At 70.6% G+C, this 56,379-nt stretch carries 51 protein-coding genes, 1 tRNA gene, 1 pseudogene and 1 riboswitch (1 of these 54 only partly in view); of the genes and pseudogenes, 16 read left to right on the top strand and 37 right to left on the bottom strand.

Going from position 1 to position 56,379, the window contains the following annotated elements; genetic code table 11:
* Window positions 1–344 (top strand): IS5 family transposase gene (locus ABZS61_RS17695; RefSeq protein ID WP_356421287.1); it begins 447 nt to the left of the window's first position. Within the gene, window positions 1–344 belong to an annotated coding region that runs on past the window's edge; the region does not span the whole gene.
* A 67-nt stretch (window positions 345–411) separates the two neighbouring features.
* Here the strand turns inward: ABZS61_RS17695 and ABZS61_RS17690 are convergent.
* Window positions 412–852, bottom strand: a complete 441-nt coding sequence (locus tag ABZS61_RS17690) for an NUDIX domain-containing protein (protein ID WP_356421804.1) — start codon at window positions 850–852, stop codon at window positions 412–414.
* Window positions 853–971: 119 nt separating this feature from the next.
* Between ABZS61_RS17690 and ABZS61_RS17685 the strand changes: the two genes are divergently transcribed.
* Both ABZS61_RS17685 and ABZS61_RS17680 read left to right on the top strand, forming a co-directional pair.
* Window positions 972–1,562, top strand: a complete 591-nt coding sequence (locus ABZS61_RS17685) for a hypothetical protein (protein WP_356421284.1) — start codon at window positions 972–974, stop codon at window positions 1,560–1,562.
* Between the two features lie 1,326 nt (window positions 1,563–2,888).
* Window positions 2,889–4,106: a site-specific integrase gene (locus ABZS61_RS17680; RefSeq protein ID WP_356421281.1), complete on the top strand. Its 1,218-nt coding sequence runs from the start codon at window positions 2,889–2,891 to the stop codon at window positions 4,104–4,106.
* A 97-nt stretch (window positions 4,107–4,203) separates the two neighbouring features.
* Here the strand turns inward: ABZS61_RS17680 and ABZS61_RS17675 are convergent.
* Window positions 4,204–4,277 (bottom strand) — tRNA-Pro (locus ABZS61_RS17675).
* A gap of 129 nt (window positions 4,278–4,406) precedes the next feature.
* Between ABZS61_RS17675 and ABZS61_RS17670 the strand changes: the two genes are divergently transcribed.
* Complete coding sequence (locus ABZS61_RS17670) at window positions 4,407–5,111, top strand: transketolase (RefSeq protein ID WP_356421278.1); 705 nt, start codon at window positions 4,407–4,409, stop codon at window positions 5,109–5,111.
* A gap of 54 nt (window positions 5,112–5,165) precedes the next feature.
* Entirely contained in the window at window positions 5,166–6,065 is a 900-nt protein-coding gene (locus ABZS61_RS17665; protein ID WP_356421275.1) for a transketolase, read from the top strand.
* Window positions 6,066–6,072: 7 nt separating this feature from the next.
* Here ABZS61_RS17665 and ABZS61_RS17660 read toward each other — a convergent pair whose 3' ends face one another.
* On the bottom strand, window positions 6,073–6,444 hold the full coding sequence (locus ABZS61_RS17660; protein WP_356421272.1) for an MmcQ/YjbR family DNA-binding protein: 372 nt from the start codon (window positions 6,442–6,444) through the stop codon (window positions 6,073–6,075).
* Between the two features lie 198 nt (window positions 6,445–6,642).
* Here ABZS61_RS17660 and ABZS61_RS17655 point away from each other — a divergent pair, with 198 nt between their 5' ends.
* Window positions 6,643–10,140, top strand: coding sequence for a ThuA domain-containing protein (locus ABZS61_RS17655; protein ID WP_356421270.1), 3,498 nt, complete (start codon window positions 6,643–6,645; stop codon window positions 10,138–10,140).
* A 4-nt stretch (window positions 10,141–10,144) separates the two neighbouring features.
* Entirely contained in the window at window positions 10,145–11,002 is an 858-nt protein-coding gene (locus tag ABZS61_RS17650) for a sugar phosphate isomerase/epimerase (protein WP_356421268.1), read from the top strand.
* Between the two features lie 65 nt (window positions 11,003–11,067).
* Here the strand turns inward: ABZS61_RS17650 and ABZS61_RS17645 are convergent, their stop codons facing one another.
* Entirely contained in the window at window positions 11,068–12,015 is a 948-nt protein-coding gene (locus ABZS61_RS17645; RefSeq protein ID WP_356421265.1) for an NAD-dependent epimerase/dehydratase family protein, read from the bottom strand.
* A 149-nt stretch (window positions 12,016–12,164) separates the two neighbouring features.
* Between ABZS61_RS17645 and ABZS61_RS17640 the strand changes: the two genes are divergently transcribed.
* On the top strand, window positions 12,165–12,890 hold the full coding sequence (locus ABZS61_RS17640) for a TetR/AcrR family transcriptional regulator (protein ID WP_356421263.1): 726 nt from the start codon (window positions 12,165–12,167) through the stop codon (window positions 12,888–12,890).
* A gap of 159 nt (window positions 12,891–13,049) precedes the next feature.
* Here ABZS61_RS17640 and ABZS61_RS17635 read toward each other — a convergent pair whose 3' ends face one another.
* Genes ABZS61_RS17635 through ABZS61_RS17625 form a run of 3 tightly spaced genes read right to left on the bottom strand, consistent with a single transcriptional unit; the run spans window position 13,050 to window position 15,788 of the window.
* A complete protein-coding gene (locus ABZS61_RS17635; RefSeq protein WP_356421260.1) occupies window positions 13,050–13,829 on the bottom strand; it encodes an ABC transporter ATP-binding protein in 780 nt (259 codons plus the stop codon).
* 50 nt (window positions 13,830–13,879) lie between these two features.
* Window positions 13,880–14,899: an ABC transporter substrate-binding protein gene (locus ABZS61_RS17630; protein ID WP_356421256.1), complete on the bottom strand. Its 1,020-nt coding sequence runs from the start codon at window positions 14,897–14,899 to the stop codon at window positions 13,880–13,882.
* 25 nt (window positions 14,900–14,924) lie between these two features.
* Entirely contained in the window at window positions 14,925–15,788 is an 864-nt protein-coding gene (locus tag ABZS61_RS17625) for an ABC transporter permease (RefSeq protein ID WP_356421253.1), read from the bottom strand.
* A 243-nt stretch (window positions 15,789–16,031) separates the two neighbouring features.
* On the opposite strand from ABZS61_RS17625, the gene ABZS61_RS17620 reads away from it, so the two are divergent.
* A complete protein-coding gene (locus ABZS61_RS17620; protein ID WP_356421250.1) occupies window positions 16,032–17,057 on the top strand; it encodes a LacI family DNA-binding transcriptional regulator in 1,026 nt (341 codons plus the stop codon).
* A 9-nt stretch (window positions 17,058–17,066) separates the two neighbouring features.
* Here ABZS61_RS17620 and ABZS61_RS17615 read toward each other — a convergent pair whose 3' ends face one another.
* From ABZS61_RS17615 to ABZS61_RS17570, 10 genes are all read right to left on the bottom strand, one after another.
* Window positions 17,067–17,648 carry a GAF domain-containing protein gene (locus tag ABZS61_RS17615; RefSeq protein WP_356421247.1) on the bottom strand — a complete coding sequence of 194 codons (582 nt, stop codon included), beginning with the start codon at window positions 17,646–17,648 and terminating at the stop codon, window positions 17,067–17,069.
* Window positions 17,645–18,265, bottom strand: a complete 621-nt coding sequence (locus ABZS61_RS17610) for an ATP/GTP-binding protein (RefSeq protein WP_356421244.1) — start codon at window positions 18,263–18,265, stop codon at window positions 17,645–17,647. Before ABZS61_RS17610 ends, ABZS61_RS17615 begins: the two co-directional genes overlap by 4 nt.
* Window positions 18,243–18,614 (bottom strand): DUF742 domain-containing protein, encoded by a 372-nt coding sequence (locus ABZS61_RS17605; RefSeq protein ID WP_356421801.1) that lies wholly within the window; start codon window positions 18,612–18,614, stop codon window positions 18,243–18,245. The genes ABZS61_RS17610 and ABZS61_RS17605 overlap by 23 nt, the downstream gene beginning before the upstream one ends.
* A 2-nt stretch (window positions 18,615–18,616) precedes the next feature.
* The gene (locus ABZS61_RS17600; protein WP_356421241.1) at window positions 18,617–19,051 is read right to left on the bottom strand and encodes a roadblock/LC7 domain-containing protein; all 435 of its coding nucleotides are present in this window, start codon (window positions 19,049–19,051) and stop codon (window positions 18,617–18,619) included.
* On the bottom strand, window positions 19,048–21,057 hold the full coding sequence (locus ABZS61_RS17595) for an ATP-binding protein (RefSeq protein WP_356421238.1): 2,010 nt from the start codon (window positions 21,055–21,057) through the stop codon (window positions 19,048–19,050). Before ABZS61_RS17595 ends, ABZS61_RS17600 begins: the two co-directional genes overlap by 4 nt.
* Window positions 21,058–21,520: 463 nt before the next feature.
* Complete coding sequence (locus ABZS61_RS17590; protein ID WP_356421235.1) at window positions 21,521–21,940, bottom strand: hypothetical protein; 420 nt, start codon at window positions 21,938–21,940, stop codon at window positions 21,521–21,523.
* Complete coding sequence (locus ABZS61_RS17585; RefSeq protein WP_356421232.1) at window positions 21,937–22,155, bottom strand: hypothetical protein; 219 nt, start codon at window positions 22,153–22,155, stop codon at window positions 21,937–21,939. The genes ABZS61_RS17590 and ABZS61_RS17585 overlap by 4 nt, the downstream gene beginning before the upstream one ends.
* A gap of 98 nt (window positions 22,156–22,253) precedes the next feature.
* Window positions 22,254–22,820 carry a Hint domain-containing protein gene (locus ABZS61_RS17580; protein WP_356421229.1) on the bottom strand — a complete coding sequence of 189 codons (567 nt, stop codon included), beginning with the start codon at window positions 22,818–22,820 and terminating at the stop codon, window positions 22,254–22,256.
* Between the two features lie 29 nt (window positions 22,821–22,849).
* Window positions 22,850–23,128: a hypothetical protein gene (locus ABZS61_RS17575; protein WP_356421844.1), complete on the bottom strand. Its 279-nt coding sequence runs from the start codon at window positions 23,126–23,128 to the stop codon at window positions 22,850–22,852.
* Between the two features lie 295 nt (window positions 23,129–23,423).
* Window positions 23,424–24,677: an amidohydrolase gene (locus ABZS61_RS17570; protein ID WP_356421226.1), complete on the bottom strand. Its 1,254-nt coding sequence runs from the start codon at window positions 24,675–24,677 to the stop codon at window positions 23,424–23,426.
* A gap of 169 nt (window positions 24,678–24,846) precedes the next feature.
* On the opposite strand from ABZS61_RS17570, the gene ABZS61_RS17565 reads away from it, so the two are divergent.
* Entirely contained in the window at window positions 24,847–25,017 is a 171-nt protein-coding gene (locus tag ABZS61_RS17565) for a thiazolylpeptide-type bacteriocin (RefSeq protein ID WP_030757923.1), read from the top strand.
* Between the two features lie 79 nt (window positions 25,018–25,096).
* On the opposite strand, the gene ABZS61_RS17560 is transcribed toward ABZS61_RS17565, so the two are convergent.
* The 11 genes from ABZS61_RS17560 to ABZS61_RS17510 all read right to left on the bottom strand — a co-directional run bounded on the left by ABZS61_RS17560 (window position 25,097) and on the right by ABZS61_RS17510 (window position 42,068).
* Entirely contained in the window at window positions 25,097–27,019 is a 1,923-nt protein-coding gene (locus tag ABZS61_RS17560; RefSeq protein WP_356421798.1) for a TOMM precursor leader peptide-binding protein, read from the bottom strand.
* A 29-nt stretch (window positions 27,020–27,048) separates the two neighbouring features.
* Window positions 27,049–27,804 carry an ABC transporter permease gene (locus ABZS61_RS17555; protein WP_356421222.1) on the bottom strand — a complete coding sequence of 252 codons (756 nt, stop codon included), beginning with the start codon at window positions 27,802–27,804 and terminating at the stop codon, window positions 27,049–27,051.
* Window positions 27,801–28,778: an ABC transporter ATP-binding protein gene (locus tag ABZS61_RS17550; protein WP_356421219.1), complete on the bottom strand. Its 978-nt coding sequence runs from the start codon at window positions 28,776–28,778 to the stop codon at window positions 27,801–27,803. The genes ABZS61_RS17555 and ABZS61_RS17550 overlap by 4 nt, the downstream gene beginning before the upstream one ends.
* A gap of 44 nt (window positions 28,779–28,822) precedes the next feature.
* A complete protein-coding gene (locus ABZS61_RS17545) occupies window positions 28,823–29,962 on the bottom strand; it encodes a M50 family metallopeptidase (protein WP_356421216.1) in 1,140 nt (379 codons plus the stop codon).
* A complete protein-coding gene (locus ABZS61_RS17540) occupies window positions 29,959–31,101 on the bottom strand; it encodes a lantibiotic dehydratase C-terminal domain-containing protein (RefSeq protein WP_356421213.1) in 1,143 nt (380 codons plus the stop codon). The genes ABZS61_RS17545 and ABZS61_RS17540 overlap by 4 nt, the downstream gene beginning before the upstream one ends.
* Window positions 31,089–33,860 (bottom strand): lantibiotic dehydratase, encoded by a 2,772-nt coding sequence (locus tag ABZS61_RS17535; protein ID WP_356421210.1) that lies wholly within the window; start codon window positions 33,858–33,860, stop codon window positions 31,089–31,091. The genes ABZS61_RS17540 and ABZS61_RS17535 overlap by 13 nt, the downstream gene beginning before the upstream one ends.
* A 12-nt stretch (window positions 33,861–33,872) precedes the next feature.
* Window positions 33,873–35,492 carry a nitroreductase family protein gene (locus ABZS61_RS17530; RefSeq protein WP_356421207.1) on the bottom strand — a complete coding sequence of 540 codons (1,620 nt, stop codon included), beginning with the start codon at window positions 35,490–35,492 and terminating at the stop codon, window positions 33,873–33,875.
* Between the two features lie 44 nt (window positions 35,493–35,536).
* Window positions 35,537–37,459: a TOMM precursor leader peptide-binding protein gene (locus ABZS61_RS17525; RefSeq protein WP_356421204.1), complete on the bottom strand. Its 1,923-nt coding sequence runs from the start codon at window positions 37,457–37,459 to the stop codon at window positions 35,537–35,539.
* Window positions 37,449–39,674, bottom strand: a complete 2,226-nt coding sequence (locus tag ABZS61_RS17520; RefSeq protein ID WP_356421201.1) for a TOMM precursor leader peptide-binding protein — start codon at window positions 39,672–39,674, stop codon at window positions 37,449–37,451. The genes ABZS61_RS17525 and ABZS61_RS17520 overlap by 11 nt, the downstream gene beginning before the upstream one ends.
* Before the next feature lie 195 nt (window positions 39,675–39,869).
* Entirely contained in the window at window positions 39,870–41,777 is a 1,908-nt protein-coding gene (locus tag ABZS61_RS17515) for a BTAD domain-containing putative transcriptional regulator (RefSeq protein ID WP_356421198.1), read from the bottom strand.
* A gap of 69 nt (window positions 41,778–41,846) precedes the next feature.
* Window positions 41,847–42,068, bottom strand: coding sequence for a hypothetical protein (locus ABZS61_RS17510; RefSeq protein ID WP_356421195.1), 222 nt, complete (start codon window positions 42,066–42,068; stop codon window positions 41,847–41,849).
* 410 nt (window positions 42,069–42,478) lie between these two features.
* On the opposite strand from ABZS61_RS17510, the gene ABZS61_RS17505 reads away from it, so the two are divergent.
* Window positions 42,479–43,357 carry a helix-turn-helix transcriptional regulator gene (locus tag ABZS61_RS17505; protein WP_356421192.1) on the top strand — a complete coding sequence of 293 codons (879 nt, stop codon included), beginning with the start codon at window positions 42,479–42,481 and terminating at the stop codon, window positions 43,355–43,357.
* A 217-nt stretch (window positions 43,358–43,574) separates the two neighbouring features.
* On the opposite strand, the gene ABZS61_RS17500 is transcribed toward ABZS61_RS17505, so the two are convergent.
* Together ABZS61_RS17500 and ABZS61_RS17495 are read right to left on the bottom strand one after the other, a co-directional pair.
* Window positions 43,575–44,771 carry an MBL fold metallo-hydrolase gene (locus tag ABZS61_RS17500; RefSeq protein ID WP_356421189.1) on the bottom strand — a complete coding sequence of 399 codons (1,197 nt, stop codon included), beginning with the start codon at window positions 44,769–44,771 and terminating at the stop codon, window positions 43,575–43,577.
* 113 nt (window positions 44,772–44,884) lie between these two features.
* Window positions 44,885–45,325, bottom strand: coding sequence for a PPOX class F420-dependent oxidoreductase (locus tag ABZS61_RS17495; RefSeq protein ID WP_356421187.1), 441 nt, complete (start codon window positions 45,323–45,325; stop codon window positions 44,885–44,887).
* Window positions 45,326–45,547: 222 nt separating this feature from the next.
* Here ABZS61_RS17495 and ABZS61_RS17490 point away from each other — a divergent pair, with 222 nt between their 5' ends.
* The 4 genes and pseudogenes from ABZS61_RS17490 to ABZS61_RS17475 form a co-directional block, all read left to right on the top strand.
* Window positions 45,548–46,750 carry a Glu/Leu/Phe/Val dehydrogenase dimerization domain-containing protein gene (locus ABZS61_RS17490; protein ID WP_356421184.1) on the top strand — a complete coding sequence of 401 codons (1,203 nt, stop codon included), beginning with the start codon at window positions 45,548–45,550 and terminating at the stop codon, window positions 46,748–46,750.
* A gap of 315 nt (window positions 46,751–47,065) precedes the next feature.
* Window positions 47,066–47,194, top strand: a complete 129-nt coding sequence (locus ABZS61_RS17485; protein ID WP_356421182.1) for a hypothetical protein — start codon at window positions 47,066–47,068, stop codon at window positions 47,192–47,194.
* Window positions 47,195–47,353: 159 nt separating this feature from the next.
* Window positions 47,354–47,944 carry a TetR/AcrR family transcriptional regulator gene (locus tag ABZS61_RS17480; RefSeq protein ID WP_356421179.1) on the top strand — a complete coding sequence of 197 codons (591 nt, stop codon included), beginning with the start codon at window positions 47,354–47,356 and terminating at the stop codon, window positions 47,942–47,944.
* Between the two features lie 21 nt (window positions 47,945–47,965).
* Window positions 47,966–48,118, top strand: a pseudogene (locus ABZS61_RS17475) (radical SAM protein); the annotation flags it as partial.
* 81 nt (window positions 48,119–48,199) lie between these two features.
* Here ABZS61_RS17475 and ABZS61_RS17470 read toward each other — a convergent pair.
* Complete coding sequence (locus tag ABZS61_RS17470) at window positions 48,200–49,027, bottom strand: SGNH/GDSL hydrolase family protein (RefSeq protein ID WP_356421177.1); 828 nt, start codon at window positions 49,025–49,027, stop codon at window positions 48,200–48,202.
* 169 nt (window positions 49,028–49,196) lie between these two features.
* Entirely contained in the window at window positions 49,197–50,138 is a 942-nt protein-coding gene (locus tag ABZS61_RS17465; RefSeq protein WP_356421174.1) for a LysM peptidoglycan-binding domain-containing M23 family metallopeptidase, read from the bottom strand.
* A gap of 3 nt (window positions 50,139–50,141) precedes the next feature.
* Window positions 50,142–50,300, bottom strand: a riboswitch (cyclic di-AMP (ydaO/yuaA leader).
* 419 nt (window positions 50,301–50,719) lie between these two features.
* Here ABZS61_RS17465 and ABZS61_RS17460 point away from each other — a divergent pair.
* A complete protein-coding gene (locus ABZS61_RS17460; RefSeq protein ID WP_356421171.1) occupies window positions 50,720–51,532 on the top strand; it encodes a tyrosine-protein phosphatase in 813 nt (270 codons plus the stop codon).
* 9 nt (window positions 51,533–51,541) lie between these two features.
* On the opposite strand, the gene ABZS61_RS17455 is transcribed toward ABZS61_RS17460, so the two are convergent.
* The 5 genes from ABZS61_RS17455 to ABZS61_RS17435 form a co-directional block, all read right to left on the bottom strand.
* On the bottom strand, window positions 51,542–51,715 hold the full coding sequence (locus ABZS61_RS17455; RefSeq protein WP_356421168.1) for a DUF6126 family protein: 174 nt from the start codon (window positions 51,713–51,715) through the stop codon (window positions 51,542–51,544).
* A 68-nt stretch (window positions 51,716–51,783) separates the two neighbouring features.
* Entirely contained in the window at window positions 51,784–52,428 is a 645-nt protein-coding gene (locus tag ABZS61_RS17450) for an XRE family transcriptional regulator (RefSeq protein ID WP_356421165.1), read from the bottom strand.
* Between the two features lie 59 nt (window positions 52,429–52,487).
* A complete protein-coding gene (locus tag ABZS61_RS17445) occupies window positions 52,488–53,885 on the bottom strand; it encodes an aspartate aminotransferase family protein (protein ID WP_356421162.1) in 1,398 nt (465 codons plus the stop codon).
* Window positions 53,882–55,792 carry a 1-deoxy-D-xylulose-5-phosphate synthase gene (gene dxs / locus ABZS61_RS17440; RefSeq protein ID WP_356421159.1) on the bottom strand — a complete coding sequence of 637 codons (1,911 nt, stop codon included), beginning with the start codon at window positions 55,790–55,792 and terminating at the stop codon, window positions 53,882–53,884. The genes ABZS61_RS17445 and dxs overlap by 4 nt, the downstream gene beginning before the upstream one ends.
* Window positions 55,793–55,818: 26 nt before the next feature.
* The coding region (locus ABZS61_RS17435; RefSeq protein ID WP_356421156.1) for a flavodoxin-dependent (E)-4-hydroxy-3-methylbut-2-enyl-diphosphate synthase at window positions 55,819–56,379 on the bottom strand (561 nt) is incomplete at its 5' end.

Below are 56,379 nucleotides of genomic sequence, written 5' to 3'. Positions count from 1 at the left end.
TCACCCAGCTCATGCCCCTCCTGGCGAAGATCCCGTCGGTGCCGGGTCTCGTGGGAAGACCGCGTCGGCGGCCCGACATCCTGCTTGGCGATCGTGGCTACGACCACGACAAGTACCGGCGCCTGGTCTGGGCGCAGGGCATCAGGCCGGTGATCGCCCGCCGAGGAGTTGCGCACGGATCCGGCCTCGGCGTTCACCGCTGGGTTGTCGAGCGCACGATCGCCTGGTTCCACGGATTCCGACGACTCCGCGTCCGCTGGGAGAGAAGAGACGACATCCACGAAGCCTTCCTCGGCCTCGCCACCTGCCTCATCACCCACCGCCACGTCCAACGCCTTTGTTAGGACCTCTTAGGGGCCTTGTGGTCGTGGTAGTACTCGATCCTGCCCACTTCGATGCTGCTCCTGTCTGTCAAGCGCCCAAGGACGCGCGGCGTTCTCTGCTTTCGACGCTGCTCTCGGTGTCGTTCCATGTTCGAGGTAGGCCGTCATACCCATGGTGCGGGCCTCGATACCTACCGTGGCCCGACCAGGTAATCCCACACCGGCCCGAACACTCCCGGGATCCACCGCTGAAGCTCAGAAGACGGCACCCAAGCCACCTCCGCAACCTCCCGTGGCGATACGACCCGAGCTTCGCCCGACAGCCATTGGCACACCACGTAGGCCACCCTCCTGCCGGTGGCAGGGTGCACCCGCTCACCCAGCACCGCAACGGCTCCACCACTACACCAGCCTCCTCCAGTGTCTCCCGCGTGGCAGCATCCTCGACGGACTCCCCCGCCTCAACCTTCCCCGACGGGAACGTCCAGACGAGACCGCCAGCCGGGACCGCGCGACGGATCAACAACACCCGTCCCTGATGCGCCACCACCGCGCCCGCGATTAGCCCATCCAGCGACACCTCAACTCTCCCTCTGAATTACCCTATTGACTGCATCCGGTCCGCCCAAGACGGACATCATCCACGGCATGGCAACCACAACAATCAGTATTCTGCCCACCGCTGGTGTGGCACTCCTTGCAGCAACTGTCGCCGCCTACGCCGCCCGCGGCAACAGCACCCGCGCCGGCTTCGACCTTGCCCGCACCCTCTACAACGACCTCACCTCAGGAGACACCGCCGCCTCCCGTGGCTCACTTGAGTTCTACCGGCGCGGCAGAAGCAACGAAGACCCTGACGAGGTCATGGACCACTACTTCAAACTCCTCTGGCAGTTCGAGCAGATCAACGCCGGACGCCAATCCCTCAAACGCCAACGCCTACTCAATGGCACAGGCCCTGCAGCCCGCTTCCTCGACGAAATGATCGACTGGCACGTCCGCGAATGGGGTAACCGCTGGATCGACATCCGCAGCCAGCTCGAATCCGCCCGCGACGAAGAGATACACGACGAACACAGCCTCGACACCTTCTGCCAGCTCCTCGCATCCGTTGCCCCAGGCCACTGGCAACTTAGTCGACTGAAGGAGGTTGTCGCCCAGCAGAGGGCTGCTCGAGAACTGCGAGAGCGCGAGGAGCGCGAGAGGACGGCGGCACATCCTCCATCCGCGATGACCTGAGCCCGACCACGCGCCACGGCCCCAAGCCTCGGCTCTCCCTCCGAACCGCATCGTTCACCGCATCTCCGGGACCCCGGCCGGACTTGATGCCGCCATGATCGACAGCCACCTGGTCAAGAGAAGGGTGCACCCGTGGTGAGCATGGATAGCCGACGTCGCGGTCTTGGTGATGCTCGGCGCCGTCCCCCCTCAGGCTGCCCTGGATCATCGAAGTCGACCGGGCGCAGGAAGGCACTGGGACCTCACCTCCAGCGCTGGCATCTTCATCACCAGACTCCGAACCGCGCATCGCCATCGCAGCCCGGTGCCTGGGGCGTAGCTGTTGCTGGAGATGGCTGCCTGGTCCGTGGGGCACCCGAGATATGAGGCGGCCCCACCAGCGGGGGTGCTGGTGGGGCCCGGGGGCTCTCGCGGCCGGGGGGTGAGCGCGGGTCAATGCCTCTGCTGCCCCGTCATCCTGGGGTTATCCGTGTGACTTTTCGGCACGCCTGGGAAGTAGGCACTGGGGCCCTTGGCCGACCACATCGAGATCGCCGCACAGCGCAACCAGGTGATCCAGTCGAGCCCCTCGCTGGATGAACGAGCACGTGCCAAGTGTGCCGCCGCCACCTGCCGCGCCCTCCAGCAGTGCGGCGCTCCCAGGACACCAGCAAGGCCATCCCCATCGTCAGGGTCGACCTCGCTGTCGGTGACGCGGGCCAGCCCCAGCTTCTGCCCGATCGCGCTGATCGACCAGGCCCGCCGGTGGTCGACGATCGCACCCGCGGGTGACTGAGGGGGCCACTCTGCGCATGCGACGAACGTCATCGCAAACGGTAGCCACCTCCGGATATCTCGTAGCAGGCGAGGGGAACATAGCCGCACATCGCCGGTTAGCCAAACCGGCGTTTGCGCGGACGATTGTTGTCCACCGTTTACTCCGAGCACCACGCCGGATCGATCCATCTGCGAGCAGCGACACCCGCCGCCGACGGATTTCCCCGGAGTCACTTTGGTGCTCCATACCACCCGGAGATTCACCACACTTGCCCACCGAACCGATAACAGCCTACCCAGACCGCCATCCGCGCACGAATAGTGTGGACGATGCCCCTTTCGTCCAAGATGACAGCAGGTCTTCCCTCCTGGCTAACGCCTGGTATTCGACGAGCGACCTTGCCACCTGCCTGCGTGTAGACTCCTCGACCCTGCGCCGTTGGCGCACCGCTCGGCCTCCGTCCAGGGCCCGCCGTTCATCGCCGTTTCGGAACGCGTCATCATGTACAGCGCGCTCGACGTTGAGGCATGGCTGCACAGCCACCGGACCGTCCCGCGCCGAGAAGCCTGATGGCCGAGAAATCCGTTGTACCGGTCGGTGTCCGGCTCACCACCGATATCGAGTACCGGCCTGATCGCCTAACCCCCTACCGTGCGCGAGTCCGCTGGTTCGATCCGGCTACGAAGCGCCGTCTTTCCTTGTCGGAAGGAAAGGCGGACGAGGACGAAGCACAGGAGTGGCTCCAGTCCATTATGGAAGCCGCGGAGGCAGGGCTGGCCCCGTCGCTCGCCACCATGAAGCTCGCCGAATACGGTGATGCGAAAATGGATCTCGCCCTGCGCGGACTGGAGTTGAAGACACTCGACCCATATCTCGCGGGCTGGCGTACTCGTGTCGTCCCCGCCCTGGGCCATCTCCCGGTCCGAATGATCACTAACGGCGTTGTCGACCGCACCGTGCAGAACTGGATCGCCGACGAGCACAGCCGCTCAACAGTGAAGAACACCATCGCCGTCCTGGTCCGCGTCATGGAGCAGGCTGTCCGTGACGGCATCATCAAGGTAAACCCCGCTCGGGTCACCGGCTGGCAGAAGCTCTACAAGCAGGCCGAGGACGAGCTCCTCGACCCACGCGCGCTGGCCCTCCCCGACTGGGAGACGCTCATCGCACTGGCCGACGCACTCGTCGCCGCATCCCACGACCAGTACCGGGGGTGGGGAGAGGTGGTCACCTTCGCCGCGTGCACCGCCGCACGAATCGGAGAGATCTCAGGCTGTCGCGTCGGGGACATCGACACGACCCAGTGGATCTGGACCGTGCGGCGCCAGACCACACCCGCACCCGGCGGACTGACCGACAAGGGCACCAAGGGCAAGCGGGCCCGCAAGGTTCCCATCGTCGAGGAGATCCGCCCCCTCGTCGCCCAGCGCATCCTGTCGGCCGGCCCCGATCCCGACGCCCGACTGTTCACCGGCCCACGAGGCGGACGCATCTCCACCGCCGTGCTGCGTGACGCCACACACTGGGACGACGTAGTCACCAAGCTCGGCTACGAACATCTGCGCCGCCATGACCTCCGGCACACCGCACTGACCTGGTTCGCCGACGCCGGAGTCCCCGTACACGTCCTACGCAGGATCGCCGGCCACGGTTCCCTGACCACCACCCAGCGCTACCTGCACCCCGACGTACACAAGATCACAGCAGCCGGAACGGCGCTCTCGGCCCACTTCAACGCGCTGCGCGCACCACGCTCGCTGCCGAGCCCCATCGTCATGACCCGCTGACCCGGTCAAGGACGCTGGTCCCCAGCTGGTCCCCAAAAACGGTCAAGGGCCGGTTTCGGATTGCTCCGAAACCGGCCCTGACCTCGACTCTCTCGAGTCGGGACGACAGGATTTGAACCTGCGACCCCTTGACCCCCAGTCAAGTGCGCTACCAAGCTGCGCCACGTCCCGCTGCCCGTCTGACCTGGTCTTTTCCCCTGGTTGAACGCGCATGAGAACAATACCGCACTTGGACGGGTGGTCACGAACCCGATTCCGGCCCTTGACCTCAACCATGCTTGATGTTCAACGCTGGGCGGCATGACGAACACGACTGCCGCGCAGCCGGTCCACGGGTACAGCGACCTGCACCGGCTGATGAGCCTCATGACGGGTGACGAGAAGCACGGGCCCGCCGCGACCTCCACGCTGGACGCCCTGTGGGTGCTGTACGACCGGGTGCTGCGGGTCTCGCCCGCCACCGTCGACGCCCCCGACCGCGACCGGCTCCTGCTCTCGAAGGGCCACGGGCCGATGGCGTACTACGCCGTGCTGGCCGCACGCGGCTTCTTCGGCGAGGAGCTCCTGCCCGGCTTCGGGTCGTACGACTCACCGCTCGGGCACCACCCCGACCGGCTGCTGGTACCGGGTGCCGAGATCGGCAGCGGGTCCCTCGGCCACGGACTCCCTCTGGCCGTGGGCAGTGCGCTGGGGCTCCGGGCGCAGGGACTGACCGACCCGCGGGTCTGGGTCCTGACGGGGGACGCCGAGCTGGACGAGGGCAGCAATCACGAGGCGATCGCCTACGCGGGCCCGGCCCGCCTGGAGCAGCTCCACACCCTGGTGATCGACAACGCCTCCGCGTCCCACGCCAGGCCCGGGGGCATCGCCGCGCGGTTCGAGGCTGCCGGCTGGTCGGTCCTGGTAGTGGACGGCCGGGACCACGAGGCGCTGTACGACGCCTTCACCGCACCGCATCCCGGCAGGCCGCACGCCGTGATCGCCCGCGTGACGCCCAAGCGCTGAACGCCGTACCTCCAAGCAGGACGACGCCGAAACAGGACAAAGGAGACACTTCCCATGGACACCATGCGTGACCGGTTCATCGCCACCACCTCACGACTGCTGGACGAGGACCCCCGCCTCGCCCTGGTGCTCGCCGAGATCAGCCGGGACGGTTTCGACCGGGCCGAGCGGACGCACCCGGACCGGGTGATCAACGTAGGGATCAGGGAACAGCTGCTCATCGGGGCAGGGGCCGGAATGGCCCTGACCGGGATGCGGCCGCTCATGCACACCTTCGCCAGCTTTCTGGTGGAGCGGCCCTTCGAGCAGGTGAAACTGGACCTGGGACACCAGGGGGTCGGCGGTGTGCTGGTCAGCGCCGGGGCCTCGTACGACTGGCCGGCCGGGGGCTTCACCCACATGTCGCCCGGCGATATCGCGCTCCTGGACACGCTCGACGGCTGGACGGTGCACGTGCCGGGCCACCCGGACGAGGCCGAGGCGCTCGTGCGGCAGGCAGTCGCGGCGGACGGCCGCGTGTACGTGCGCCTGTCCCTCCAGTCCAACGAGCGGGGCCGCCCCGTCGGCGGGACCGGCTTCGACACGGTCCGCGAGGGAACGGGCGGCGTGGTGATCGCCGTGGGACCGATGCTCGACAACGTGCTCGCGGCGACGCAGGACCTGGATGTGACCGTGCTGTACGCGACCACGGTGCGGCCCTTCGACGCGGCGGGACTGCGCCGGGCGGCCGGCGCGGGCCCGGCCGCCGATGTCGTGGTAGTCGAGCCCTACCTGGCGGGTACGTCCACGGCTGCAGCGGGCGACGCACTCGTCGACCTGCCCCACCGCGTCCTCGGGCTCGGGGTGGGCCGGGCCGAGCTGCGCAGGTACGGGCAGCAGGCGGAGCACCTGGCGGCGCACGGCCTGGACCCTCGCGGCCTTCGGCAGCGGATCACGGAGTTCCTGAGGACCTGAGTGCCCCTCAGCCGCCGGAAGCGGGCGGAAGGCTCAGCTCCGGGTGGGCGTCGAGCAGCTTGCGCGGGGCGGCCTGCCGCCAGGAGTCGGTGAGGACGGCCGTCAGCTCGGCCGCGTCCTCCAGAGCGGCGAGCCGCACCCGCAGCCAGGCGTAGTTGTCGTCGTGGCCCTCGCGGACGAAGAACTTCTCCGGCTCGGAGGCGATCAGCTCGGCCCGGTCCTCGACCGGGCACTTCACGCCGATGGTGGTGTCGTCGTCGCCCAGGGCGGCGAAGATCTTGCCGGCCACCCGGAAGGTGGGCTTCCCCCAGGCGAGCTTCTCGGCCGTGTCGGGCAGGGCCAGTGCGATGGTGCGTACATCGTCGGCGGTGGTGGTCATCGACGGTCCCCGATCCGGTGAGCTGCAGCGGCTGCGGTCCATCCGACCGTAGTGCCCGGCACCGACAATCACGGGAAGTCCCACCGAGCGCTGCCGACCCATTGACCCCGCCGAAGACGTGAACCTACTCTGAACAACGCACTCCAGAAAGCGCTTTCTACACCCCACAGTCGGCTTCAACCGCACAGGGAGCGCCCAATGAGCAGCCGCCCGTTACGGAGCAGTCCCGCGTCCCGCGCCCTCCCCCCGCCTCTCATCGCCCTCACCGCGCTTCTGGCGCTGATCCTCGGTCTGCTCGTGGCCTCGCCACCCAGAGCCCAGGCAGCTCCGTTCCGTGTTCTGGTGTACTCCGAGGTCACGAACTTCACCCACGACTCGATTCCCGCCGGGATCGAGGCGGTCAGGAAGCTCGGCGCCGAGAACGGATTCGAGGTCGAGGCGACGGACGACTCGGCCGTCTTCAACGACACCGATCTGGCCCGCTTCCAGGCGATCGTGTTCAACAACACCAACTCCACACCGGAGAAGGGTGACTTGCTGACCGCCGATGAGCGCGCCGCCCTGCAGAAGTACATCCGGGCCGGTGGCGGATGGGTCGGTCTGCACGCCGCGTCCGCCAGTGAGCGCGACTGGGACTGGTACGAGGGTCTCGTCGGCGCCATCTTCGACCAGCACCCGGCGGTGCAGACCGGACGCGTCAAGGTCCTCGACCACGCGCACCCCTCCACCAAGGACCTTCCCGACCTCTGGGAACGCACCGAGGAGTGGTACAACTGGCGCACCGACCCGACCTCCAAGGTGCACACCCTCGCGCAGATCAAGGTGCGCGACGGCGTCGACGGCCTCGACGAGGGTGTGGACCATCCGTGGTCCTGGTGCCAGAACTACGACGGCGGCCGTTCCTGGTTCACCGCAGGCGGCCATGCGGCCGCGGCCTTCCAGGAAGAGGGCTTCGTCAAGCATCTGCTGGGCGGCATCGAATGGGCCGCGGGTGCCGAGGAGGGTGACTGCACGGCCACCCGTACGGGCTCCTTCCAGCGCACTCCGCTGGCCACGGGCGATCTCGCCGACCCGTTCGAACTGGCCGTCGCCCCCGACCGACGGGTGTTCTTCGCCCAGCGCACCGGAAAGCTCAAGGTCATCGACCAGGAGACCATGAAGGTGTCCACGGCGCTGGACTTCGCGTACACGCCGGAGATGACCAGTCAGTCCGACGGGCTCCTCGGCCTCACGCTCGATCCCGGGTTCGCCGAGAACAACTGGCTCTATCTACTGCATTCCGACAAGACCGAGAAACGGCTGAACCTCTCCCGCTTCACCGCCTCCGGGAACACCGTCGATCCCGCATCCGAGAAGCGTCTGCTGACCATCCCGACCCTGCGCGGCGAGGGCAGGGCCAACTCCCATATGGCCGGCTCGCTGACCTTCGACAAGGCCGGCAATCTGTACGCGGCGACGGGCGACAACACCGATCCGTTCGCCTCCGACGGCTTCGCGCCCATCGACGAGGGCGAGGGCCGCCGCGCCTGGGACGCACAGGGCACCTCCGGCAACACGAACGACCTGCGGGGCAAGGTTCTCCGGATCACTCCCGAGGACGACGGCACGTACACCGTGCCCGAGGGCAACCTCTTCGCACCGGGCACGGACAGGACCCGCCCGGAGATCTACGCGATGGGCATGCGGAATCCGTTCCGGATCACGACGGACCCGCTGAGCGGCGCGCTGATGGTCGCGGACTACGGCCCCGACGCCAGGCAGGCCGTTGCCGGACGCGGGCCCGAGGGGACGGTCGAGTACACCCGCATCACCGAGGCGGGGAACTTCGGCTGGCCGTACTGCACCGGCGACAACACCCCCTTCAACGACTACGACTTCACGACGAAGACCTCGGGTCCGGCCTTCGACTGCGACGCACTCGTCAACGACTCGCCGAACAACACGGGTCTGCGCGCACTGCCGCCCGCCCAGCCGGCGACCGTCTGGTACGCCTACTCGGCGTCCGCCGGATTCCCGGAGCTCGGCACCGGGGGCGGCGGCCCGATGAGCGGTCCCGTCTACGACTACGACCCGGAGAACACCTACCGCACCAAGTTCCCCGAGTACTTCGAGGGGAAATGGCTCACCTACGAGCTGACCCGCCGCTGGTTCAAGACGTTCTCCTTCCAGCGGGAGGGGCAGACCTTCTCGGATCCGAGGTTCGCCCCGGTGGCGGCCGGCGATCTCCAGTCCATCAACGGCGTCTTCGAGGACATGGAGTGGAACCAGCCGTTCGACGCCGACTTCGGCCCGGACGGGGCGCTGTACGTCATCGACTTCGGGCTCGGCAGCGGTACGGGCCGTGGTGGCAGCAACGAGGGTGCGGGCATCTACCGCATCGACTACGTCGGTGACGGCCGACTGCCCGACGCGAAGATCACCACCGACGGTGACAACGGCTCCGCTCCCCTGACCGTCGCGTTCTCCAGCGCGGGATCCGGACTTCCTGGCGAACAACCGGTCACGTACGCCTGGGACTTCGACGGCAACGGCAGCACCGACTCGAGGGAAGCGAACCCCTCGTACACCTACCGGACCAAGGGCCTGTTCACGGCACGCCTCACGGTCACCGGGCCGGGCGGGCTGACGGCGCTCGCGGTCCAGGACATCACCGTCGGCAACAACAGACCACAGGTGACGATCCAACAGCCGCCGGACGGTGGAATGTTCAGCTTCGGCGACACCATTCCCTTCACCGTGAAGGTGAAGGACAAGGAGGACGGCCGGGACGCGCCGATCGACTGCTCGCGGGTCGTGGTGCAGTCCCAGCTCGGCCACGACACGCATCTGCACCCGCTCGACAACTACACGGGGTGCACAGGTGAGATCGCCACGGACGCAGGTGACAGCCACGGGCCGGGCCAGAACCTCTACTACGGGATCACCGCGCAGTACACGGACAAGGGTGCCCCGGACTCCCCCGCGCTCACCGGCTCGACATCACTGACGCTGCGCACCACGTTCCGGGAGGCGGAGCACTTCACCTCGACCGGAGGTGCCCACGACGGTGTGGTGGTCGCGGACCGGGCGGATGGCTCGGGCGGCAAGCGGCTGACGGAGATCGAGGACGGCGACTGGGTCGCCTTCGATCCGGTGAACCTCAAGAACATCGCGTCGGTGACGGTCGGCGCGTCGTCCGGCGGCCTCGGCGGGTCGCTCGAATTCCGGGCCGGTTCACCGGACGGCCGGCTGCTCGGCTCCGTATCCGTCCCGAACACCGGCGGCTGGGGCTCGTTCGTGTCGCCGACCACGGCACTCAAGAACCCCGGCAGCAGCAGGAAGCTGTACGCGGTGTTCACCAACCCCGGGTGGAGCAGCGAGAAGGCCGACCTGCTCTCGGTCGACTGGCTGCATTTCAACGGCTCCGGCGTGGAGAAGAAGCCCGGTACGAAGGTCGGGGTGAAGGCGACCCCGGCCGGTGGTGCCGCGCCGCTCGCGGTGTCGCTGAGCAGTGCGGTCGAGCCGGTGAGCGGGCGCACGATCGCCTCGTACCACTGGGACTTCGGTGACAACACGGATCCCGCCGTCCCGGAGGGCGCGACCGCCACGCACACCTATGCCCGCGCGGGTGCGTACACCGCGCACCTGACGGTGACCGACGACAAGGGCGACACCAGCACCGGATCGGTCCGGATCGACGTGAGTGGAGGGGAGTGACGGCATGAACGGCACACGAAGGGCGTTTCTCGGTTCGGCCCTGGGCATCGCCGCGGCCGCAGCAGTGGGTACGGGGACGGCGTCGGCCGCACCCTCCGGCTGCCGCAGGCGCATCCCCCCGTCCGGCATCGGCATGCACCTGTACACGATGCGCACGCCGCTGGCCACGGACTTCGGGGGCACCCTGGAGCGGCTCGCCGAGATCGGCTACGCCACGGTCGGGGTGAGCGGTCGGCACGGCAACAGCGCGGCAGACATCCGCCGCATGCTCGACGGGACCGGCCTCGAAGCGGTCCTCGAACACGTCGCTTACGACATCGTCAGGGGGGCCGGGCTGCCGCAGGCCCTGGAGGACGTCCACACGCTGGGAGGGCGGTGGATCGTGGTGCCCAGCCTGCCGGGATCCCTGCACTCGCCGGCCGGATACCGGGAAGTGGCCCGGGAGTTCAACAGGGTGGGACAGGCCGCGCGTGACACGGGACTGAAGCTGCTCTACCACAATCACGGCAGCGACCACGAGGTCGTGGACGGGGTGAGCCTGTACGACATCCTGCTGGCGGAGACCGATCCCGAACTGGTCGGTTTCGAGCTGGACCTGTACTGGGCGGCGAACGGCGGCGCCTCGGCTCCGGGTGAGCTCTTCGTGCGTCATCCCAGGCGGTTCCCCGCACTCCATGTGAAGGACATGGCGCCCGACGGGGGCTTCGAGGATGTCGGGTCGGGCGTGCTGGACTTCCCGGCGATGTTCGACACGGCCCGGCAGGGTGGGGTGAAGCAGTGGCTGGTGGAACACGATTCGCCGGCCGACCCGTTCGCCTCGGCGCTGGCCAGCTATACGTATCTGTCGCGACTGCGGTACTGAGGTACTGAGACGGGCGCGGACCGGCCCCGGGATGAGCGCATCGCCCCCGGGGCCGGTCCGTGCGTTCAGTGGGCGGCAAGCAGTTCCCCGTACCAGGCGAGGGTGGCGTCCAGGGCTTCCGGGAGCGGCGTCGGGACCAGCCCGTAAGCCTTCTCGATCGCCGAGGAGTCGACCGTCTGCCCCTCGGTGTGCTGGTAGAACATCTCGGCGTACTCCGCCATGAAGACCTCGTCGAACGGACCGAACGGACGAGGCTCGCCGACGACGGTGATGTTCAGGGGGCGGCCGACGCGCTCCTCCGTCATGGCGAGGATCTGCCGGGTGGTGAGCGCGGGAGCGGTGGGCAGGTGCCAGACCCGTCCGTCACCGTCCGGATTCTCGCCGAGGGTGGCAAGGCCCGCGGCGACGTCCCCGATGTACGTGTAGCTGTGCGGCAGATCGATGTCGCCGAGGGCCGGGACCTCTCCCCCGGTGAGCGCGGCCGGGAAGACGGCGCCGCCCAGCGTGGAGTTGAGCACGCCGGGGCCGATGAAGTCGGCCGACCGGCCCAGCACGACACGGACGCGGCCCTCGGCGTGCGCCGCGAGGTAGCGGGCGTCCAGTTCGGCGCGCATCACGCCCTTGCGGGTGGTCGCGTTCCACGGGGTGTCCTCGGTCATCACCGCCCCGTGCGTCTCTCCGTACGGGTAGAGCGTGTCGAGAACGACCAGGCGGGCGCCGACCGCCTCGGCGGCGGCGACGACGGCCTCCTGGATCCGCGGCATGACCTCGACCTGGAGGTGGTAGCCGACGTTGACGCAGTGATGGACGACGGCTGCTCCCTCGACGGCGGCGCGGGCGCCCTGGGCGGTGGCCACGTCGGCGGCGAACCGCTCGACGCCCTCGGTCTCGGGTCCCTTCCCGGACCTGTCGACCAGCCGGACCCGGTGGCCCCGCGTGACGAGCTCGCGGGCGAGGGCGCTGCCGGCCGGTCCGGCGCCGAGCACGGTGTGGAGTTCGGATACGGCGGTCATGGTGGGCTCCTTCGCCTCGATGCGTCGCTACGTCGCCTTGCAACTGTTAGAGACTGTAACTCCTGCAATGATGAATCACAACCTCTCTTGTTAGACTCCGTAACGAACGTGAGCACAGATAGCAGGCGACAAGAATCGAGGAGCCGGGGATGGTCTCAGCCCAACAGGGCCCGCGTGCCAGGTACCGGGAGCAGACCCGGTCGGAGATCAAGGACACGGCCCTGCGGCAGCTGGCCGAGTCAGGTGTCGGCGCGCTCGCACTGACCCGTATCGCCAAGGAGATGGGGCTCTCGGGCCCGGCGCTCTACCGGTATTTCGCCAGCCGTGACGATCTGCTGAGCGCACTGATCAGGGATGCGTACGACGACGCCGCGACGGCCGTCGCAGCGGCGGCGGCCGAGGCCTCTGCCGACTCGCAGGGCCCGCGCGGCCGACTGCGGGCGCTGGCCACGGCCTACCGGGCGTGGGCGGTCGCCGAGCCGCACCGCTATCTGCTCATCCAGGGCGCACCGGTGCCCGGCTATGTGGCCCCGGACGACACGCGGGACCGGGCACGCGCCGTGCTCGGGCCGTTCCTGGCGGTCTTCGCGGAAGGGGACCCGGGGACGGAGGTGGGCGTGCTGGTGGCGGAGATGGCGGCCTGGCTCGCCACCGACGAGGCGGTGGGCGCCTGGGTCGCCGAGTATGTGGCGGACGCCGCCGGGGACACGGCGGGGCCGGCGCGGGCGCTGGCGGGCGCGGTGCTCGTATGGGCCCAGCTGCACGGCTCGGTGGGGCTGGAGGCGGCGGGGCAGTTCGCCGGCATGGGGCATCACGGCGACACTCTGCTCGCCACGCAGATGGGGCTGCTCGCGGACGCGTTCGCGCTGTCCTGAACCGGTACTTCCGGTGAGGCGTTCGCACTGTCCCGAACCGGCAGCCGGGCACGGTGTCCACGCTGTCCCGAACCGGCAGCCGGGTGCGGCGTCCACGCAGTCCCGAACGGATACTTCCGGGCGCCGGACCGGGGTACTCCCCCGGTCCGGCGCTCCGTGTCAGTCGTGCGCCGAGGCCGCGCCCAGCAGGTCGCGGATGTGCGTGGCCGCCGCATGGAACTCAGGGCGCCCGAGGGTCTCGCTGTACCCGCGCTCGGCGGGCAGACCCACCTCGATGATCTCGGCCACGGTGCCCGGACGCGGGCTCATCACCACGACCCTGTCGGCCAGGTAGACCGCTTCGGAGATCGAGTGCGTCACGAGGATCACGGTGGTCCCGGTCTCCCGCCAGATCCGGTTGAGCTCCATGTTCATCTGCTCGCGGGTCAGTGCGTCCAGCGCGCCGAACGGCTCGTCCATCAGCAGCACCGGCGGCTCGTGCAGCAACGCCCGGCACAGGGCCACCCGTTGCTGCATGCCGCCGGACAGCTCATAGGGGTACGCGTTCTCGAAGCCACCGAGACCCGTCATCCGGATCAGGGCGTCGGCCCTCTCCCGTGCCACGGCCGGAACCATCTTCCTGATCTCCGCCTGGAGCAGGATGTTGCGGCGCGCGGAGCGCCATTCGAGGAGAGCGGCGCGCTGGAACACGTATCCGATGTCGTGACGCGGCCCCTTGACCTGTTCACCGCCGACCCGGACATCGCCCGCGGACGGGCTCAGCAGTCCGGCGACCAGCTTGAGGAGGGTCGACTTGCCGCATCCCGAGGGGCCCACGACGGCGACGAATTCGCCCGGTTCCACATCGAGCGACACCCCCTGGACCGCTGTGACATCGCGTTCCTTGCCGCGGAACCTGACCGAGACGTCCGTCAGTCCGACGGCCGGGGTGACCGTCACGGCTCCCTCCCCCGGCCGCTGCCGCGTCCTCGCGTCCTCCTTCGACATCGTCATCCCTTCAGCGCCGACTTCTGGTCCCAGTAGTCCGATACGGCCTTGGGCTCGCTGACCATGCCCGCCTCGGCGAAGACGTCGATGGTCTGCTGCCAGTCTGCGTCGGTGTTGACTCCGGGCGCCTTGCCCTGGGTCGAGGTGGTGTGCAGCAGGGTGAGCGTCGTGGCGAACTGCTCCGCCAGCACGGTCTTCGGTGGCAGTTGCTCCGAGGCACCCTCCATCGAACTGACCGCGGGCTCCGGGGCCTTCTCCGCCGCCGCCCAGGACTCGCTGACCGCCTGCGTCATGCGCTTGGCGAGATCGGGCTGGGAAGCCAGGATCTTCTGACCGGCGAGCAGGCCGTTCGAGTAGAAGTTCAGCCCGTGCTCCGAGAAGCGCAGATACGACACGGGCTTGCCGGCCTTGTTCTGCATGGTGGGGCCCTGGTCACTGGCATAACCGAGCAGCCCGTCGGTCTTCCCCGAGATCACCGCGGCGATCTTGCCCGCCGGGTCGGTGTTCTGGACCTTGACGTCCGAATCGCTCATCCCGTTCTTCTTCAGGAAGATCGGGAAGGTCTTCGACAGCGCGTCACCGGCGGTCCCGGCGATGGTTTTCCCCTTCAGATCCGCTGGCGTCGTGATGCCCTTGGCATCGAAGGCCTGCACCGAGGCGGGGGTGGTCTGCAGGAAGACGCCGAGACTCTTCACCTTGACGCCGCTGTCGACCCCGGCAAGCAGCGCGGGGGTGTCGGCCCAGCCGAAGTCGGTCTGCCCGGCGGCGGTCGCCTGCACCGTCTTCTGCGATCCCTGGCCGGCCTGGATCTTCAGGTCGATGCCGTGCTTCTCGAAGATTTTCTGCTGCTTGCCGTAGTAGAACGGCGCGTGCTCGCCGTACGGATACCAGTTGAGTGTCAGCGTGACCTGGTCGAGCTTCTTGCCGGAGTCGCTGGTGGTGGTCGCCGGCTCGTTCCCGCCGCAGGCGGTGACCATCAGGACGAGGGGGACGACACCGATCAGTAGTCTGCGCGCATGCATGGGCTTGGCCCTTCTCACGACGAGGTCAGTACGAGGTGGTGGCGGAGGTTTCCCTGCGGCTGGCGTGCCAGGGGAGCAGGAGCTTCTCGGCGATCTCGACGGCGACGAAGAGGACGACGCCGATCAGGGACATCACGAGCAGCCCGGCGAACAGCATCGGTGTGTCGAGATTGCCGTTGGCCTGGAGAATCACGTAGCCGAGTCCTTCGTTGGCGCCGACGAACTCGCCGACGACCGCGCCGGTCACAGCCAGCGTGACCGCGACCTTGAGCCCCGAGAAGAGGTGGGGCAACGAGGCCGGGAAGCGGATCTTCACGAAGGTCTGCCAGGGTTTCGCCCCCATGGTCGCCGACAGCTGGAGCATCTCCGGGTCGACCGCCTTGAGGCCGGTGACCATCGAGATCACCACGGGGAAGAACGCGATGAGGACAGCGATGAGGATCTTCGGCGCGATACCGAATCCGAGCCAGACGACGAACAGAGGGGCGATCGCGATCTTGGGGACGACCTGCGCGAAGAGCAGGATCGGGTAGAGCGTCCGCTCGACGGTCGACGAGTAGACCATGATCACGGCCGCCAGTACGCCGACAGCCGCCGCGATGAGGAAGCCGAGCAGCGTTTCGTAGGTGGTCACCCAGGTGTGCTGCCAGAGATAACTCGTCTTGCCGGTCAGCACGTCCAGCGTCGCACCGGGTGACGGTACGAGATACGGCTCCACGAGCTCGGCCGCCGCGATCACCCACCAGACGGCGAAGCACGCCAGCAGCAGCGCGACAGGACGCCAGCTCTGCTCGGCCGCGCGGGCGAGCCGCTCCCCCACGGAGGGGCCCGCCCGCCGGGTTACTCCCGCAACTTCTGCGGGGCTCTTGGCCACGGCGCTCTGGCTCACTACGAACTCCCTGCATTTGTGGGCAAGTTGTGGATGGCCGGGGAATATTCGGGCGTCCGGGAAGGCGCTTTCAGAAAGCGCTTTCTGGTAAGGTCCGGCCACGCTAATGACTCATCACACGCAGGGTCAATAGGTCGTCCCGAAGTTCGGGGCTCTGCCACCACCGCACCCTCGGGGGTCGAGTTGAGTGAACGGGAAGCACCGGACCGGCCGCTTCCGCCGGACCGCGTGAGGACGACGCATGTGACCCTCGACGCCGTGGCCCGCGAGGCCGGGGTCTCGCTCGCCACCGCGTCGCGAGCGCTCAACGGCACCACCCGGGTCCGCGACGACCTGCGGGAGCGGGTGCGCTCCGCGGCGGGCAGGCTCGGCTACATCCCGAACGCCCACGCCCAGGTCCTGGCCGGCGCGGGCAGCAACCGTACGGTGGGCGTCATCTGTCATGACGTCAGCGACCCGTACTTCGCGGGGGTGGCCAGCGGTGTGATGCGGGCGGCGGCCGAACAGGACCTGCTGGTGATGCTGGCCTCCACCTTCCGCGAGCCGTCGAGGGAGATCGCGTACGTGTCCATGCTCCGGGCCCAGCGGGCCCGGGCGATCCTGCTCATCGGCTCCGGCTTCCAGGACCGGGCGTGGGAGCGCGCCATGGAGGCCGAGCTGGCACCGTACGTGCGCGTCGGCGGCCGGGTCGCCGTGGTCAGCCGGCACCGCAGCCTGCGGGTGGACACCGTGCAGCCGGAGAACCGCGCCGGTGCTGCAGCGCTCGCACGGTCGCTGGTGGCTCTCGGGCACCGGAGGTTCGCCGTGCTCACCGGACCTGTGTCGCTGACGACGGTCTCCGACCGGCTCGGGGGGTTCCGGGAAGGGCTCGCGGAGGCGGGTATCGCCCTCGATGTGGTCGTGGAGGGCGCGTTCACCCGGGAGGGCGGTCATCAGGCGGCGCGCCGGCTGCTCGCCCGCGAGGGGCCCAGGCCGACGTGTGTGTTCGCCGTGACCGACGTGATGGCTGTCGGCGCCCTGGCCGCACTCCGGGAGGAAGGGCTGGAGGTACCGGGTGATGTGTCGCTGGCCGGATTCGACGACATCCCTCTCGTACGGGAACTGTCGCCGCCGCTCACGACGGTGGCCCTGCCGCTCACCGCGATGGGTGAGACCGTGATCGCGCTGGCGCTGCGGGAACCGGGGGGCAAGCAGCACCGTTCGCGGGTGGTCCGCATCGAGGGCGAGGTCGTCCTGCGTGCCAGCACGGGCAGGCCGCCGGCGGGATGACCGGCCGGTTCAGCCGCGGTGCCCGTTCCGGCGGTCGATCTGCCCGACGAGTTCGCGCGCCAGCAGCTTGATGGTGTCCAGCCCCGCCCGACCCCAGGGGCGCGGCACGGTGTCGACGGCGCAGACCGTACCGAGCGCCACACCTGTGCTGTCGATCAGCGGAGCTCCGAGGTAGGAGCGGATTCCCATGTCGTCGACGACCGGATTGCCCGCGAAGCGCGGGTAGTCGCAGACGTCCTCCAGCACAAGGGCCTTGCGCCGCACGAGGACATGCGGGCAGTAGCCGTGGTCCCTGGCGAGATGACGGATCCCGCGGCCGCTGCTCGCCGCGGCCACCCCGAGGCCGGACCCCTTGCGGGTGCCGGCCGGGGTGTGCAGCCCGGCGAAGAACTGCTGGTTCTCATCGATGAAGTTGACCATCGAGAACGGTGCGGCGGTCACTTCGGCCACCCTGTCGGCGAAGGCGTCGAAGCTGTCGAACGACGTGTCGGTGCGCTCCCCCAGCCCGAGCCTGCGCAGCCGCGCGCCCCGGGCGGGCCCGTCCCGGTCGACCGGTGTGAGCAGGGGGCGTTCCGTCCCGTAAGGGATCACGTACGGGCGCCGAAGCCGGACAGCGGCGCCGGGGCGGTCGCGTTGATGAGGTGCTGGACCAGGGTGACGAGTGCCCCCGTGCCCGAGCTGGCGATCCTGGCGTCGCAGAGCACGACCGGTACCTCGGGTCCGAGGTCGAGGGCGGACCGCACCTCGTCGGGTTCGTAGCGGTAGGCGCCGTCGAACTCGTTGACCGCGACGACGAATCCGATGCCCCGCCGCTCGAAGAAGTCGACGGCCGCGAAGCACTCCGCGAGCCGGCGTGTGTCGGCCAGCACGACAGCTCCCAGCGCACCCTTGGAGAGTTCGTCCCACATGAACCAGAACCGCTCCTGGCCGGGCGTGCCGAAGAGGTAGAGCACATGCTGGTCGGACAGCGTGATCCGGCCGAAGTCCATGGCCACGGTGGTGGCCGTCTTGGACTCGATGCCCTCGAGGTTGTCGGTCCCCACACTGACCTGGGTCAGCAACTCCTCGGTGCTCAGCGGCGCGATCTCGCTGACGGCGCCCACGAACGTCGTTTTGCCGACGCCGAATCCCCCCGCGACCAGGACCTTGAGGGCCACGGGAAAGCATTCGGAGCCTTGGGTGCTGTCAGAGCTGTCGTCGTAGACCATCGAGCACTGCCTCCAGCAGAGATCGGTCGGTGGGAATGTCATGGAATGCGGGGGCGTGCGCGGTGACCGCGCCGCAGTCGACCAGGTCGGACAGGAGCACCTTGGTGATGACGGCGGGCAGCCGGAGATGCGCGGCGATCTCGGCCACGGAGGTCGGGCCGCCGCACAGCTCCAGCGCCACCGTGTGCTCGGGGCCGAGGTGCACCTGCGGCTCGCTCCCCGTCGCCATCACCAGGGAGAGCAGATCGAGCACGGTGGTCGGCCGGGTGCGGCCGTTGCTCACGGTGTACGGGCGGATGAGCCGGCCGGCCGCGTCGTCGAGCAACGGCCCGTCCTGCGGGGCCGGCACGCTCACAGCCCCGGGGTGAACGGTGCTCCGGCGGGTTGCCGGAGCGGGGTCGTCAGGTACGGGCGGACGCTCTTGACCAGCATGGCCATCTCGTAGCCGAGCACTGCGGCATCCGCCTCACGGCCGGAGAGGACGGCGAGACAGGTACCGGATCCGGCGGTCGAGACGAACAGGAGCGTCGAGTCGAGCTCGACCACGACCTGCCGCACATCGCCGTTGTCACCGAACCGGGCGCCGGCGCTGCGGCCGAGGGAGTACAGACCCGCGGCCAGAGCCGCCATGTGGTCGGCGCTGTCGGCGTCCATGCCGTGGACGGATTTCACCAGGCCATCGGCCGAGAGCAGGACCGCGCTGCGCGTGTACGGCACGCGCTGGACCAGCCCGCTCAGCAGCCAGTCGAGGTCCGAGACCTGACCGGACGGCATATCGGTCGTCATGGTGACTCCTTGAAGGTGTTCTCGGTTCGTGGATCCGATTCGGGCAGCCGGAGCCCGAGGAAGTCCTCCCCGGGCGGCTCCGCACCGGCCTGCGCCGCCGTGAGGCCGCGGACCGGCAGCGGGGCCGGGGCGTGGGTCCGCTGCGCACCGACGGAGGGGAAGTGGCCTGGCGTCGTCACGGGCCGGGTGTCCGGCGTCGCACGCTGCGGGGAGCCGTCGGCGGGGTCGTAGGAGGGTGCGGGTTCCGGGTCCTCGGCCGACTGTGCCTCGGCAAGGTCGACCCCCCGCCGGAAGGCGGCCATCAGGCCCGGGTCGTGCAGGGCGTCCTCGTCCTCGGTACGAGGGACGGGGGCTTCCCTCAGTTGCGGTACCAGGTGCTCCTGGTTGCTGCGCCTGGGGAGCTGGGGACGGCCCGGGGCATCGCCGACGGCATCGGGGCCACCGGCGGCACCCGTCACCGGTGCCCTACCGTCCCGGTACGGTGCCGCTGCGGCATCGTTGTCGCGGAGCATGCCCGTGACGGGCGGGGTCGCGGCAGGATTCGGACCGTCGACACGCTCGGCACGGAGCGGCAGCGGCGGTCCCTCACCCGGGCGCCGTGTCTGCCGGGGCGGCTGGTCCAGCCGCGGTGGGTCCTGGGCGGCTTGCGGCAGCGGGGGCTGGGAGGCTGCGGAGGGCAGGGGGGCCGCATCCTGGGCGGGGGGCCGGTGTACGGCTCCGAGCGGCGGAACCGGCGCGGCGCCTGCCCGCGCCGCGGTCTCGTCGTCGATGCCCAGGAGTACCTGCGGCAGCACGAGTACCGCCTGGGTGCCGCCGTAGATGTTGCTCTGCAGCCGTACGGCGATTCCGTGTCTGCGGGCCAGGGACGCGACGACGAACAGCCCGATCCGGCCGTCCTGGAGCAGGTGGGCGACGTTGACCTGGTCGGGGTCGGCGAGCAGTGCGTTCATCCGCTTCTGCTCGGGGCCCGGCATGCCCAGCCCGCGGTCCTCGACCTCCAGGGCGAGCCCCGCGGTGACGCGCTGGGCGCGGAGCAGCACCTGGGTGTGCGGGGCGGAGAACACGGTGGCGTTCTCCACGAGTTCGGCCAGCAGGTGGATCACGTCGGCGACAGCGTGTCCGCGCAGGGTGCCGTCGATGGGCGGCACCAGTTTGACCCGTGGGTACTGCTCGACCTCCGCGATCGCCGAGCGCAGGACCTCGGTCATGGTCACCGGATTGCTCCACTGCCGCCGGGAGACGGCGCCGCCGAGCACCGCGAGGTTCTCGGCGTGCCTACGGATGCGGGTGGCCAGGTGGTCGACGTGGAAGAGGCCCTTGAGCAGGTCGGGGTCCTCGACCTCGTGTTCGAGCTCGTCGAGGATCTGGATCTCGCGGTGCACGAGGGACTGCAGCCGTCTGGCCAGGTTGACGAAGACCTCGACCTTCTGTTCGTCCCCGGTGCTGTTGAAGAGCTGGGACGCCTGGACGACGGCCGCGACGGCCCCGTCCTGCGAGCGGCCCAGTTCCTGGGCGAGCAGGTCGAAGGCGTCGGCATCGGGGGCGGCGGGCGGCGGGGTCCGCCGGGCGGGCACGGGGTCGCCGTTGCGTAGCTGCTCCACGAGCCGTTGCAGATCGGCATCGCTCTGCGCGCTGGCGCGCCGGAGTGCGAGGCAGCGGTCGACGACGCCGGTGACGACACGGTTCGCGCCCAGGAAGGCCGCCGCCACGGCGGCGACGGCCAGCGCCCCGGATCCGCCGAGCGCCGCCAGCAGGCTGCCGGTGGGGCGCACACCGGAGGCGCGGATGGTGAAGATGACGGCCGCGGCCCCGCTCAGCACGGCCGCGACGGCCGGCAGCACGGCCGTACGCAGCAGCTGTGGGCGCATCCGGTCGGGGGCGGGCTGCGCGGCGCGCGGCCTGCTCGCGGCCGAGTGCGATCGGCTACCCGAACGGCCACCCGGACGGCCGTGCCGTCCGCCCTCGCGGCGTTCCGGTCGCGCGGTGGGTGCGCGAAGTTGAGACATCATCGTCCTCGGTACGTGGGGCACCAGGAATCGGTATTCGTGTGGTGACACCTACGGTGGTCGGGCAGGCCTGGGTCAACGGCTGGACAGGCTCGAAAGATATGAGCCCACCGTTGATCACCGGCAACACACGGTAGTCGCGTATTGCCCGAGCCCGCCGCGCAGTTGTCGAACTTGCCCACCATCCGTCCCGCTCTGGTATGAGGGTTCGCATGGATGGCCGAATACGCCTGGCCCCGTTTCCGACCGGTCATGCCGCAGTCGAACTGACACGCCACGGAGGGAATGGCGCCAGAACCGTGCGCCTGCCACTCCTCGAATTCCGTGGCCCGGCCCGCAGGGGACGATCCAGCCGAGGGCCCGCTCTTCGGCATCCGAGGCGTCGATGCTGTGACGGCAGGAAAAACCAAAGAGGACCGCCTCGCAAAAGGCGGTCCTCAGGGGTGATGTTCGGTCGATCAGGTCAGTCCGGTCTCCTCGCTCGCGCAGCGAAATGGACCGGTTCGAGGGAGAATCCGGCTTGCCCGTCGACGAATTCGGACACCCCGACCGCCACCTTCGAGCAGACGACCCAGCTCACGGCGTCCTCGCTGCGCAGCGCGAGCGCCAGCAGCGGATTCGGCCGCGGCCGGAGGTAGCCCGTGGCCGCGATCTCCGCCAGAAGCGCGTCGTCGGCCGACTCCAGGCTGAGACCACGAAACGTGCGCCCGATGTTCATCCGCTCCACCGCCTCGAACCGGAGACCGATCGGTTCCGTGTCCCGACCCTGGCCCGACAGGCTACGGATGAGCAGTTGGGAGTGCCCGATACCGTAGAGCCACAGCTGGAAGGTCAGCGGACTCGACCAGAGGACGTTCTTCCCGGAATCCTGTGCCTCACTCAAACGGGTTCCCCACCTTTTTTCCCCTTGCGGTACCAGGTCACCCTGCTCCATGCACCGGACGACTTGCTGAGCTGGTACATCTCCCACCGTGTCGCCCCCTGCATCTCGGGCGTCGGTTTGAGCGAACTGCCCAGTTTGGCATACGCGACGGGATCCTCGATCCCGTCGAGGTTGACGTGGATGTTCGTCTTGCCGTCCTTGAGGAACTTCTTCACGTGCTCGTACCACCAGGAACTGTCGTCCCATTCCTTGTAGGTGGTGGCCCCCGCTCCATGGCGAAGATGTCCAGAGCCGAATCGTCGCCGCCGACGGTCTACTTGCCCAACGCGATGTCGTCGCAGTTGTGCACGAGGACGGGAGTAGTACCCGCGGCCACGTAGTAGGCGTGCACGCCGGCGATGGTGAGGTCGTGGGTGTGCTGCCGCTCGTCGAAGAAGCGCTGCCCCGTCAGCTGGACTCTGTCGCCCGCGGGAGTGAGCAGCTCCATGCCGGCGCGCATGTCACCGGCGTCGACCCACCGCTGCTCGGAATCGACCCAGAAGGGATGGGTCACCGTCGTGGTGAGTCTGGACGGCCCGTCGGCGGTGGCGACCGTCGGCTGCACGAAGTGCTTGTCGTCCTCCGTGACGATGGTGCGGACGACCTCGCGTGCCGAGTTCTTCCTGGTGCCCGGATCGGTGACAGTGACTTTGTCCCCGAGGGCGACTTTCTTGATCTCCTTCGTAGATCCATCGGCCATCAGGACTTTCGCGCCGGGCAGGAAGCTGTGGTTCTCACACGAGTCCCTGTCCTTCTTTTTCTTTCTCTCCCTCGCCTTCGCCTTCTTGGATTTCTCCAGCGCGTCCCTTGCCTTGTCCAACCTCTTCTCGGCCTTGCGCATGCGGTTGATCGAGTCGTAGAGGTCGTCGATCAGCGTGAGAGCCTTGTAAACAGTGCCTTCAGCGCTGATCCGACGAAGAGGGATCCGACTTCCACCGCGGCCTTGAGGCACGTGCCCACCGATGGATTCGACGCGCAGTCCTGAAGCGCTCCGGTGACCTCGCCGAGGTCCGTGTCTTCGACCGCGTCCTGCCCGCCGCCCAGGTGGCGGAGATGATGGCGGTCAAGCCGACCCGCTTGAACTACTGGCAGCCCCCGGTCGACCGCGAAGCATGCCGCGACAAAGATCACCGAGTTGATGTCGGACATGTGTTCTTGCACGGCGCTGGTGGCGCGTGGCAACCGGACCCTCGTACGGCACGCCGACGGAACGGTACGAGGGAACGCCACCCCTGCCCGACCTCGTCGGCACGTCCTGCATCCACTCCCCGGGCTCCGACGACGGGTGCGGAGCGAGGTTGGAGGTGCCCCGGTGGATCGGCCGCAGCGCACCGTGCGGCTTGCCGCCCCGGAGGTCCAGATGTGCCCGCAGATGCCTGCGACACCGCCGACGAGCCTGAACCCAGCGCATCTCGGGTCAAGAGGCCGATGTGATGGCCGCCCGTCAACGACGGAGGCGCGACACATCGCCCAGCCGGTTCAGTGCCGCCGCCGTCAGCGCCGTGATCGCCGCCGGGAGCGCCGTGCGGACGTCCGGGGCGTAGTGCGAGGAGTGGTTCGGGGGGATCTGGGCCGGTGAGGCCTCCCACTGTCTGCGGCCCGTCGTGCCCAGCATCCAGTAGGCCAGGCGGATTCCGGGTTCGCCGTGAACGGCGAGGCCCGCGTCGCCGTAGAGCGGGAAGTCCTCGGCCGCCATCGACGCGGGCCAGGTCGTGACCCGTTCCGGGCCGTACAAGGCCGTGTGCGCGGACCGGATCGCCTCCGTCGTGTACGGGTCGACCCGGAGCGCCGCGGAGCGGGACAGCGTCGTCAGGTCCGGGTCACGCGGGCAGGCGGAGGCCGCGCACTCGGCCCGGACGATGCGGTCCAGCGCCGCAAGCGCCCGGTCCAGGGTCTCGTCGGTGAGGGCGCGCAGGCCGATGCCGAGTTCCACGGTGTCCGGGACGACGTTGACCGCCGCGCCTGCCTTCACCGTGCCGACGGTGAGGGTGAGTTGGTCCGCAGGGGCCGTCTCGCGGGAGGCGATCGTCTGGAGGCGGCTGATGACGGCTGCCGCCGTGACCACCGGGTCCACCGTGAGGTGCGGGGTCGCGGCGTGGCCACCGCGTCCGTGCAGGATCACACTCAGGGCTGCGCTCGCGGCGGCCATCGGGGTGTGCGGGCCGCCGTGGGCGATCATTCCGACGGGCAGCGGCGCCGCGTGCTGGGCGAGTACGGCGTCCGGGCGGCCGCAGCGCTCGTACAGGCCGTCCGCCAGCATCGCGCGGGCCCCCGTCAGCGTCTCCTCGGCCGGCTGGCCGACCACGACCAAGGTGCCACGCCAGTGGTCTGGGGTGCGGGCCAGCAGGTCGGCCGCGCCCGTGGCCGCGGCAAGATGCAGGTCGTGGCCACAGGCGTGCATGGCGCCGTTCCCGCTGGCGTACGGCAGGCCTGTGCGCTCCGTCAGCGGCAGTGCGTCCAGCTCGGTGCGCAGGTATACGCGGGGACCGTCGCCGTTGCGCAGGACGCCGGCCACGCCGTGGCCTCCGATGCCTCGAGCGACCTCGAACCCGGTGGCGGCGAGCCGGTCCGCGAACAGGGCGGCCGTGCGGCTCTCCTCACCGGAGACCTCCGGGGTCCGGTGGACGTCCAGGTAGAGGGTGAGCGCCGGCCGTACCGCCAGGTCGGAGTGGGCGAGGGCGGGGTGGTGCGGAGTCACAGGATTCCTCCGTGAGGGAGTTGGGTGGCGGCCCGCTGGCGCCGCGTGCCAGCGATGTGTGAGCGCGGGGCATGCCGAACGGTGAGCGGTCGGCGGTGGAATGGGGCCGTACACCCCACGCAGGCGGCCTTCCCCACCTCGGTGGGCCCCCGATCCGGAGGAGACACCCATGAACAAGGACCTGAGCACCCTCGCCGACGAGATCCTGGAGCTCGAGGCCGAGACCTTCGAGATCTCCGACTACTCGGACGCCAGTGAGGTCGTGCTGGCCGGTTCCACCAGCACCAGCTCGACCTCGACGTGCAGCTCCACCACCAGCACCACCTCCTGCTCCGCCTGATCGACGTCAGCCCGGTCACAGGGCACGCCCGGTATCCGTTCGCTCGACGGATACCGGGCGTCCTTGTGGTCGCGCGGCGTTACGGGAAAGGGTGCGGCACCATCCGGATCTCGGCGTCCGCGAGGTCCGTCGTGCGGTGGCCGCCGCGCCGCAGCGCCGTGCGCAGCCGGGGCATCAGCGGGGCCCGCTGACGGTTCCAGCCGAAGTCGATCGGCAGGAGGCCGGGCACCAGGGTGCTGACGGTGCGCAGGCCCATGCGTGCCTGCTCCGGGGTGGTCTGGTCGACCGCGATCACGTCGTGGCCGGCCGCTGTCAGTTCGCCGACGACCGCTCGTACGTCGTCGCTGAGGTCCCCCGTGCGCGGGCGCTGCGAGTCTTCCCACCGCCGGTAGACCTCGTCGAAGGGGCGTACCGCGAGGGGTGCCAGATAGCTGCGGGCGTGGGCGGCCATCCTGGGCAGCCCGTACAGCTGGGCGTGGTCCTTGAGGTGTCGGACCCGGTGGAAGTCGTCGGCCATGGCCTCCAGTTCGGCACGGCGCTCCTCGGTCTGCCGGGCCAGGTGCGGGATGTAGGTGAGGACTTCCGAGAGGGCGCCCTCCACGGCGGACCGGGGGTCCAGCGATGCTGCCGCGGCGAACGACAGGGTGCCGGGGCCGCCGTCGCGGCGTACGGCGACGGCGGTGGCGACCGGGATCGCCAGGTCGACGCGGTTGTCCAGGACGTGGACGTCGTAGCCCTGCAGCGCGGCCCGTTCCGCCATGGCGGCGGCGGTGGGGCCGCCCACCGTCGCCAGGTCGATCTCGGTCAGGCGGGCGTTGCCGTACCAGGCGTTCAGGAAGGCGTCGCGTTCGACGAGTTCCAGGAGACCGCCGAGGACCGCCTCCTCCAGGCAGCCGCCGATGGCACAGCCGTTGGAGCACTCGAAGACGAAGTTGTCCGCGGCCAGCCCGGCGCTGTAGTAGACGAGGCGGGAGGGCACCAGGAGCGGTCGGTCGTCGCGCAGGGACCAGCCCCACTCCCATGGGATGGCCCGGTCCGGGTCGAAGGGGTCGACCATGGGGTCGTCGCGATAGGTGTTCGGGGCGTAGAAACCGCAGGTGGCGGGGTCCACGGCATCGGCCTTGAGGTCGTTCCAGGAGCCGGTGACCGGAGTGGTGCGGCCCCGCCGGTGGGTTCCGGCGTAGCGCTCCAGGCCCTCCAGGAAGGCCAGCGTTCGGCTCGTGGCGAAGGCGTTCTCCTGACCGCTCCAGGTGACGTCGTTGAGCCCCGCGTATCCGCGTACGAAGACACTGCCGGCGACCGGTGCTGTGGTCGGTGAGGTGACGTTCAGCCAGGTACCGCCGCCGAGGGCGCCGCAGACCGGGTTGGCGAGGGCGCCCGTGGGGATCGGGTACGAGGAGGCGGCTCGCAGGCGGTAGGTGCCGGGGTCGGGCTTGGGGCGAGTCTCCAGGGTGAGCGGGCGGGGCCGCGCCGGGGTGCCCGGCGGTGCGCAGTCCGGGCAGAGGGGGTCCGCGAGGAGAGGGTACGTCCTTACCTGAAGGGTCATCAGGTCGAGTCGGGAGACCTGGGGAAGTGCCTGGTCGGCCGGGTCGGTGGCGGGAGGTGCGGCGGCAGGGTCGTCATGGAGCAGCGCGGTGCACAGGGCGGCGACGGTGTCGTACACATGGCCGGTGAACAGCGGCCAGGCGCCCGTCGGTCGGGGCCCGTCCGGGCCTCCGGTCTCCAGGGCGTCGCGCTCCGAGCGGCTGCGCAGCCGCTGCCAGCGCAGGGCCAGGCAGCGCCCGCAGGCGGGGGCGGTGCCGTCGCCGCCCCAGGGGCCGATCAGTACGGCGGAGGCACTGAGGTGGACGCGCGCCCCGGCCCTCAGGTGCGCCCAGGGGTCGGGGGCGCCCCGGCCGCCGAGCGTGGCGGCGGCGTCGGTGGCGCCGACCGGGACGACGGGGACGTCCTGGCCGAGGCGGTCGGAGAGCGCCTTGTGGAGCGCGCCCCGCGCCGTCTCCATCGGATGCGGCCGCGGCCGCGTGGGGGCGGTCACGAGGTCCTCGTCCAGCGGAACGTCCTGACCGCGATCACGCCGAAGACGAGCGCGAACACGGCGAGTCCGGCGCAGCCCACCGCGACGTCGGAGCCGTCGCCGCGTCCTGTGAGCGCGTGGGAGACCGCGTCGTTGAGGTAGCGCAACGGCATGACCAGGGAGACCTTCTGCAGCCAGGTGGGCATGGCGTCCAGCGGGAAGAACGAACCGGACAGGAACGCCATGGGCAGCATCAGGAAGTTGGCGACGGCCGCGACCGACTCGGGGGTGTCGGCGAACGAGCCGATGATCACGCCGAGCAGCAGGAAGGTCGTGATGCCGAGGGTCATCACCGGGACCAGCAGCGGCCACCCGGAGGCGGGTTCCAGCCCGAACAGCGGGAGCATGGCCACCCCGATGAACAACAGGGACTGCACCACGCCCACCACCAGGGCGATGACGTAGCGGGATCCGATCACGGCGGACAACGGGGCCGGGGACATCCGGATCAGCCGCAGGATGTCGTCGGAGCGCCACTGCATCAGCGTGAACGCGATTCCGAACACAGCGGCGTTGGCGACACCCCAGGAGAGCACCCCGGCGGCGGTGTACGAGATGTATGACAGGCCGCTCTGCTCGACCGCCTGGCCCCGGAAGATCAGCCCGAAGACGACGAGGAAGAGGAGCGGGAAGGCGAAGGTGAAGAAGAGAGTCGTCCTGTCGCGGACCTGGGCGCGGTAGCCCGCTCCGGTCAGTGCGGCGTACGCGCTCATGGCTGGTGCTCCGTGGTGGTCTCGGCGGTAGGGCGGCGGGGGTTCGGGTCCTGGGCGAGCCGGGCGGTGAGGTCGAGGTAGACGTCCTCCAGGCTGGGGGTGCGGGTCTGTACCCCGTCCAGGCCGACGAGTTGGTCGAGAGCGCTGAGGACCCGGCCGGTGGTGTGGGTCTCCAGGACCAGGGAGCCCCCCTGGACGGTGACCCGTTCGACGCCGGAGATGGCCACCGCCTTCTGCTCGTCCAGCCGGCCGAGCGGCAGCAGCAGCCGGCTCGGGGAACGGGAGGCGTCCACGAGGCTGTGCGGGCTGTCGGTCACGGCGATCCGCCCGTCCACCAGGATGGCGATGCGGTCGCAGAGTTCCTCCGCCTCGTCCAGGTGGTGCGTGGTGTAGACGATGGTGCGGCCCTCCGCCTTCAGCCCGCGCAGTACGTCCCAGAGGTCGCGCCGCGCCTGCGGGTCGAGAGCGGCGGTCGGCTCGTCCAGGAAGATCAGCTCGGGCCCGTGGACGAGGGCGGAGGCGATGGCGAGGCGCTGGCGCTGGCCTCCGGAGAGGTTCTCCACCTGGACGTCGCGCTGCCCGGTGAGCCCCACGGAGGCGAGGGTGGCGTCGGCCGCCGCCCGCGAGGCCCCGTAGAGGGCGGCGACGGTACGCAGGTGCTCGTGCGCGGTCTGCCGGACGAAGAAGGCGGAGGACTGGGTCTGGATGCCGATGCGGGGCAGCAGGGCGGTGTTGCGCGGCCACGGGGACTCGCCGAAGAGGGCGACCGAACCGGTGTCGGCGTGGCGCAGCCCTTCCATGATCTCCACCAGGGTGGACTTGCCGGCGCCGTTGGGGCCGAGGAGGCCGAAGAACTCGCCCCGGCGAATGTCCAGGGACACGTCGTCGACGGCCTGCCGGTCCCCGTACCGCTTGGAGACCCCCTGCACGTGGACGGCGGTGGGTGTGGGTCGCATGGCCTGTTCCTCACTCATGTGGTGCGTAGTTCCTTCGGTTCGAGGGCGGTCGCACGGTCGGGTCATCGGCGCAGCAGCAGGAACACCACCGCGCAGGTGCCGGTCGCGGCGAGGAGGAGCAGGAAGGCCGACCCGATGCCGTACGCGGTGTAGACCAGCCGGGCACGGCGGGGATAGGCGGCGGTGGCCTCGGAGCCGGTCCGGCGCAGCGCCAGATAGGTCCGGGTCTCGCGGGCCAGGTGGGCGGTGCCGAGGAGGTGGCCGAGCATGCGGTAGCCGTCGAGCGGGGGCAGCGGGACGAGGTTGCTGAGTGCCTGGACGCTGCCGAGCAGCAGCAGCCCGGCGAGCAGCGGGCGGGCCGGGTCGTCCTCGGGCAGCGCGTACCACCAGATCCCGAAGGGGAGCAGCAGCACCAGGTTGATGTACGCGCCCGCTCCGGCGATCACGAGTTTGGCGCGCCGGCCGGGGATGAAGAGGTAGTCGTCGACCGTGCAGTACAGCATCGCGGCGGGGAATCGCCAGCGCAGCCCGATCTCGGCGACATGGCCGCCGTAGTGCTGGGCGGCGACGCCGTGGGCCAGTTCGTGGACAGTGATGCTGAACCACAGGAACAGCGCGACGGCGGCCAGGGCGACCGGTTGCCGAATCAACTCGGCTGTGCCGCCGATGAGTTCACCCGGGTGCAGGGCGAGGGCCAGTACCAGGGCGAGGGCGGAGGCCAGCAGCGGCAGCTGTATCGCGCGGTGCAGCAGGGGGCGCAGGGTCAGGTGCAGCCGCGCGGTGGTCGCGTCGGCGTCGGCGACCATGCGGCGGGTGCCGCGCCAGAAGGTGCCGGGGCGGGGCGGGGCGTGCGCAGGGGGTGGCGGGTCGGGCGCACCGTCCAGCAGGCCGCGTGTGCCGAGGAGCCCGAGGAGTCGGTTCCAGCTCTCCTCGGCGAGGCGGCGGCCGAAGCGGGCGGCGTACTCGGGGGCCAGGTCGTCCAGGGTCCTGGTGCCGTCGAGCCGGCAGATGACGAAGTGCTCCTTGGGCCCGATCTCGGACACGGCGCCGGTCGCGGGGTGCCGGATGAGGTGCACGGTGCGCGGGCCGCGCAGCAGGGACGGGCCGATCCGGACCCCGGCCCGCAGCGCGGGACGGTAGGCCCGGGCCGCACCGCGGGCGGCGGCGGACGCGGGGGCCGGGGTGTCGGGGGTGGCGGTCATGCGCCGGCCGCCTTCGGCGAGCCCGCCGGGTCCGGCTCCCTCAGTACCTGACCGAGCATGAAGGAGAGGTACGCCTCGTCCCGGATCGTCACATGGAGCCGGTTATTGGTCATGTGCATGTACGGGGACAGCAGCCGGGGCAGCACGGCCGGCACGTGGGTGACCGCCTCCAGCGGCGCCGCGTCCGCGGGTTCCGCTCGCTCCTGGCCGGCGTCCTCCCGGGCGGGCCCTTCCCGGACGGGGAAGACCAGCTCGCCCCGGGTGGTCAGGTCCTCGATGCGGCCGCGCAGTTCGAGGCAGTGCTCCGCCCAGCCGCGCAGGAAGCCCGGCAGCCGCCCCAGTTCGCCGCTCCTGACGGCCGTCCGTATCTCGGCGAACCGGCGGCCCAGTTGGGGCGCCATCCGCGCGTACGTGGCCTCGTACTCCTCGGAGCCGATGAAGCCGGTGCCGGGGAAGGCCCGGTGCCAGAAGGCGTAGTAGCTGTCCAGGTAGTCCGCGAGCCGGTTCTCCTCGGGCAGGAAGCAGCCGGCCATCACCATCATCAGCTGGGCGGAGGTGCCGAGCAGTACGGTCCGCAGGTGCAGGTTCATGGTCCGGAAGGTTTCGATGACCAGGTCGCTGGAGTGCCGGAAGTGCCATTCCGCGAGCTCGACGCCGGCCGCGCCCCCGTACTTGGCGTACTCCGGGGCGTAGGGCTCGTACGCGAAGGAGTTGTTCGGCCGCAGGTTCATCCGGCCGTCCTCGCCCATGTAGCGGGCGCGGTCCTCACCGGGGAACTCGATGTCGAAAAGCTCGTTGTAGAAGTCCTTCAGGAAGCCGGAGTCCACCTCGTACAGGGCGGGCCGGGTGCGGAGGAACTCGGTGAGCGCCTCCTCCGCCCGGCGCTTCACCTCGGGGGCGGCTCCGGCGTCGGCGGGGCGCAGCCGGAGGCGGACGTGCGGGCCCTCGAGCCAGTAGTTGATGAAGAAGTGGCCCGTGAGCAGCCCTTCGGCTGTCAGCCGGTCCACCAGTGGGCGGACGCAGTTGACCAGCATCGGCTGAGGGCTGGCGGCGTAGAAGACGTGCAGCGCGATCCACTCCCCCGGCGGTGCGGGAGCCGGGTCGGGGGTGGCGGGGCTCGGCGAGATCAGTTTCTGCATGTGGGGCCGTCCTCGGTACGGGAGGGGCGGGAGGTGAAGGTTTCCACGGCCAGCTCGGCAACGTGACGGCCCTGCGCGGAGGTCAGGTGCAGTCCGTCCTCGGTGGGGAGCATCTCGCGCAGGACCACCGAGGCACCCGGTGTCCGGTCCACCAGGGCGTCGAAGGCGGTCAGCGACAGCGGGCTGTCGAAGTCCACGTACAGGGGCTTCGCGCCGGGGGCGCGGCGACCGGCCTCCTGGACCGTGGCGAAGACCTGGTCGGGCAGCCCGTGGACGCGGCGCCATCGCTGCCAGGCCAGGTACCACTGCGCTTCGTCCACCTCGGGGCGGCGGTCCGGGAGGACGGCGGCGTCCGCCGTCCAGCTGCGGCGGCTGATCACGACGTCGCCGTGGGCCACGCGCGGCCGGCGGGTGACGCCGTCCACGGAGGGGCCCTGAGGGACGCCGCCCCAGACGTCGGCCGGCGTCATGGTGCTCGGCGACAGGAGCAGCAGGGTGCGGGGAATCTCCGGCAGGGCCACCGGGACGAGGTAGCCGAGGTAGACGGGGATGACCTCGCGGTCCAGTCGGCGCGAGCGGAGGACCAGGCGGTCGGCGTCGTCGTCGTGGACGAGGTAGAGGTCGTCCAGGTTGAGCCGGGCGGATTCGGGGACGGTGGAGATCTCACCGGGGCAGACGATCTGGTGGTCCGTCATGCGGCCGTGCAGATTGAGATTGCTGGTGATCTGACCACCCGTCACCTCCGCGAACACTGCTTCTCGGGGCTGGCGTTCGCGCAGTTCGCCCCTCAGTCGGGCAGAGAGGCCGGGCTCGGAGGGGTCACCGGTGTCGTCGTAGACGTGGGTGAAACGGCTGAAGGGGAAGGCGAGTCCGCCGTACGAGCGGTTGAGGACGACCAGAGGGCCGCCCCGGTGACCGGGGACGGGCCCGGACACCTGGATATGGTGACTCAGCGGGGTGAAATCACCGGTCAGAGGTGCGAGCTGACCGGCGGCTGAGGTGAGGAGGCCGTCCGGCAGCTGTATCTCCTCCGCCGAACCTTCCGTCTCCCACAGCTCCCGCATACCGGCCACGAAGCTCCGGCGGGTGTCGTCCAGGGTCCGCAGGGCGCTCTGTCCGAGCCAGTTCTCCTCCGGGACGTAGGTGCCGTCCTGGTCGAAGGTGGTGCGCTTGGACGTGAACGAGATGTACTGGTCGAAGAAGTCCTCGTGGAAGTCGTGCACCAGCCCGAGCAGGTCGTCGCAGCGTCCGCCGCGCCCGTAGCGGGCCGTGAAGAAGCCGCGCAGGGTGATGCGCTGGGGCAGCGTGATGTCGAACATGGGCAGGATGCCCTCGACCGCCCTCAGGGCCCGCCCGGTCTCCCCGGCCAGCAGGCCCGGCGGACAGACCAGGTCGCCTCCCGCACTCACGTCCTCGTACAACAGCGTCTGCGGCAGGGCTGGTTCGGCGGCTCCCAACTCCTTCTGCACCTGGAGGAGCCCCGCGCGCAGGGTGCGCAGCAGCGCTCGGCGGGTAGGGACGTCGGCGGCCGGGTAGGCCGCGAGGCAGCCGGCCGGGCCGTCCAGGGCGTCGGCGGCGGTGTCGGCCCAGGGGGCGCCCAGCCCTCGCAGGGCGTGCTGGAACGAGCGCAGCGGGTCCGGGCTGTGTACATCGGTGCGCAGGCCCGGCGCCCGGACCATGCCGAGCTGGAGCAGCGCGGTGGCGTAGCGCTCGCACTCCGCGCGGTCGGCGCCGTGCTCGGCCTGGAGCCAGTCGACCAGATCCCGGTGGCGGAGCTCGTCGCGGCTGTCGAAGAGGCCGAGCAGCCGTTCCAGGGTGCCGCTGGTGCGCAGGTAGAACAGCCGGTCGCGCACGGCGTCGAAGGTCACCGCCGCGCTGTCGTCCCCGGCCGTCACCCACTGCCGCACGTAGCGGACGCGGTCCGCGTCACGGCCCCAGCCCGGGGAGAGGACGACGGTCAGGTCCTGGCGGCGCACCGGGTCGGCCAGGATCAGGTCGGCGATCCTGCCCAGGGCGACGACGTTGAGCCGGACATGGCTGGTCCACTCCTCGCCGACGTGCAGGGCGGCGGTGGCATCCGACGGGTCGCCGTCGAAGGTTCCGGCTGCCACCGCGGTGAGAGTGGAGAAGGGACTGGTCTTGCACGCGGTGCGGTAGAGGTAGGTGAGCGCGGACCGCTCGATCTTCCGCATGCGGCCACCTGGTTGGGCACTCGTGTCGCCCAGATAGCGGTCGATCCGGGCGTCCAGGGCGGGCGAGGCCAGCAACAGCCCTTTACGGAACCGGTCATGGGCCAGTGCACTACGCAACTCAGCTCGTGCAAGGCCCAGTTCCTCGGCCAGCACCGCGGCCCCCTTGTCCAGGAGTCCGCCGTAACGGGCCCGTCCTTCCAGCCAGGCCGAGGTGCTTGCGCCGGCGGACTCGTCCAGGCCCGCGACCAGGCGCACGGCCGCCGGAGAGTCGGCGGGCAGGCGGTTGTTGAAGACCTGGCGGCGCAGGGCGAGCAGGGCCCGGCGGGTCGCGCCGTCCACCGCGTCGGCGGCCGGAACCAGCCCGTGCAGCAGGTCGCTCAGCGCGGCGCCGTCCCGGGCGAGGCACTCCTCCTGGGCCAGGAGGTCATCGGCCCAGCTCCGGGTTCGGGGGCAGCGCAGCCCGTGGACCGTAGCCACGGGCAGACCGGCGGCGCGGAGCACGAAGCGCCTGCCGGGCTCCCATCGGGTGGTGTCGTGGGCGGCGGTGTCGGGCGTCATGAGGGTCATCAGGTCTCCCCGTCAGGCGATCTCGTGGCGGAAGTCGGCGGGCCGGGGTCGCTCGTTGCCGAGGGGCATGATCAACAGGGGCGCCTCGTCCCCGTCGCCCAGTCCGAGCTTCTCGATGAAGGAGATGTTGTCGAAGCCCAGCGCCACGCCGGCGCCGATCCCGAGGGCCGCCGCAGCGACGTAGAACGTCTGGGCCACAGCGCCGGCCGTGCCGACGGCCAGCCGGTAGCCGCGGTCCCCGACCGCGTCCAGGACGGCGGTGGTCCGGACGGTCGGCACGAGAACGGCGGCCGCCTGCTCCAGGTTGTAGTTGGCCAGGAAGTAGTTCTCCTGGAGGAAAGCCCCTTGGGCGCCGGCCTCGACGAGCCTCAGTTCGTCCGCGTCCGGGTCGTAGGCGTACGCGCCGGGCTCGATGCCCTCCACGTGGCTGACGAAGGCGTAGAGCCGGGCCTGCCGCACTGTGCCGGCCGGGTCGGCGTCGCTCTCCAGTGCGGTCGCGGCGCAGGCCGCGAGGACCGCCGAGAGCTGGGCCCGGGTGAGTGGCCGGGCAGCGTCGAAGCGGCCGAAGCTGCTGCGCCGCCGGCGCAGCGTCCGACGTACGGGTACGTCGGGGAAGGCCGGGGCGGGCAGCGCGACGCGGGTGCCGCCGTCGGGCACCGGCAGGGCTGCGGCCGGGACGAGCGCGCCGGAGGCGGGGCGGTCGGCCGCGTGGGCGGTGGTCGCGGTGTGCATCGCGCGCACGGTCGGGAAGTCCAGGACGGTCCGCGACCGTTCGACGTCCCGGTGCCGGACGGCCGGGTCGGGGCCGGGGGCCGCGACCGCGGCGGGGGCCTGCTCCGCCCATCGCAGCGGGACGACGGCGAAAACGCCCTCCTCCTCCCCCGTGGTGCCGAGCAGGCCGTTCAGGCGGGGCTCGTCGAACCACAGCACGGGCGCGGTCCGCAGCCCCCGGGCGCCGGCCCAGATCCGCCAGGTCTGCACGAGCGTGCCGAGGTCGGTGGATACCACGTGGTAGGAGAAGCTGTTGTACTTGAATGAGTTCTGCCAGTACTTGACGCCGAGGATCAGGTACTGGTCGGTCTCCAGCGCCTCGGCGGGCGCGTCCGGGCCGAGAGCCTCGCGGATCCGGGCCGAGACATCACCGGTCAGCAGTCGCTGCACGGCGTGCCGGTGGACGTCGTAGAAGTGGATGCCGGGAGTGAGCGGGCCGGACGGGCCGGCAGCCCAGTAGACGCTGACCGGGTAGAGGCCGCCGCCACCCGCCGTGCCCCGCGACCAGTTGGCGTGGGTGTAGAAGGGCAGGCCGGTCAGGTCGCTGTTGGCCTGGATGCCGAGGCGGCGGCCGGTCAGCCCGTAGGAGTCCTTGAGCATGGCGGAGAGCAGCGGCAGCGAGAAGCCCGCCGGGTCGGGCGCGGTGGCGGGATCCGGGACGGGTGCGCCGGCCGGGAGCAGGCCGCGGGCCGCAGGGGCGTCGGGGAGGCCGTCGCCGTCGGGCAGGGCGTAGGACTCCACGTCGGGGTAGAACTTGCACCTGCGCGGCCCGTCGGGCCAGTCGGGCACGAAGTCGGCGGGTTCCATCGGGACGCGGCCCCGGTGCAGGACGGCGTCGGCGTACTCGTGGGCGTACCCCATGAGGTCGGCCCCCTTTCGGATGGGCGTGCGGTACGGACGGGCCGTCACGGGAACGGGTGCGGGGCGGGGTTGAGGCCGGCGGCGCCGAGGACGGTACGCATCCGGGGCATGCGTCGGGCGCGCTGCCGCGACCAGCCGAAGTCGATGGGGACGAGACCGGGCACCAGGACCTTCACCGTGCGTAGCCCGACGGCGCGCTGCTCGGGCAGGGTCTGGTCGACCACGACGACGTCGAACCCGGCGGCGGTGACGGCGCCTACCGCGCGCAGCAGGTCCTCGCGCAGGTCCGGGGCGACGGGGGCGCCATCGGGGTCCGGCCACACCAGGTCGGCGACGGCGAGCGGAGGCTCCGTCGCCTCCCGGCGCAGCAGGAAGTCGGCGTGCCGCCCCATTTCCGGAACGCCGTAGGCGAGCGGGTGGTCGTGCAGGGTGGTGACCCGGTCGAAGTCCGCGGCCATGGCGCGCAGCCGGGGCTCGTCGCGCCGGGTGCGGCCGACCAGGTTGACCGCGTCGGTGGCGATCTCGCACAGCGCGGCGTCAAGAGCCGATTCCGGGTCGAGCCCGGCGCCCGCCCCGAAGCACATCCGGCCCACTCCCCCGTCGAAGCGCTCGGCGACGGCGGTGACGACGGGGACGGGGAAACTGATCCGGGTGTCGAAGAAGCGGGCCCGGTAGCCGTACATGGCGAGCCGGTCCACCATGTGCCGGGTGGCGGGGCGGGCGCTGGTCGCGGGGTCGATCTCCCGCAGCGGCACCTGCCCGTACCAGGCGAGCAGGAAGGCGTCCCGCTCGACGACCTCCATCAGGCCGAAGTAGACCGCCTCCTCCGTACTGCCTCCGGAGGCGCAGCCGTTGGAGCTCTCCTGGACGAACCGGTTCTCCAGGCCGGGTGCGTGGTAGTAGGCCAGGATCTCGGGGACGGGGCGGGGCTTGGCATCGCGCAGGGACCAGCCCCACACCCAGGGGATCTCCCGGTCCGGGGTGAAGGGGCGCACCCGGGGGTTGGCGCGGTGGAACTCCTCCGAGTACAGGCCTGTTTCGCGGGGGTCGACGGCGTCGGGACCGAGGTCGTCCAACGAGGCGGTGAGCCGGGTGGCCTTCGCGCGGGCGCGCATTCCGGCGTAGCGCTCCAGTCCTTCAAGGACGCCGATGCGCTGGCTGTGCGCGTAGGTGCCGGCGTGACCGCCCCAGAAGGTCTCGCGCAGGTACTCCCCGGACCGGGTGGAGAAGCAGCCGACGGTGGCGGAGGTGGTGGTGGAGGCGACGTCGCAGATGACGGAAGGCCCGAGCGCGCCCCAGTGCGGGTTGGCGAAGGCGTCCACGGGCAGCCGGTAGTCCTCGATCCGGCGCACCCGGAAGGCGCCCGGCCGGTACTTGGGTGCGGGCTCGGGGGCGTACGCGGCGCCCTCGGCGGTGTCCGGGCCGGGCGCTCCGCAGTCGGGGCACTCCGGGTCCGGAACCAGGGGGTGGCTGCGTACGGTCATGGTGTCCAGGTCCAGCAGGTGCACCCTCGGGTACGGTCCGGGGTCCGGCTGCGCGCGGCCGAGGCCCGCCAGGAGCGCGGCCACGGCGGTGGCGGCGAACGGGGTGGCGTACGGCCAGTCGCCCACCGCCCGGGTGTCGGAGCGGAGTTCGAGCCCTTCGCGCAGCGGCACCGAGCGCACGCCCTGCCACCGGCGCGCCAGGCAGGTCCCGCAGCCGGCGGCCCGGCCGTCGGCGGGCCAGGGGCCGACCAGCACCTGACGCCCGTACAGGTGGACGGGAACGGCGCCCCACTCCGGCGGCGTGGCGGCGGCGTACGCGTCACGGTCGCCGAGCGGGGCCACCGCCACGGCGGGCGCGGTGGCGGGGACGAGCTCGCCGAGGGCGTCGCTCAGGGCCCCGGCGAACCGGCGCGCGGACCCGGCCCGCGCGGTCGTCCCGGGGCGCTCGGTGGTCCCGGGGCGCTCGGTGGGCTCAGCCCGCATCGGTGGCCGCCCGGGTGAGCAGGACGCGCACGGTGTGGATGCCGGCGGTGGCCAGGTCGGCCGCGTGCGTGGACACGACCAGAGCGTCCCGGCCGGCGCTACGGAGGCGGTCCAGGAGGCGGGCCCAGTCCGTGGCCGGGCCGGGCGGCGCGGGCTCGGTACGGGTGACCGCGATCAGGCCCGCGTCCAGGTCGCGGAGCAGGGGGTCGCCGGTGTCGGGGGCGGTGCCGGCTCCGCCGTCGGCGTCGGCCGCGTACTGCGCCTCGCCGAGCAGGTCCCGTACGGCCTCCACGACGGCGCCCGCGCGGTCGAGGGCGGCGCCGACGGCCCAGCGGGCGGGTCCGGTGGCCCGGGCCAGGACTGCATGGGCGCCGGAGTGGGCGGGCTCGCCGAGGTCGAGCAGCTCCACCGTGAGGCCCAGGTGGGCGGCGGAGCGGAGCAGGAACGTCACCTCGGGGTCGTCGCCGAGCAACTCGTGCGGGATCACGGCCACCTCCCCGGACTGCCGGACGGCCCGGGTCAGGGCGTCGTGGGCGAGCGCGGAGAGCAATCCGCAGGCGGCGGCCTCCGGCAGGTCGGCCCCGGCACCGGTACCGGCCCGGGTGGGCTCGAAGCGCCGGTCGGCGTTGTCCCGGCCGAAGGGGCGTACGGCCCCGGCGGGCACCCTCATCTGCTCCTTGGTGACGAGCGAGGTGGCCGGGGTCCAGGCGGTGCGGGAACCGGCGCCGGTTCCGGAGGCGATGGTGAGGGCCGCCGGATCCACGGCGGGCACGGTGTCGTCCGGGGCGGGGGCGGTGGGCACCACGTACTCGGCGTAGACGGACGCCGCAGCGTTCAGCGCGCGCAGCCGGGCCCCGGCGGTGTGGTGGACGTCGAAGGCGGTGACGGTGCGGAGGCCGCGCGGGCCCAGACCGAGGGCGACGGAGCCGACCTTCAGCGGGGTCTGTGTCAGGGGCTCGTCCGCGTAGTGGGTGAAGACCCCGGCGTGCGGGTGGACCAGCGCGGAGCGGCGCTCCAGTTCGGCCAGCGGGCCCTGGGCTGCGTCGTCGTCCGGGGCGGTGGCCACGGTCGGCAGAAACGCCGGCCGTGCCGGGGCCGATGACAGGTCGACCGGTTCCGGCGCGGTCGCGGCGTCGGCACAGAACGGGCAGCGGGGGTGAGGCAGCAGCGGCTCCGAGGCGACGTCGAAGGACGCCATGTCCTGGATGAGCAGCTTGCCCCGGGTCTCGGCCGGGAGCGCCTCGGTGACCAGGCGGAAAACCTCGTAGCCGAGCAGGTTGCCGAGCATGGCGGCGAGGGGTCCGGCGGGCTGTGCGCCCGATGTTCCGGTGCCCAGGGCGAGCCCGCTCCACAGGTCGGCGGCGGCCGGGCCGCCGGAAGCGCCGAAGCGCAGGGCGGCGCAGGACCAGCAGCCCCTCGATCCGGCCGTCGCCACCGGCCCGACCACGGCCCGGGGCCCGAACGTCCAGGCGGGCAGCAGCGTCCGGCCCTCGGGGACGCCCTCCCGCAGCAAGGCGAGCACGGTCGCCGGTACGCCGGGCCCAGCGGCGGCCACTAGGATGTCGTACCCCTCGTACGCCGCCCAACCCGCCGGTTCGGTCCGGGCGCCCGGCAGCACAGTCAGCGTCACCGGGCAGTCCTGGTCGGCGAGTTCGTCCGCCTCGCGGTGGACGGTCGCGAGTTCCTCGGCCGTGACTCCGCCGGAACCGTCCAGGAGCGCGGGATCGACGGACACGGTGGCGCAGCCGTTGCGGATCAGCGACAGCGCGCACCAGCGGGCCACCGGGCCGTCACCGAGGACGGCGACGCGGGTGGCGCGGTAGCGGGCGAATCGGGCACCGGCGTCGTCGGCGTAGTGGTCGATGTAGGCGATCTGCTCGGCGAAGCGGGCGGCCTCGGCCGGGGAGACGGCGGCAGCCGCCTCTTCCGCCGGCGGCACCGACCGGGCGAAGCCACGCGCGTAGAGTGCCGCGACGAGTTCGCCCACCATTGCCTTCTGACGCTCCCCGAAGCCTTGGCAGATCTCCTCGACGGATCTGCTGCCGTCCAGGTGCGGCACGAGGAGGGTGGCGAACCGGTAACCGGACTTGGCGGTGAGCTGGAACCCGCCGTCGGCGTTGTGGAAGATCACCCCGTTGGGCGTCTCGGTGTACAGGACGTCGCGGCGGACTCGCGGCCGGGTTCCGGCGGTCTCTGCGTACGGCGTTGTTGCCATGCCTGCGTCACACCTCTTGTTCGGGGGCGGAGTGGGGTGGCCCGGAGGTCCGGGCCTGTTCGGTTGTCGTGCCGGGCGCGGGTCCAGGGCTGACGGGGTGTTACGGGTATGACCGATGAAGCTCTTGGTGCGTCGAGTGGCACAGAGGGCGTACGCCAGGGACTCCGGCACCACGCCGGGTGCGTGCGCTCCGCATCAGCGCAGGGCGGCGGCGCTGCCCACCGGGGGGATCTCCTCGCGCCGGGGCGGGCGCAGCAGAGCCGGTGCGTGCCGGGTGGCGGGTGCCGCCGCGCGCCGGGCGTGCGCCCGGAGCAGGTCATGCATCCAGAAGGCCCCGGACAGCCCCTCCTCCAGGAGGCCCGCGTCAAGGAGCCGCTCCATCACCTCCTCCGCCGTCTCCTCCGGGACGCCGAGTACATCGGCGGCCCCGCCGGTGGTCAGCGGATCAGGGGCCCTCGCCCCGAGGCGCAGATGCGCCTCGGCCAGCGCCGGGGGCAGCCGCTCCAGTGCCTCGTCCAGGGTCAGCGGCACCGACATACGGGGGTCGTCGGCCAGGGTGAGGCGGGCCGGCAGGTCGCGGCGCAACCAGTCGGCGCAGTCGGCCAACGGCAGCCGGGGCCGGGTGAGCAGCCGGGCGGCGGCGATCCGCAGGGCCAGCGGGTGGTGCCCGCACACGGAGGCGAGCAGGTGGGCGGCCGAGGGTTCGGCATCCACCCGTTCGCGGCCGAGCACGGCGGTGAGCAGGGCGTAGGACTCCCCCGGTTCCAGGGTGCCCAGGCGGTGGACGGTGCCGCCGTGCGTGGCGACGAGTGCGGCGAGCCCCATCCGGCTGGTCACGATCGCGGCGCCGTCCGCGTTGGCGGTCAGCAACGCGCGTACCTGGTCGGGGTGGACGACATCGTCGAGGATCAGCAGGGTCCGGCCGCGCCCTGTGGCGGGCGCGGGCAAGGATCGGCGCAGCTGCTCGTTGGCCTCGCGCACGGGCAGCGGGGTGCCGTCGGGGCGGGTCAGCGGGAGCAGGACGCAGCCGCCCGGGTAGCGGGCGGCCACCGCATGGGCGATGTGCAGGGCGAGTGCGGTCTTGCCGATGCCGGGCGCACCGGAGAGCACCGCGACGGGGGCGCGCCCCGAGGACTCCTGCTTGCCCGTCAACAGTCGGGTCAGAGCGGCTACTTCGTGTTCGCGTCCGGTGAAGCAGGGCACGGCGGGGAGCGGTGCCGTCTCGGCTGTCCCGTCGTCGGACCACCCGGCGCCGTGGACCGGCTCCCCGGTGCCGGGGTCCGCCTCTTCCCCGAACGCCGGCTCCGGCGCCCCCGCGTACGGGGGCGGAGCGAGCGAGACGGATGCCCGGCCCACGTCAAGGCTGCCGAGGTCGTCGCCACGCAGGATGGCCAGTTCGAGCCGCTGGAGTCCAGCGCGCGGGTCGACGCCGAGTTCGTCCCGCAGGTACCCCTTGATCCTGCGGTATTCCGCGAGCGCCTCGGTCTGCCGGCCGGTGCGGTACAGCGCCAGCATGAGCTGCTCCACGAACCTTTCACGGCCCGGGTATACGCGCGTAACCTCCCAAAGATCAACGAGGGTTTCACGGCAGCGACCGTGCTCCAGTTCGATGTCGCAGACCCGCTCCAGCACTCGCAGCTGCTCCTCCGCGAGCCGGGGCACCTCGTCCCGGTGCAGGAGGTCGGAGGGGACGTTGGCGAGCAACGGGCCCTGCCACAGGGCGAGTGCCTGGCGCAGGGTGTAGAGCTCGGATTCTCCGCCGGAGGTACCGGCCCGGCCCACGAGCTGCCGGAAGTGCAGCAGGTCGAGGGTCTCGACGTCGGCGCTCATGCGGTAGCCGCCCGCCATCGCCACGACGGCCTGGTCCTCGATGCCGTACTTGGCGAAGATCCGGCGCAGTCTGAGAACACAGCTCTGCAGCGCGGCCTTGGCGGTGGCCGGCTGCTCCTCACCCCAGACGACGCCGCGCAGATGCTCGGTGGAGACCACGGAGCCAGGGCGGATGAGCAGCGCGGCCAGCAGCGCGGTCGGCTTGGAGGGCGGGAGTACCACGACATCCCGCCCGTCGGTGATGCTCAATGGCCCGAGCAGTTGGAATCGCACCCTCGTCCGCCTTCCCTCCGTACCTCGCCTCGGCCGCGTCGAGCCGCGCGGATGCCGTGCCCTCCTGGCCTACTGCCAGCCGAAGTCGTGAGGGCCCCGACCGGAAACGGGGGGGCGCACGTGGTCGGGGGTTGCTCCGGAGGTGAGGGCGCCGGCAGACGCGGCGGCGTGGGGAGCGGTGGCCGCGGCCCCGGTCGCGGCCAGGGCAGGAACGACGAGGGTGACGACGGCGAACCCGGTGAGGACGAGGGTTCTGAGTCCCGGACAGGGAGTGCGGTGGAGGCGAGTCATGTGGGGAGCCCTTCCGACTGTCTGCGGGAAGCGGTCTACAGCATGGCGAGTTTTGTATGAAGTGATGCAACGGTGAAGCTCGGACCGGTGGACCGATGAGGCCATGGCCCCTTCCGTCCAGCCACCGAGCCCTGGCCGCGCCGGCGCGAAAGGCCCTCTGCCCGACGGCGCGCGCTCGTGTCATGATCTTTGCCGAAGCGTCACCGGAGAGTCGAAGAGAATCCATCGCGGCCTGCGGAAATTACCACCCGGAGGTGCATGCCTCCTGGCGAGGAGGGACGATGCTCGGCCCCTTGGGTCTGGACGCCACGGCGGAGGCCGTGTACCGCGCGCTGCTCGGCCGGCCGCACGACACCGCGACGGAGCATTGCTCCCGATTAGGCATGACGTCAGATCAATTCAGGTGTGTCTTGCAGGAGTTGGCAGATCTCTCGCTGGTCCGTCCGGCTGCCGGGGGCGACCCGCGCCGGGTCCACGTGGTCAACCCGCGACTCGGCCTGGAGACGCTGCTGGCCCGGCAGCGGGCCGACCTCGCGGAGCGCGAGCAGCAGGTGCGGGCGGGCGAGGCGGCAGTGGCCGGCCTGCTCAGCGGGTTGCCCGCCTCGGACCCGGTCACGGGCGAGTCACCGGTGGTGCACCTGAACGGTGTGGACCATGTGCGGGACTATCTGGACCGGTTGCACGAGGAGGTGGCGGAGGAGATCCAGACCTTCGCCACGGGCGGTGCGCAGACCGAGGGGAACATGCGCGCCTCCCGCCCGCTCAACCAGCGACTGCTGGGGCGCGGGGTGCGGATGCGTACGGTCTATCTGGACAGCGTCCACAACCACGCCCCCACGGTGGCGCACGCCACCTGGCTGGCCTCGCTGGGTGCCGAGATCCGCACCGCGCCGTCGCTCAGTACGCGCATGATCATCACCGACCATCGGCTGGCCCTGGTGGCCCTGGACGACCAGGACTCCTCGCTGGGGGCGCTGGTGGTGACCGGACGAGGCCCCATCGCCGCCTTGGAGGCGCTGTTCGAGAGTGTCTGGGACCGGGCGGAGCCGCTGGGCCGGGAGGAGAAGCACGAGGCCGACGCGCTGACCCGCCAACAGCACGAGACACTGCGGTTACTGGCGCGGGGGTACACGGACGAGGCCATAGCCAAACGGCTCGGCGTCTCCCCCCGCACCGCCCGCCGCATCGCTACGGGCTTGCTCGGACATCTGGACGCCCGCAGCCGCTTCCAGGCAGGCGTCCACGCGGCCCAGCAGGGTTATCTGCGCACGGGCGGCCCGAAGCCGTAGGACGTGTCGTCATGGTGCCGTCGTTCGTCCGAGGGCCGGACCGTGCTGCCTCCGTCGCATGCGATCGCGAGGAGGAAGATCGCGGCGAATTCTCCCCTCGCCACCCGACGTCCCCTCTGGCGAGGGACCGTCAATCGCCGCCCACATACGGTCCCTCTGCTCACGACGCAGACAACTCAGCAATCGAGCGAGCTACTCGAGAGCACTTCACCTTCCGTCACCGCTCGCCCGCAAGGTCGACTTCTTCCCGGTGCACCAGTGCCGCATCTGCCACCTTCGGACGACGCCACGGGTGCGCGATCGGCGCCGACACCGCACGCCACCACGTATCCGAGGGAAGCGCCCCCGCCGGCTCGAACGGCTCACCGGGCCGCGGGAACGCCACCGCCTGCCCCAGCTCCTCCGCGGCGTCCTTCGTCCACTCCGCGGGCTCGGACCACGGGTGCGGGGCGAGGTTGAAGGTGGCCCAGTGGATCGGCAGCAGGGTGCCCGCCGGCCCGCCCCCCTGGAGGTCCAGATGCGCCTGCACGGCCTCGGCCGGTGTCATGTGGATGTCCGGCCAGTACTCCGAGTAGGCACCGAGCTGGATCATGGTCGCGTCGAACGGTCCGTGCTGGGCGCCGATGTCCCGGAAGCCGGAGAAATAGCCGGTGTCACCACTGTGGTAGATCCGGTGCTCCGGTCCCGCGACGACCCACGACGCCCACAGCGTGTGCTGCTGGTTGCGCAGCCCGCGCCCGCAGAAGTGACGCGCGGGTGTGGCGGTGAGGCTGATCCCGGCGATCCGTACGGTCTCGTTCCAGTCGAGCTCGTGAATCCGGTCGGGGGACACGCCCCAGCGCTCCAGATGGGCGCCGACGCCGAGGGGGACCGCGAAGACCGTGTCGGTCCCGGCCAGGGTCCGGATGGTGGGCAGGTCGAGGTGGTCGTAGTGGTCGTGCGAGATCACGACGACGTCCACGGGGCCGAGCGCGGCGAGCGGGAGGGGCACGGGGTGCAGCCGCTTCGGCCCGGCGAAGGCGAACGGCGAGCAGCGCTCGCCCCAGACCGGGTCGAAGAGCACGCGCCGCCCGTCGATCTCGGCGAGAACACTGGAGTGGCCCATCCAGGTCAGCCGCAGTCCCGTGGCCGGCGGCCCGGCCAGATCGGCGAGCGTGGTCGCGTGGACGGGCACGGTGCCGTTCGGTGACCTGCGGGCCCGCTCCTCCTTGCGGAAGTAGACCTTGGCGAATTCGAGCATGGAACCCGACGGCCGGGTCCGTGCCCCCTCCGGGTTCTGGAAGACTCCGTCGGCGAAATTGGGCGAGCGCGTGATGCGCTCCATCCGGGCTCCGGCCGGGTCCGCTCCGAAGGCGTCGGGCCGCAGCGAGCGGAGTCTCGTGCGGAGCGAAGGCTGATTGTCGGCGCCGGTCACAACATCTCCTGAGGGAGTCGGTGTCGTCCCATTATGGTCTGGGGGTACGACGGGGCAAGAAAGAGGCGGTGAACGGAGCAACACCGACGGCATCGCCGCCGGGCGGTGCGGTGTCAGGCACGCGGCTGCCCGTACGCATGCCCGATCCTCAGGGTCAGGACGACCCTGCGGTCCCGGACCATCGCCTGTCGGTAGTCGTCCCAGTCGGGGTGCTCGCCCCGGACGTCCCGGTAGAGCGTGATCAGCTGCTCCACGGTCGCGTCGTGCGGATCGGCGGCGAACGGGGTCAGCTCGGCGGTGGCGTCGACGACGGTCCATGCCCAGCGGTCGTCGCTGGTCACGTGGTAGCTCGCCCGCGGATCCCGGCGGAGGTTCCGGGTCTTGGCACGGCCCTCGGTGATGGAGACCCGGATCACACCCTCGTCGGGGTAGTAGGCGTGGTTCACATTGGACAGCTGGGGCCTGCCGTCCTGCTTGAGAGTGACCAGCACCCCGCCGTCGTGCTCACCGACGAGCCGGAGCAGGGCTTCGCGCCCGGGTTCGATGTCCGTCATGCAGACTCCAACGTCCGCACCCGCCCCAGGATTCCGTAATTCGGTGCCTTCGATCTCACATCCGGCGCCTTCGATCTCACATCCGGCGCCTTCGATCTCACATCCGCCGCACCCTCGCGACAGGGGCATCGTGACGGCCCGCGGCAGATCGTCTTTGACAGGGGTGCCGCCGCCTCCCAATACTGAATAGCCATTCAGTACGACTGACCGAGGAGCCGCCGGATGACACCCCACTCCCCCGCCCCGCTCATCTCCCTGACCTGGACGGATCACATCACGGGCCGCAAGGGGTACCTGGTCGTCGACCGGCTGGTGCGCGGAGTCTCCAGCGGCGGGCTGCGGATGCGGGAGGGGTGCACCCTCGACGAGGTGGCGGGCCTCGCCCGTGGCATGACCATGAAGGAAGCGCTGCATTTCGACGCCGACGACGCACGGGCGCGCTACATCCCCCTGGGCGGCGCCAAGGGCGGCATCGACTGCGATCCGCGCGAGCCCGAGGCCAACGGCGTGCTGGTCCGCTACCTGCGGGCGGTGCGCCCTTACGTCGAGAGCGTGTGGACGACCGGCGAGGATCTCGGACTCACCCAGGACCTCGTCGACCGGGCCGCGGCCGAGGCAGGGCTCGTCTCGTCGGTCCAGGCGGTCTTCCCGCTGCTCGACGACGAGGCGGCGGCCCGCAGGCGGCTGGCGGACGCCTTCGCCGTCACGGTGGACGGGATCGGGATGGACGAGCTGGTGGGCGGGTGCGGGGTGGCCGAGTCCGCGCTCGCGGCGCTGGACCGCGCGGGCATGGCCCACCGCGATGCCCGGGTGTCCGTGCAGGGGCTCGGCACCATGGGCGGCGCGACGGCGCGCTTCCTCTCCCGGGCCGGGCTCAGGGTCGTGGCGATCGCCGACGTGAAGGGCACGATCGCCAATCCGGCGGGCCTGGACGTGGAAGCCCTGCTGGCCGCACGGGATGCGTACGGGACGGTGGACCGGAGCGCCCTGCGGGAGGGGGACCACGAGCTGTCTGCCGACGCGTGGCTGACCACGGACGCGGAGGTTCTGGTTCCGGCGGCCGTCTCGTACGCCGTGGACGGGGTCAACCAGGCCTGGATCCAGGCCCGTTGGGTGGTCGAGGCGGCGAACATGCCGGTACTGCCGGAGGCGGAGGCACTGCTCGCCGCGCGCGGCATCACGGTCCTGCCCGATGTGGTCGTCAACTCCGGTACGAACGCCTGGTGGTGGTGGACCCTGTTCGGCGACATCGGGGCCGACGCGGAGGAGGCGTTCGGGCACACCCGCCGCGCGATGCGCGCCTTGATCGACCTGATGCTGGCCCGCGCGGAGGCCGACGGCTGCACCCCGCGGGAGGCGGCCCACGCGATCGTCGCGGACCGGCTTCCGGTCATGGCTGAGCGGTTCGGCTGGTACGCGCGGTAGGGGTGCGCGTCACACCTTCACCGGTTACGCGCGGTAGGGATGTGACGCGCACCCCCCACCGGGCCTCCGACGACGACCCGCCACGAGTCCGGGAGGGCCGCAGCGGCCGCCCGGCCGCTCGATCTGGACCACCGGCTGCCGCTGACCGGGGTCAACGCCACCGAGGCCGACAGACCTCTCGGCCACACCGTCGGTCTCACCGCACAGGGCAGCCGGAGCGCGGTTCCGGTCACCTCGCTGAGAGTCTGGTAAGCCACCGACGGCACCGACTGGAAGCCGGCCACGGCGACCCGCGGAGCCGATGGCCGGTGGAACGTGACCGTACCGGCGGTCGGCACCGCCAAGGTCGACCTCCGGACGACGGTGACGGACACGTGGGGTGCGTCCCTGACGGAGACACTGACCGACGCCTGCACCTCGGGCTGCGCCGACATCTGGTGCTGACCGGCGCCGGCCGACCGCACCAAGGCCGGCCCGCTGCCCGATCGCGGACCGGTGGCGGACCCGCTGCGGACCGAAAGCGGGAAGGGGACGGGCCCGTCCCCTTCCCGTCATGATCAGGGCGTTGGTTAGGGTGACGGTGTGGCAAGAGTGCGGCTGAGCGTGTCGGAGCGACGTGAGGACCTCCTGCGCGCTGCCGTGGAGCAGATCGAGGTCCGGGGCGTGTCCTCGGTGCGGATCGCCGATGTGGCGTCGGTCCTCGGCGTGAGCAACGCCCTCGTGCTGTACCACTTCTCGTCCAAGGAGAAGCTGGTGGCGGCCGCGTTCGCGTACGCGGCGGAAGCCGATCTCGCCCATCTGCGCAAGCTGCTGTCACGCCGCACGACCGCGGTCCGGCGTCTGAGGGCCGCGGTTCGCTGGTACGCGCCGACCGGTCAGGCCAAGGGATGGCGCCTGTGGATCGAGGGCTGGGCCGCCTCCCTGCGCGACCCGGTGCTGCGCGAGGTGGCCGGCGATCTCGACCAGCAGTGGAAGGCGGAGCTGGCCGAGGTCATCGAGGAGGGCGCCGCAGCCGGTGAGTTCGACTGCGACGATCCGATGTCGGTGGCCTGGCGGCTGACCGCGCTCCTGGACGGGCTGGCCGTCCAGATGACGTCGTACGCGGGTCCGCTCTCCCGGACCACCATGCTGCGGTGGACCGAGGAGGCGCTCGCCCGCGAACTCGGCATCGATCACGAGGTCCTGACGGCCTGACAGGGTTGCCTGACGTTGGCGGTACATCTGGAGACGCTGCCGTCGCACGACGTCTTCGCGGGCGGCGTGCTGGAGCGGACACCCGCCGACCCGGTACGGGTACCGACGGCGGATGCGCTGCGTGGGGCGGTCCCGCGGCGCTCCCTCCCCGTCATCACTCGCCGACCTCACTGAGCGCACTGAGCACCACTGAGCGCACTGAGCGCACTGAGCGCACGCGCCGAGAACGCGTGTGATCAGTGCGCTCAGTGGTGCTCAGAGGGGGAGCAGGTCGGGGCGTTTGGCCTCGACGTGGTCACCGGAGGACTCACCGCGCAGGCGCCGGCCGATCCACGGGACGAGGTACTCGCGGGCCCACTGGATGTCGTCGCGGCGCACCTCGAACGCCCCGCGCTGTATCTGCGGAGGCCACACCTGGTCGGGGTCGGCCGGCACGTCGAGGCCGAGGACCTGAGCGGCGCGCAGCGCGACCCGGGTGTGCCCCTCCGCCGAGAGGTGCAGCCGGTCGTTGTCCCAGGCCCGCCTGTCCTGCACGGACCGGAGCGACCACAGGTCCAGGACCGGGCAGTCGTAGCGGTCGGCGATGGACCGGACATGGGCGGTGTACGTGGCGATCTTGCCCCGCAGGTGCCGGAGCACCGGAACGTCGCGGGTGTCGAAGCCGGTGGTGATCATGACGGTGCCGACCGAGCGGGTGAGGTCGGCTACCGCGCGCTCGAAGCGTTCGGCCACGTCGTCCAGGTCGGTGCCGGGCCGAATGATGTCGTTGCCGCCCGCGCAGAAGCTCACCAGATCCGGTGCGAGCTGCTTGGCGCGGGGGACCTGCTCCTCGACTATCTGGTCGAGGAGGCGTCCGCGTACGGCGAGATTGGCGTACCGGAAGTTCCCGTGCGGGCCGGCCGCGGGGCCCGCCGCTGCATCGGGGAGAGGGAGCTGGTCCGCCAGAATGACCGCGAACCGGTCCGCCCAGCCGACGAGCGTCCCGTCGGGGCCGGGGTCTCCGACGCCCTCGGTGAAGCTGTCGCCAATCGCTGCGTACGACCCGATGGTGCCTCGCTGTTTGTTTCTCGAATCGTCTGCCACAAGCGCATATCCTGCACCTTCGAATGTGACCTACGCGACCGTAATATGGGGTTGACGGGTGGTGAGAAAGACCACCCGGTCAGGTTTTGGTAAAGCCGGAATAAGCAGAGGGGCGGTGCGCCGCCGCGCACCGCCCCTCTCGAGCTCACTACCGAGCCGCCTGATTGCGTCAGATGGAGACGCCGTGCGAGCGCAGGTAGGCAATCGGGTCGACGTCCGAGCCGTAGCTCGGGCCGGTGCGGACCTCGAAGTGGAGGTGCGGGCCGGTGGAGTTGCCGGTGGACCCGGAGAGGCCGATCTGCTGGCCGCCGGTGACGGTCTGGCCGGCCGAGACGCCGAGCGACGACAGGTGGGCGTACTGGGAGTACATGCCGTCGTCGTGCTTGATGACGACCTCGTTGCCGTACGCACCGCTCCAGCCCGCGGAGACCACGGTGCCCGGGCCGATGGACCGGACGCTGGTGCCGGAGGCGGCCTGGAAGTCGGAGCCGGTGTGGTAGCCGCTGGACCAGCTGGCACCGGCGACGCGGTACTGGGTGGAGACGCCGCCGTTGGCCACCGGGGTGGTGTAGCCGGAGCTGCTGCTCTCCGAAGCGCCGGTGGAGTCGGCGGTGTTGGTGACCGTCGACGCCTTCTCGGCCGGTGCGGCAGCCTTCGGGGCCGGCTTCGCCTTCGAGGGGGCGGCCTTGGACGGGGCCGCCTTGGAGGGCGCGGACTCCGTGGTGGAGCCCGATGCCTTGACGCCGAGGGTCAGCTTCATGCCCGGGAAGATCAGGCTGGGGTTGCCGCCGACGACCTCGCGGTTGTCCTTGTACAGCTTCTGCCAGCCGCCCTTGACCTTCTTGTCCGCCGCGATCTTCGCCAGATAGTCGCCGGCGACCACGGAGTAGGTCCTGGGGGCGCTCTGCTTCTTCGCCACGGAGGCGGCCGGCGCGTGGTGCGCCGCGCTGGCGGCCGCGGGCTTGGCGGCGGGTGCGGACTGCTCCGCGGCGAACGCGCCGGTGGCGCCGATCAGCGGGAGGGCGAGGACGGCGCCGCCGGTCCCTGCGGCGAGGACGCCACGGGAGATCGGGCTGGCCTTCGTACGACGGTGCTTACCCTTTGCGGGCATGGGAATTCCTCTCCGGCGCCTGCGAGGTGAGCTGTCGGGTTCGGACTGGAGATGCCCGGCCGCGCTGAGCGCGTCTTGACCCCAAGCCGTTCCGGATCACTCCGGTCGGCGGCTTACCTGGTTCCCCCGCTCCTGCCACACGTGAGTCGGTGCGGATTCCGGGCGGCGGCAGGATTAGGCGTTCCGTCCGGATTGACGGTGACCGTAAGCGAGTCAGGACGCCGGGAACAAGCCACCGGTTGCGTACCGGAATGACCGGTTCAATTGCGATTCCGAATTCCGGTCACACTCCGTGGATTACCGATCTTGGCTTTCCGCGCAGCGTAAGGAATACCTCTGGGCAGTTTCGCCACACACCGTCACGGATATGATCCCGCTCACCTGCCGCATCCCATCTCCCGCGTAAGCGGGGCATGTTCTGCTAAATACACCAATACGGACATGTCATGGCCGCGGACCGTCGGCCGCCCCGGCCGGGGCCATCGAAGGGCGAAACGATTGCCCGATGAATCCATGTCGTATCGTCGCGGGCGTGCCCCCGTCGGCGAGCGGCGCCGACGCCAGACACTCCAGGAGTCCTTGTGACGCAGCAGCTGCCAGAGGTTCCGTCGACAGACGCCGAGCTGACCGGTGTCCGCAACTTCCGCGACGTGGGCGGCCTGCCGACCACGGACGGCGGCAGGGTGCGCTACGGGCGCCTCTACCGCAGCGGCCATCTGGCGCACGCCACCGAGACGGACACGGCCTTCCTGGCCGGACTCGGCCTGCACACGGTCTTCGACTTCCGCAACGCCGCCGACCACAAGCTCGACGGCCTCGACGTGGAACTGCCCGGTGTCCGGAATATCAGCATTCCGCTCTCCGACCCGGCCGACGGCGCCGAGTTCTGGCGTCTGGTGCGCGACGGCAACATCCAGCAGCTGCGCTCGATCCTCGCCGACGGCAGGGGGTCGGACCGCATGATCGCGTCCTACCGGTCGATCATCACGGACCGCACCGCGGAGCACAGCAGGGTGCTGCACGCGCTGGCCGAGGACAGCGTGCCGGCGCTGATGCACTGCGCGGCGGGCAAGGACAGGGCCGGCCTGTCGATCGCGGTCTCGCTCCTGGCCGTCGGCGTCGAGAAGGAGGCCGTCGAGGCCGACTACCTCAAGTCCAACGACGCGCACCGCCGCTACAAGGTGCGGCGCAGCGACACGTCGTCGGCGGGGATGTCGGACGAGGTGATGGAGCTCCTCAACCCGCTTTTCGGTGCGCATTCCGAGTACCTCGCCGCCGCCTTCGCCGCGATCGAGGAGACCTGGGGCGGTACGGACCGCTACCTCAGCGAGGGGCTGAAGCTCGCGCCCGAGACTCGCGCGAGGCTGCGCGATCGCCTCGTCGAGGAGGCGTAGAGCAAGCGGTCAGCCCTTGCCCGCCACGGTGAACAGGAGAAAGAGGAAGGCCGCGACCACGTGGCCGGCCACCAGGTAGGCGACGAGCCGGATGACCACACCGCGGGGCATCTTCCGCTCGTGCGTGTCCGTGTTCACCGGCGAGCGCGGGGTGAGCGGGTCGTAGTGCTCCGAATCAGACATGGCAGTCCTCTCTTCCGGCTCTCGGGCCGGGTGACCGGTGTGCGGCAGGTGGGGTGGGGCGTGCGAGGTCAGCGAAGGCGCGTCCCACCGCCCAGGCACAGCTCCGCCGTGGGGCTCTGCAGCAGGGTGTGGACGAAGAGCAGCTCGACGCCGGCACGGTCGAGTGCGGCGATCCGGTGCGGGGTGAGCGAGTCGAAGTGCGCGCTGTCCCCCGGGTCTAGGTCGTGCACGGTCTCCCCCAGACTCACGCGCAGCCGCCCGTCGAGGACGTACAGCCATTCCTCGCCCGGGTGAACACGCACGAGGTCGCTCTGGGCGCCGTAGGGAATCCGGACGCGCAGCGCCTGCATCGCCCGGCCTGGGCCGCCGGCCTGGTGGTAGAGCCAGCCGTCGGCCTCGGCACCCCCCGGGGCAGCGCCCGAGGAGCCATCGAAAGCGCCTGCGAACGGGCCGCCGCGGACGATCGCGTCACGCTCGGGCGGTATCTCGCCGAGGAGCTCGGAGACCGTCGTACCGTAGATGCGGGCGAGTCCGAGCAGCATCGGCAGTGAGGGCTGCCTGCGGCCCGTCTCGAGCCGGGAGAGGTGGGCCGGGGAGAGATCGGCCCGCCGGGCGGCGGTCTCAAGGGTGAGCCCCCGGTTGCGGCGCAGGTCGCGCAGGCGCGGGGCGATTCCGGGCAGCTCGTCGGCTGCCCCTCCGTCAGGAGGATTCATGACTCCATTGGGCCAGGACCTTTCCTCAGAGGCAAATTTCTTGCCTCCGAGGCAAAGACTCAACGGTTGGCGACGGCCTGCTTGACCAGGGTCCTGCCGAAGTCCCACATCAGCCCGCCCCCGCTGTGCGCGTCGTCCATGACGGCCGTGAAGGCGGCCACGAAGCGGTCCACCTCGGGCTCACCGATGACCAGCGGGGGGATCAGCTTGATCACTTCCAGGTGGTCGCCGGAGACCTGGGTGAGGATCCGGTGCTTCTGCAGCAGGGGCACGACCACCATCTGGGCGAAGAGACCCTTCCTGGCCGCCTGCAGCATGGTCCACCGGCTGCGGAGTTTCAGCGAGGAGGGCCGGCCGAACTCGATCCCGATCATCAGCCCGCGCCCGCGCACCTCGTGCAGCAGCTCGTAGCGGCCGACGAGCGCGGTGAGCCGCTCGCGCAGCAGGTCACCCGTGCGACGGGCGTTCGCGACCGTCTCCTCGTCCTCCATCACCGCGAGGACCGCGAGCCCGGCCGCCATGGCCTGGGCGTTGGAACCGAAGCTCGCCGAGTGCACGAGCACCCGGTCCATGGAGGAGTAGACGCGTTTGAAGATCCAGTCCTTGCCGAGCGTCGCGCCGACCGGCACATAGCCGCCGGAGAGCGCCTTCGCCACACAGACGAGATCGGGTTCGACACCCTCCTCGTGCTGGTAGGCGTAGAAGTCGCCGGTCCTGCCCAGACCTGTCTGCACCTCGTCGACGATGAGCACCGCCTTGTGCCGGTGCAGCAGTTCCTGCGCGGACCGCAGGAACCCCGGCGGCGAGGCGTGCACCCCCTTGCCCTGGATCGGCTCGACCACCAGGGCGGCCACGTCTCCGCGCTTGAGTTCGCGGCGCAGGGCGTCCAGGTCGCCGAGGGCGATCGCCGTGTCGGGGAGCAGGGGTGCGAAGCCGTCCCGGAACCCCGCTTCGCCGTTGACCGAGAGCGAGCCGGTCGTCAGGCCGTGGAAGGCATGGGTGCAGTAGAGGATCCGTGGCTTGCCGGTGGCGTACCGGGCGAATTTCAGCGCCGTCTCGACCGCCTCGGTGCCGCTGTTGCCGAAGAACACCCGGTCCAGATGGGGACTGTGCGCCAGCAGTTTCTCGGCCAGCAGCCCGGGCAGCGGCTGGCAGTCGAAGCGGGTGAGGTCGGCGAGCGAGGCGTCGAGGACGTCGTGCAGGGCCTTGCGTACGACGGGATGGTGCCGGCCGAGCCCCATGACCCCGAAGCCGGCGAGCATGTCGAGGTAGTCGTTGCCTTCCGCGTCCCAGAAGTACGCGCCCTCGGCCCGCTCGTAGACCTTGTCGAAGCCGATGGTGCGGAGCATGCGCGGCAGCTGATGGTTCAGATGCCTGGCATGCAGCTCGTAGCGCTCGGCGCCGCGTTCCGCGAGGAGCTGCGTCAGATCGAAGCCCTTGGGCCTTTCGTCCTTCATGGCCTGTTCTCCTTCGGCACCGCGTGCTCGGCCCCTGGCTTCCGGCCGGCGAGTGCCGCACCGATCCGTCCGGCGATCTCCTCGGGAGTGAGCCCGATCTCGGCCAGCACCTCGCCGCGCTTGGCGTGTGCCAGGAACTGGTCGGGGATGCCGAACGTCCGCAGCGGCACGTCGATCCCCGCATCCCGCAGTGCCTGCCCGACGGCCGAACCGACGCCGCCCGCCCTGCTGTTGTCCTCGACCACGGCCACCAGCCGGTGCTGCCCGGCCAGCGCGGGAAGCTGTTCGTCGACCGGTTTGACCCAGCGCGGGTCGACCACGGTGCAGCGGATTCCGGCTTCCGCGAGCAGATCGGCGGCCTGCAGGCAGACCGGGGCGAGCACACCGACCGCCACGAGCAGTACGTCGGGATTCCCGGCCCGGTGCAGGACGTCCATGCCGCCGATCCGGTCGATGGCCACGACTGGCTCGCCCACCGACTCCTTCGGGAAGCGGATCACGGTCGGCGCGTCATCCACGTCGAGGGCCTCGCGCAGTTCCTCGCGCAGCCGGTCGGCGTCGCGTGGTGCCGCGATCCGCAGGCCGGGAACCACCTGCAGCAGGGACATGTCCCACATGCCGTTGTGCGAGGGCCCGTCGACGCCGGTCACACCCGCCCGGTCGAGCACGAAGGTCACCCCGCACCTGTGCAGGGCGACATCCATCAGCACCTGGTCGAAGGCCCTGTTGAGGAAGGTGGCGTAGACGGCGACGACCGGGTGCAGGCCGCCGGTGGCCAGTCCCGCGGCGGAAACGGCCGCGTGCTGCTCGGCGATCCCCACGTCCCAGACCCGGTCGGGGAACTTCTCGGCGAAGCGGGTCAGCCCGACGGGGTGCAGCATCGCCGCGGTGATCGCGACGACATCCGGGCGTTCGGCCGCGATCCGCACGATCTCCTCACCGAACACCGAGGTCCAGGAAGGCGCCGCGGGCACCATGAGGGGCTCGCAGGTCAGCGGGTCCATCGCACCGACCGTGTGGAAGCGGTCGGCGTCGTCGGCCAGCGCGGGCGGGTAGCCGCGGCCCTTCTCCGTGATGCAGTGCACCAGCACCGGACCGTGGAAGCGCTTCGCCCGGTTGAGGGCGGACTCGACCGCCGCGGTGTCGTGTCCGTCGACGGGGCCGACGTACTTGAGCCCCAGGTCCTCGAACATGCCCTGCGGGGCGAAGGTGTCCTTGAACCCCTTCTTCGCACCGTGCAGCGACCCGTACAGCGGCTGTCCGATGACGGGTGTCTGCTGGAGCACGCCCTTGCCCCAGCTCAGGAACCGCTCGTACCCGTCGGTCGTACGGAGGATGGCGAGGTGGTTGGCGAGGCCGCCGATGGTCGGGGCGTACGAGCGCTCGTTGTCGTTCACCACGATGATCAGCGGTCGGTTCCTGGCTGCGGCGATGTTGTTGAGCGCTTCCCAGGCCATGCCACCGGTGAGTGCCCCGTCGCCGATGACCGCCACGACATGGCCGTGGCCGCCGAGCACCTCGTCGGCCTTGGCGAGTCCGTCGGCCCAGCCCAGCACGGTGGAGGCGTGGGAGTTCTCGATGACGTCGTGCTCGGACTCCTCCCGGGAGGGGTAGCCGGACAGTCCGCCCTTGCTCCGCAGTTTCGAAAAGTCCTGACGGCTCGTCAACAGCTTGTGTACATAGCTCTGGTGCCCGGTGTCCCACAGGATGCGGTCGACAGGCGAGTCGAAGACCCGGTGGAGGGCGATGGTGAGCTCGACCACCCCCAGGTTGGGCCCCAGATGGCCACCCGTCCTCGTGACGGCCCGGACCAGGAACGTCCGGATGTCACCGGCGAGTTCGTCGAGTTCCGGTCCGCTCAAGTCCTTGAGATCCTGCGGCCCCTTGATGGATTCCAGCATCGTCACGCTCGGGCCCCCTCTCTGGTCCTGTATCAGCTCACGGTCACGGCCGGGGCCCCTGAGGGGACTCCCGCCTCCTCCATACCGTCGGCGATCTTCATGGCTTCCTCGATGAGGGTCTCCACGATCTTCGACTCCGGGACGGTCTTGATGACCTCACCCTTCACGAAGATCTGCCCCTTGCCGTTGCCGGACGCCACACCCAGGTCCGCCTCACGCGCCTCACCCGGACCGTTCACCACACAGCCCATCACCGCGACACGCAGCGGAACCTCCATGCCCTCCAGCCCCGCACTCACCTGGTCCGCGAGCTTGTACACATCCACCTGCGCACGCCCGCACGACGGACACGACACGATCTCCAGCCGCCGCTGCTTCAGATTCAGCGCCTCGAGGATCTGCAGACCGACCTTGACCTCCTCCGCCGGCGGAGCCGACAGAGAAACCCGGATCGTGTCCCCGATCCCCTCCGAGAGCAGCGCACCGAACGCCACCGCGGACTTGATCGTCCCCTGGAACGCCGGACCCGCCTCCGTCACACCCAGGTGCAACGGATAGTCGGACTGCGCCGCCAGCTGACGATAGGCATTCAC

Origin of the sequence: Streptomyces sp. NPDC005566 (assembly GCF_040605575.1) — a bacterium.
Taxonomy (GTDB): Bacteria; Actinomycetota; Actinomycetes; order Streptomycetales; family Streptomycetaceae; genus Streptomyces.
Note: the sequence above shows the minus strand (reverse complement) of the source record. Positions and strands in the feature narration are given on the sequence as shown.

Coding starts and splice junctions, on each gene's coding strand:
- ABZS61_RS17560 (WP_356421798.1), bottom strand. CDS start 27,019: ATGGAGACGGCGCGGGGCGCGCTCCACAAGGCGCTCTCCGACCGCCTC.
- ABZS61_RS17535 (WP_356421210.1), bottom strand. CDS start 33,860: ATGACCCTCATGACGCCCGACACCGCCGCCCACGACACCACCCGATGG.
- ABZS61_RS17595 (WP_356421238.1), bottom strand. CDS start 21,057: ATGTCTCAACTTCGCGCACCCACCGCGCGACCGGAACGCCGCGAGGGC.
- ABZS61_RS17660 (WP_356421272.1), bottom strand. CDS start 6,444: ATGACCACCACCGCCGACGATGTACGCACCATCGCACTGGCCCTGCCC.
- ABZS61_RS17650 (WP_356421268.1), top strand. CDS start 10,145: ATGAACGGCACACGAAGGGCGTTTCTCGGTTCGGCCCTGGGCATCGCC.
- ABZS61_RS17450 (WP_356421165.1), bottom strand. CDS start 52,428: ATGAATCCTCCTGACGGAGGGGCAGCCGACGAGCTGCCCGGAATCGCC.
- ABZS61_RS17645 (WP_356421265.1), bottom strand. CDS start 12,015: ATGACCGCCGTATCCGAACTCCACACCGTGCTCGGCGCCGGACCGGCC.
- ABZS61_RS17555 (WP_356421222.1), bottom strand. CDS start 27,804: ATGAGCGCGTACGCCGCACTGACCGGAGCGGGCTACCGCGCCCAGGTC.
- ABZS61_RS17530 (WP_356421207.1), bottom strand. CDS start 35,492: ATGGGGTACGCCCACGAGTACGCCGACGCCGTCCTGCACCGGGGCCGC.
- ABZS61_RS17455 (WP_356421168.1), bottom strand. CDS start 51,715: ATGTCTGATTCGGAGCACTACGACCCGCTCACCCCGCGCTCGCCGGTG.
- ABZS61_RS17520 (WP_356421201.1), bottom strand. CDS start 39,674: ATGGCAACAACGCCGTACGCAGAGACCGCCGGAACCCGGCCGCGAGTC.
- ABZS61_RS17665 (WP_356421275.1), top strand. CDS start 5,166: ATGGACACCATGCGTGACCGGTTCATCGCCACCACCTCACGACTGCTG.
- ABZS61_RS17685 (WP_356421284.1), top strand. CDS start 972: ATGGCAACCACAACAATCAGTATTCTGCCCACCGCTGGTGTGGCACTC.
- ABZS61_RS17495 (WP_356421187.1), bottom strand. CDS start 45,325: ATGACGGACATCGAACCCGGGCGCGAAGCCCTGCTCCGGCTCGTCGGT.
- ABZS61_RS17600 (WP_356421241.1), bottom strand. CDS start 19,051: ATGACGACCGATATGCCGTCCGGTCAGGTCTCGGACCTCGACTGGCTG.
- ABZS61_RS17465 (WP_356421174.1), bottom strand. CDS start 50,138: ATGCCCGCAAAGGGTAAGCACCGTCGTACGAAGGCCAGCCCGATCTCC.
- ABZS61_RS17630 (WP_356421256.1), bottom strand. CDS start 14,899: ATGCATGCGCGCAGACTACTGATCGGTGTCGTCCCCCTCGTCCTGATG.
- ABZS61_RS17525 (WP_356421204.1), bottom strand. CDS start 37,459: ATGCGGGCTGAGCCCACCGAGCGCCCCGGGACCACCGAGCGCCCCGGG.
- ABZS61_RS17545 (WP_356421216.1), bottom strand. CDS start 29,962: ATGACCGCCACCCCCGACACCCCGGCCCCCGCGTCCGCCGCCGCCCGC.
- ABZS61_RS17565 (WP_030757923.1), top strand. CDS start 24,847: ATGAACAAGGACCTGAGCACCCTCGCCGACGAGATCCTGGAGCTCGAG.
- ABZS61_RS17680 (WP_356421281.1), top strand. CDS start 2,889: ATGGCCGAGAAATCCGTTGTACCGGTCGGTGTCCGGCTCACCACCGAT.
- ABZS61_RS17540 (WP_356421213.1), bottom strand. CDS start 31,101: ATGCAGAAACTGATCTCGCCGAGCCCCGCCACCCCCGACCCGGCTCCC.
- ABZS61_RS17610 (WP_356421244.1), bottom strand. CDS start 18,265: ATGGTCTACGACGACAGCTCTGACAGCACCCAAGGCTCCGAATGCTTT.
- ABZS61_RS17550 (WP_356421219.1), bottom strand. CDS start 28,778: ATGAGTGAGGAACAGGCCATGCGACCCACACCCACCGCCGTCCACGTG.
- ABZS61_RS17490 (WP_356421184.1), top strand. CDS start 45,548: ATGACACCCCACTCCCCCGCCCCGCTCATCTCCCTGACCTGGACGGAT.
- ABZS61_RS17445 (WP_356421162.1), bottom strand. CDS start 53,885: ATGAAGGACGAAAGGCCCAAGGGCTTCGATCTGACGCAGCTCCTCGCG.
- ABZS61_RS17640 (WP_356421263.1), top strand. CDS start 12,165: ATGGTCTCAGCCCAACAGGGCCCGCGTGCCAGGTACCGGGAGCAGACC.
- ABZS61_RS17670 (WP_356421278.1), top strand. CDS start 4,407: ATGACGAACACGACTGCCGCGCAGCCGGTCCACGGGTACAGCGACCTG.
- ABZS61_RS17580 (WP_356421229.1), bottom strand. CDS start 22,820: ATGCGCAAGGCCGAGAAGAGGTTGGACAAGGCAAGGGACGCGCTGGAG.
- ABZS61_RS17575 (WP_356421844.1), bottom strand. CDS start 23,128: ATGTCCGACATCAACTCGGTGATCTTTGTCGCGGCATGCTTCGCGGTC.
- ABZS61_RS17510 (WP_356421195.1), bottom strand. CDS start 42,068: ATGACTCGCCTCCACCGCACTCCCTGTCCGGGACTCAGAACCCTCGTC.
- ABZS61_RS17655 (WP_356421270.1), top strand. CDS start 6,643: ATGAGCAGCCGCCCGTTACGGAGCAGTCCCGCGTCCCGCGCCCTCCCC.